The following is a 40,683-nucleotide window of genomic DNA, read 5'->3' as shown; positions in this document are numbered from 1 at the left end:
GCGCCGCCGCCGCCGCCCGCGCCGCCCGCGCCGCCGCCGCCGCCCGCGCCGCCCGTGCCGGGACTGCCGCCGGTCCGGCCGGCGCCATTTCCACCCGCGCGCGTGTCCGGCGAGGGAATCACGGCACTGCCACCTCCCGCCGCCTGGGCACTCAGAACCGAACCGTCAGCGCCGCGCACCGCGCCGGTGGATCCGCCGCCGCCGCCGCCACCCGAACCGCCCGCACCACCGCCGCCCGACGCGCCGCCCGCACCGCCGCCGCCGCCGCCGCCGCCGGACTGGGTCCACCCGAAGTTTGCCCCGCCGCCGCCGCCGCCGCCGCCACCACCGCCGCCGCCGCCACCGGAGGCGCCACCGCCGCCACCAGCCCCGCCACCGCCGCCGCCACCACCGCCGCCAAAACCGGCCGCCAGTGTAAGGTTGTTCGCGGAGGCAATGAACTGCGCATTGAGGCCCGTCTGACCACCGGACGCGCCGGTTCCGTTGTTGCCAATGTTACCCGGGAAGCCGCTCCCCCCCGTGCCGCCCGTCCCGCCGCCGTTGTTTGGCCACGTTCCGTAGTCCCCGCCATTGCCGCTGGAACCGCCCGCCGCGCCGGCCCCCCTGGAGCCGCCCCCGCCCAGAGACCCCTTCATGCCACCCGTGCCAACGACACCAAGTCCGCCATAACCGGCGACACCTGCCTGACCGTCTGCACCATCGCTGCCGCCGATGCCGTCCGCCCCGTTGACGCTTGGCGCGCCGACCGTGCCACCGTTGCCGCTGTAACCGTCCGAATGGCTTACATTCTTTTCACCGCCGTCACCGCCGCGGCCGCCGTTGCCGCCGCCGCCGCCTGCGGAGCCCGACCCCCCCTGGCCGCCCGCGCCGCCCGTGCCGGCCACGCCGCCCTGACCGCCGCCGAGCGTGCCCGGGGCGACAAACACGTGGGGGCCCCAGTAGATGTCGCCGGAGGCGGTGATGGAAAGGGGCCGCGCGCCCGTGACCGTCACGGACACGCTGGAGCTGACCGTCAGGTTGGCGAAGCGGAAGACCGCGACGCCGTCAATGTCAACACCGGTCCTCACCTGGGCGCCCCAGGTCATCGTCATCGCGTTGGTGTTGATGGTGAGGGCGCCCGCGGCGACATTCCAGTCGCCCAGCTCGCCGTTGCTTTCATAGATGGTCTGCGCCCCGGCGGAGGCCGCTGCCAGAACCACCGCGAGCATCACCGGAACGATGCGCGCAGCAAACCGCGACCAGCCCCCCGTGCGGTGACACACTCCGACACTGTGGGTTAAGTTCTTATAGACCATTGCCCTGCTCCCAACGTTTGTTGTTCCGGCCAAGATGCCTCACCCCGCCGGAAATGACCTCAAAGGAAAACACACCCAATTCTACTTTGTGAAAATTATACCCGCAACCCCCGCAAAAGGCAATCCAAAAACGCGCCGAAGAACCGCGTATTTAGCACTATGCGTTGTTTACACCCCCGGCACCGCGAAAAACTTGTGTACATCCTGCCCGAAGGCGCCGAGAATCCTTACAGTTCGTCGGCGTTGAGCAGCTCGTCGTAGAACTCGGAGAAGGTGTTTCCGTGGACGCCCTTCATGAAGGCCATGGCCGCGCGCGGGTGCTTGTTCAGGATGCCGGTGATGGCGTAGGGAATCTCGTAGCCCCAGCGCAGCTCCTTCTTCATGTCCACGAAGTACTTCTCGATGAGGTCAAAAATGGGGCGCACGTTGAACTTTGGATTCTTCAGGAAACCGAGCAGCAGCTCCAGGGGGCAGTTGCCCGCGGCGCGGCCGATGCCGTAGATGGTCGCGTCGAGGCGGTTGACGCCCTTGATGATCCCCTCGATGGTGTTGGCGAAACCGAGACACTGGTTGTCATGGCAGTGGATGCCGATCTGTTTCCCTGGAAGGTGTGAAAGGTACTTGTCGGCGAGATAGTGGATCTGCTCGCTGTAGAAGTACCCGAAGCTGTCCACGATGTAGACCATGTCGAAGTTTGTGGCGGCGAGCTGGTCGAGGGCCTCGTCGAGGTCGGGCTCCAGGGCGTGCGACGCGGCCATGATGTTCACCGACACCTCGTAGCCCAGGCTCTTCACATGGTTGCCCAGGTGGATGGCCTTGTCCACGTCCTTGACGTAGGTGGCGACGCGCACCAGCTTCACGATGGACTCGGAGGCGGGCAGGAAGCTGTCGTAGTCTGTGCGGCCCACATCGCACATGATGGAGACCTTGGTGCCGCACTCGTAGGCCACCTCGCGCAGATCCGCCTCGTCGCAGAAACGCCAGGGACCGAAGTCCGCCGGGTTGAACTGCCGCTTGTCCGCGCGGTAGCCCAGCTCAACATAGTCCACGCCCGCCTGGGCCAGGCCGTGAAACACGTCCTTCACGAGGGACTTCTCAAACTTCCACTCATTCATCAGCCCGCCGTCGCGGATGGTGCAGTCGAGGACTTTAATTTCGGGCCGAAACATGGGGCTTCTCCAGGGGTTTTCCGGGGCAGTCATTGCGCCGGGAAGACGCCATGATACCTCAAGACGGGGGAATGCTTCAATGAAATGTCACTATTCACAGATTATGCCGGCGCTGTTCCGGGTACGGGAGGCCGGATTGTTGGATAAGGCAAGGGACGGAATCAGGCGTGTTAGGTGAACGCGCAGGGGAACGCATGCTGTCGTGAAAGGGATGCCCCTCACCCACCGGGTGAGACAGTCCTGCCGGGAAAGAAGAGGGCGCGGCAAGCGGCGCCCCTACCTGCCCATGCCTCGGGCATACGCGAAAACGCCGGGGAATCCTCTCGTAGGGGCGCCGCTTAACGCGCCCTACCTGCCCATGCCCTAAGTTCACGCGAAAACGCCGGGGAATCCTCTCGTAGGGGCGCCGCTTGCCGCGCCCTGGAGCGAACGCATAGGCCGTTGCGGACGGTGCGCCCGCCTGCTCCGCCTCAGTTCGCTTCCCTCCGCAGGGGTCCGGCTCCCCGCAGCGCCTGAGCGAGGGCTCCGGCGTTCTCCAACACGAAGGCGGGCTGGTGGGGCGCGGCATCCAGATCCTCGGGGTGGGTCTCGCCGCTGAGGAGGAGGATGCCCGTCATGCCCGCGAGGCGGGCCATCTCCATGTCGGTGTAGAGGCGGTCGCCGACCATGGCGGCCTCCTCCGGCCGTGCGCCGAGGCGCTCCAGGGCCAGCCGGGCGAACTCCGGGCTGGGCTTGCCGACAAAGTGCGGGGTGCGCCCGGTGGCCTCGAAGAGCAGGGCGGCCATGGCCCCGCAGTCCGGGATGTAGCCGTAGTCCGTGGGGCAGACCTTGTCCGGGTTGCTGGCGATGTAGGGCAGCCCCTCCCGCAGGAGCAGGCAGGCCCGCTCCAGTTTCGCGTAGGTCAGCGTCTTGTCAAAGGCCAGCACCACCGCCTCCGGGTCCTTCGCCGCGGGGTCCACCCCCGCGCGGCGCAGCTCCTCCTCGAACGAGGGCGTGCCCAGGGCGAAGACCCGCCGGAATCCCAAGTCCCGCGCGACATAGTCCGCCGTGGCGGCACCCGCCGTGAACACTTCCTCCGCCTCCGCCGGAATGCCCATGCCCCGCAGCTTCTCCGCGTAGGCCGCGCCGTCGGATGACGGGTTGTTCGTCAGGTAGAGATGCCGGCGCCCCGTGTCGCGGAGGGTCTGGATCAGCTCCTCCGCCCCCGGCAGACGCGACTTCCCCAGATACAGCGTGCCGTCCATGTCCAACAGAAAGGCGGAAAGCGCGTGGAGGGGGGGCATGGGGGAGTCTCCGTGGGCCGTAGGGTTGTGATGTCGGCCTTGCGGGCCGCAGGGGAGAGTATACCGCCCGCCCCCGTTCCGCCGCGACTGCGGCGTCATGCCCCGCGCCCGCACCCTCCCCTATCGCAACTGAAAAGACACCGGGAGACCCAGTGGCGGTTGGCGGCCAGCCAGCGGTAGGCCCGGGGGAAAATCCAGGAGCACGGCGGAAGGCGCAGTACCGGGGCCAAGAACCCGAGAGTTCCCGTGGCGCGGAGGAGTTCGGGGACGGCTTCCGCGCCGCGCAGGACGGTGCCGGCCGTAGTGCGGAGAATGAAGCCGTCGGGCATCGTGTCGCCGAGGAGACTGGCGAGGGCGGGGTCTTCGCGGGCGGAGTCAAAGGACACGCCGCGTATCCGTCCCGCGCGGGACAGGCGGGTCACGCTCGCCGCGCCCGCGCGGCAGAGGGGGCACGCGCCGTCGTAGAGCAGGGTATAAGGTTCCATGTTGGGGAAACATGCCGCGGCGGCGGGGCGATTCCCGGAACCGAAGACAAGGCCAGCGAGACGCTGGCGGTACGGAAGGCAGGAAGACCTTGCAGGCGGGACGCTGGCGGTACGGAAGACAGAAAGACCTTGCAGGCGGGACGCTGGCGCTACGGGGGCGGGCTGGCGGGGCTGTTCCGTAGCGCCGCCGTCCCGGCGGCCTTGTCTTTGGCACGCGAGCCATGCCGGCGGCCAGAGAAAAAGACGGGGCCAGCGGGACGCTGGCGGTACGGAAGGCAGAAAGACCTTGCAGGCGGGACGCCTGCGCTACGGGGGCGGGCTGGCGGGGCTGTTCCGTAGCGCCGCCGTCCCGGCGGCCTTGTCTTTGGCACGCGAGCCATGCCGGCGGCCAGAGAAAAAGACGGGGCCAGCGGGACGCTGGCGGTACATAAGACATAAAGACCTTGCAGGCGGAACGCCTGCGCTACGGAAGTAGGGTTACCGCTGCCGGTGGGCGAGGACTTTTTTCAGGGCGGAGACGACCTCGTGGAGGTTCTTGTCGGTGAGCTGGGGGTGGAGGGGCAGGGAGAGGATTTCCCCGGAGGCCTTGGTGGCTTCGGGCAGGTCTTCGGGGCGCAGGCCGAGGGTCTCGCGGTAGTAGGGGTGCAGGTGCAGCCCGTAGAAGTGGACGCCCGTGCCGATGTTCTCGCGGCGGAGGTCGGCGGCGATCTCGTCGCGGGAGCGGCTCAGCTTGTCCAGCCGCAGGCGGACCATGAACAGGTGCCAGGCGTGGGCGCCGCGGGCGCAGTCCGGGGGCAGGACGATCTCCTCCACGTCGCCGAGGACGGCGCGGTACATGGCGGCGAGCCGCGTCCGCGCGGCCTTGAACGCGGCGAACTTCTTGAGCTGCTCAATGCCCATGGCGGCGCCGACGTTGCCGAGGGCGTACTTGAAGCCGGGCTGCAGCACCTGGGCGGGCGCGGGCACGGCGCTGCGGCCGTAGCGGTCCCACGCGGTGGCGCTCATGCCGTTGGACGCGAGGAGGCGCAGCCCGGCGGCGGACTCCGCGTCGGGCGCGGTGATCATGCCGCCCTCCATGGTGGTGATGTTCTTGATGGCGTAGAAGCTGAAGCAGGCGGGGTTCTTCCCCGCGCCGACGGACGTGCCGTCGCCGTAGGCCGCGCCGAGGGCGTGGGCGGCGTCCTCGATGACGGCCACGCCGCGGCGCGCCGCAATCTCGTTGATCCGGTCCATGTCGCAGGGGTTCCCCGCGAGGTGGACGGGGATGACGGCGCGGGTGCGCTCCGTGAGGGCGGCCTCCAGCAGGCCGGGGTTCAGGTTGAGCGTGTCCGGGGCCACGTCCACAAACTTCGGCACGAGCCCCATGTTTAGCAGCGTGTTGCCCGTGGAGGCCCAGGTGATGGGCGGGGTGACGACCTCGTCGCCGGGCTTCAGCCCGAGGCGCGCGAGGCACAGGTGGAGCGCGGCGGTGCAGGAACACACGGCCACGGTGTGGGCCGCGCCGGTCGTCCCGGCGAACATGCGCTCGAAGGTCTGAATCTGCGGCCCCGAGGTGAGCCAGCCGCTGCGGAGGGCCCCCAGCACGGCCTCCTCCTCCTCCGGCCCGAGGGACGGCCGCGCGAGGGGAATGAACCGCGCCGCGACGGGCTCGCCGCCGTCGTCCACCGGCGTGTCCAGCAGGCGTTTCATGCGCGCCACGTTGTTGTGGGCCTCGTCGAAGGGCTGGACGTCCGGGTTCGCATCCAGATGGGCGCGCAGCTCGTCCATGCCCTCCTCCATGGTCCGCGCGCAGGCAAAGCCCAGGCGGTCGCGGAGCTTGGCGAAGAGCACCCGGTAGTCCCGCTTGTCGTCGTCGTCCTTGGGCACCTCCACCGCCGTGCCGGGAATCCGCGCGGCCACGCGGTCCGCCAGTGCGCGGATCTGCACGTTCCCCGCGTCGTCGCCGACGTTGAAGACCTGCCCGGACACGGCCGCCGCGGGGGCCTCGGCCATGCGGGCGAGGGCCTCGGCGGCGTCGGCAATGTGGACGAAGGGCCGCCACTGCGCGCCGCCGCCGCGCACGACGATCTTGCCCTGGCGCACGGCGGTGGCGACCATCTGGTTCACCGCGAGGTCGAAACGCATGCGCGGCGAAACGCCGAACAGCGTGGCCATGCGCGCGCAGACGGGCTCGAAGGCCGCGCCCTCCAGCCGCAGCAGGGCCTCCTCCGCCTGGAGCTTGCTCTGGGCGAACGCGGACACGGGGTTCGCCGGGCTGGCCTCGTCCAGCAGCTCGAAGACACCCCGTCCGTAGACGGCGCAGCTCGACGCGAAGACGAACCGCCGCACCCCGCACGCGACGGCCTGGCGCGCCAGCTCCTTCGTGCTCTCCGTGTTGACGTCGAAGGCCATCTCCGCGTTCAGGTCGCACGAGGGGTCGTTGCACACGCTGGCCAGGTGGATGACGGCGTCCACGCCGTCCAGCAGGGCGGGGTGCTCCTGGAGCCGGCGCACGTCGCCCGCAACCCACGAGACGCCCGGCGCGGCGTGGCGCGCCATGAACGCCGCCGGGGTGTCCCCCTCGCGGAGATGGCAGAAGCGGTCGAACACCACGACCTCGTGGCCCCGGCGCGACAGCGTCGCGGCGGTGACCATGCCGAGATACCCCGCGCCGCCGGTCAGCAACACTTTCATAGAGACTCCTCGCCGCGCCCGGCCGGGCGCGGTTCACACAGCCGTCAAAACAGACGGTAGTATACCACCCGGCCCGCGGGAACGCGGCGGCCGGGTCATGGGGAGACGGCCCGGTACAGGATCACCGCCGCCGCCGGTTTCTCCGCCATTGCGACCGTCAGCCCTTCCCGCATCAGCGCGCGCCCCGTGCGGAGTTCCTTTCCGGTGTCCAGGTTCTCCAGTTCATACTCCGCGTCTTCCCGGAGACCCCTGAGTTTGAAGGTCATGGAGGCTTCGCCGCAGTCCGGCCTGCGGAACGCCTGCACCACGCCGACTCCCTCCCCGGGATCATTGAACTGCCACGCGATCCAGCGGTCCGGCGCGAGGCTGTATTCAGTGAGGGGGTAATAGTCGTGCAGCATGCAGGGACCGACCTTGCGGACCTCGCTGTACGCCCTCTTCTGCGCCTCAACGTTGTCCGGGGAGAGGCCGCCCATGCCGAACAGGGGCAGGTAGAAACTCCGGTAGGCGTAAGGGTCGTACTGGTAGCAGCCCGTCCCCTGAAACGGCAGCCAGAACGACAGCCCGTAGGTGTGCCCCTGGTTGCCCTCAATGACCCCCTTCATGTCGGGGAACTGGAAATCACTCCGGGTCAGGGGGACGGCCCTGCGCATGGTCTCCAAGTCGTTGCGGCGTCCGCCGGAAGCGCAGGAGTCAATCCGCAGCCGGGGGTTTCGCCGCCGCAGCTCGTCCCACAGCCGCAGGTGACCCTGAACATAGAGGTTTTCGGTGATGCCCTGCCGGTCCTCCGCGTCATGGCCGCGCCATCCGGGCAGGGGCCCGACGCCGTTCATGTCCTCCCGGTACCAGTCAATCCCCTGCTCCTTGATCATGCCGTCGAGGTGGCCGATGAGCCACTCCAGGGCCGCCGGGTCGCCCTCGTTCAGCAGGGCGCCCTGCTCGTTGCACGGCATGACCCATTCCGGGTGGTTCCGGCCGATCCAGGACTCCATGCTGCCGACCCGTTCCGGCTCGAACCACAGGAGGAACTGCATGCCGTTCGCGTGGACCCAGTCGCTGAAGGGCCTGAACCCGTTCGGGTACTTGGCGGGGTCAATCTCCCAGGTGCCGGTGTTGAGCCAGGCCAGCGCGTCCTTCCAGGGTTCCATGTCGCTGGGGTACCACGTGGTGCCGCCCGCCCCGGCGTCGCGCCAGCAGATGTCGGGCCTGATGCCGTTTTCCAGAAACAGCCGGGCGGAGGCGATGTCCTGCTCGCCCCCGCCGACCTGGATCTGCGTGACGGCCCGCTGGGTCTCTCCGTCCACGCGCGGCATGTTGTGCGCGACGTACCAGCGGCGCCAGAGGTTCTGCGACTCCGCCAAGTCCCTCTCTTGGGAGAACAGCAGCGCGATCAGCGGGGTGCGGACCTCCTCGCCCGGTTTCAGGCGGAGATGCGTCAATTCCTGTCCGGCCAGCACACGCAGCGCGCCCGCGGATTCGCAGGCGAACGACGCGGCCCACTGTCCCGGCCAGCCGACCGCCATCAAAACACGGCCAGTCGGCAGGGACAGGTTGAAGTACGGCCAGCCGTCGGGACCCGAGGTGGATTTTCCGGGGTGGTTTCCCGGGGCGAACTCCTTGCGCGCGCCGGCGCCCAGCGCAAGTTCATAGGGCTCGTAGCCTTCGGCGACGGTCCAGTCGCCCTTGATCCCGTTGAGGATGAACGGCCCGCCGGCCTCCTTGCTGAGCAGGACATCCAGCGCCTGGATCCGCTCCAGAATCGGCGTGTCCTCCGGGCCGTTGTTCTTCAGATAGACCGTCCACTCGACCGCGGGATAGTCCGCATACTCGACCACCACGCAGCGGACGGAGAGCTTTGTCCGGGGATCCGTCCAGGAGAGCGTCCGCTCGGTGCGCAGGGCGTCCAGTTGCCGGGTCTCCGAGGACGACGGCCATTGCCGGAGCAGCCCGTCGGACGCCTTGCCGTCATAGGTGAAGGAGAAAGGGAGACTCGAACCGTCGCCGCGAAAATGATCCGAAACCCATGCGGACGCGGCGCCCTCCTCCGCGGCGGCGGCGCAGACGGCCAGCAGGCACGCGCACAGGGCGGCCCGGACTGCGGCGTTGAGTGGGAACCCCCGGGAAGAAACGCGCCCGTCACGGACACCCCCGGCTTTCATTGTCATGATTCATTCCTCCGCCCGGTCCCACCGGACGCGCGGGCTCCTTCAAGTGAACTGGGAAAAATCCGGCGGGCGGTGCTGCAGGAAGGCCTGGAAGGCCTCGGCGGCCTCGGGGGAGGTCAGGCGTTCGACGAAGACCGCCGCCTCGCGGTGGATGGCGGCGACGACCTGCTCCGGCATCGCGCCGCGCAGGAGGGCCCGGGACGCGCGCACGGCGGCCGGGGGCTGGCGGGTAAGGGCCGCGGCGGCCTCGCGGGCGGCGGCCTCGGCCTGTCCGGAGGGGCAGACGGCATTGATCAGCCCCCAGGACAGCGCGGTGGGCGCATCGAAGGGTTTTCCCAGCAGCACGGCCTCGGCGGCGCGCGCGGGGCCGGCGAGCGCGGGCAGGAGCAGGCTGGACCCGGCCTCGGGGCACAGGCCGAGGCTCACGAAGGGCAGGTGAAACCGCGCGTCCTCCGCCGCGTAGACCAGGTCGCAGTGGAGCAGCAGCGTGGTGCCGACGCCGACGGCGAAGCCGTTCACGCCCGCTACGAGCGGCTTGCGCGCCGTGGCCAGCGCCTCCAGAAACCGGATCACGGGGTGGGACGTGTCGCGCGGGGGATTGAACAGGAACTCCTGCACATCGTTGCCGCTGGAGAAGAACTTCTCCCCGCCGAGAAACAGCACGGCGCGCACGGCGGGGTCGTCCCCCGAGGCGTTCAGGGCGTCCGCCAGCACCGTGTACATGGCGGCGTTCAGGGCGTTCTTCTTCTCCGGCCGGTTGAAGCGCAGGACCAGCACCCCGTCCTCCAGCGTCACCAGCACGTCGCTTTGCGCCGCGTATGCGTCCAGATTCATGCCGTTTCCTCTCCGGGTTGGTTCGCGGTCCTGTCAGCGTTTTCCGAAGGCGAAGATGCGCTCCTGCGTCGCCACGAAGAGCGCGCCGTTTGCCGCCACGGGGGTGGATGAAATGGCCGCGCCCAGGGTTGCCCGCGAGAGCAGTTGCTTCTCCCGCGCGGCGGCGAAGACCGCCACCTCGCCGCGCCGCGTACCCACATAGACCTTCCCGTCCGCCGCGAGCACGGAGCCCCATATCTCCCCGCCCAGGTCCTCGGCCCACAGCAGGGCACCCGTCGCCGCGTCCACACAGGAAAGCTCCCCGCCGCCGTCGGTGACAAAGACCAGGCCGTCCGCCACGCAGGGCGTGGACATGCTGAACTTCTTGAGCGGCGCGGTCCAGAGCAGGCCCGACTCCGTCGCATCGCCCGGCTTGGAGGTGTCCACGCACTTGAGCCAGGCCTCGCGCTTGCCCCACCACGTGTCGCCGCCGCCGGTGATGTAGAGGCGTCCGTCCAGCCATACCGGCATGCTGTGGATGGTGCTGGGCCCCGCTTGGTTGTCCTTCAAGTACTCCGCGACATTTTCCTTCGGCGCCGCCGGGTCGGGGTCGAAGCGCCAGATCCGCTCCAGCACCCGCTCCGGCTCCGGGGCCTCGTCATGGCCGAGGGCCCTGAACCCGTAGCACACGCCGTCGCCGCCGCAGAAGAAGACTGTCTGCACGCCGTCCACCGCGCCGAGCGCGGGGGACGACCAGGTGGAGTGGAAAACGCGCGGGCCGATCCGCTCGCCGTCGCGCGCCACCAGCCGTCCGGTGCGCTTGTCGAGCACCACGAGGCTGGGCGCATCGGGATTCCGGATCACTTTGTGCGTGTTGTCCACGCCGTTGCAGGAGTTCGCATAGAGCCAGGGGCCGTCCAGCAGCGGAGAGGCGTGCGCCCCGTCGTGGGGGTAAATGCCCGCCTGCGTCTTCAGGTCGAAGATCCAGAGCACATCGGCGTCGGACGCGGTGACCTCCAGAGGCGGCTCGCCGTCCCGCGCCATGAGGACACCCTCGTCCAAATACGGGCCGTCGTTGCCGTTCTCCTGTCCGCGCGCGTCGAGACAGACAATCTGGTAGCGGTTGGTCACGGCGTAGACGCGGTCGCCCTCCACCGTGGGCGGGGAGCACACGGCGATGCCCGGCCAGTCCAGATAGTCGTCGCCGCCGATGCGCGGCGTGCCGAGTTTCCACAGGAGCGCCCCGTCCTTTTCCGAGAGGCAGTACAGCAGGCCGTAGTCGCCCTGGAGCCGGGCGTCCACGGGGTTCAGGTTGTTCGCGCCGATGTAAACCCGGCCCCCGGCGACCACGGGGGTGCCGTAGCTGTTGTCGCCCAGACCGACGGACCACAGGGGACCGGCCTCGCCCTCCGCCGCCACGGCGTCCGGCAGGCCGGTCTCCGCCGAGACCATGTTGCGGGAATGCGCCGCGCCCCACTGGGGCTGGTCTCCGGCGTGAACGGCGGCGCACACCGGGAACAGGCACGCGGCGGCGCACAGCCGCCGCAGGAAACGCAGGTTCAATCCATCACCCTTTCGTCTTCGGCCGGACATTCCTTGCCCCTCCAGTATTGACGAGGGGGGGGGCCGTGCGCAAACTGCCGCCCGGACGCCGCGCGGGTGGTGTCCAACCCGGAAATTTTTCCTGATTTCTCCGGGGTCTCCCGGGGGAGTCCATCCGTGGAACCGTTGAACCGAAAAGGCGCGGCGCGGTTCCCATGCGAAACCACCCGGAAGGGGTCATCCGGCTGGTCTGCCCCTTTTACGCGGCGGCGGCATTGCATCGCGGCGGCGGCAGGGGGTACACTATCGGCGCTTGCGCGGACAAGAATCCCCTGTTTGGCAACTAGGATAGGAGTATCGCCATGCTCATTTATGCACCCAAAGAAACGTGGCCGGGGGAGCGGCGTGTGCCGCTCGTGCCCGACACGGTGGCAAAACTCGCCAAGAAAGGCGCGGAAATCACCGTTGAGGCGGGGATGGGCGCGCCCTGCGGCTATACCGACGAGGCCTACGAGAAGGCCGGCGCCAAGGTGACCCAGGACGGCCCCGGCACCCTCGCCGCGGCGGACGCGGTGCTGCGTCTGCGCAAGCCGTCCCTGGACTTCGTGAAGGCGATGAAGCCCGGCAGCCTGCTCATCAGCTATCTGGAGCCCTTCACGGACGCCGAACTGCTGGACACGATCATCGCCGCGAAGGTGGACGCCATCTGCATGGAGATGATCCCGCGGACGACGCTGGCCCAGAAGATGGACGCCCTCAGCTCGCAGGCGAACCTGGCGGGCTACATCGCGGTGATGGCGGCGGCCAACAAGCTGAGCCAGGTGCTGCCCATGATGATGACGCCCGCGGGCACGCTGAAGCCCGCGCGGGTCTTCATCATCGGCGTGGGCGTGGCGGGGCTCCAGGCCATCGCCACGGCGAAGCGCCTGGGCGCGCGCGTGGAGGCCTTCGACACGCGGCCCGTGGTGGAGGAGCAGGTGCAGTCGCTCGGCGCGAAGTTTGTGAAGATTGACCTCGGCGAGACCGGCCAGACCAAGGACGGCTATGCCGTGGAGCTGACGGAGGAGCAGAAGGAGCGCCAGAAGGAGGCGATGGCCAAGGTCATCGCCCAGTCCGACATCGTCATCACCACGGCGCAGGTCTTCGGGCGCAAGGCGCCGGTCATCGTGACCCGCGCCATGGTCGAGTCCATGCGCCCGGGGAGCGTGGTGGTGGACCTGGCGGCGGAGACCGGCGGCAATGTCGAGGGCTCGCAGCCGGGCGCCGAGGTGGACATCAACGGCGTCACCGTCATGGGCGCCGAGAACTTCCCCGGCCGGGTGCCCGTGCACGCCAGCCAGATGTACTCGGCGAATGTCGGCAACCTGGTCGAGCACTTCTGGGACAAGGAAGCCGGCGCAATCAGACTGAACACGGACGACGAGATCATGAACGGGTGTCTCATCGTCCGCGACGGCGAACTTCGGAGCGAACTGCTGAAGAAAGCGAGGGCCGCGAAATGAGCGTCACCATGCTGCTGCTGTTCACCTTTACCATCGCCATCTTCCTGGGGGTTGAGCTGATCAACAAGGTGCCCTCCCAGCTGCACACGCCGCTCATGTCGGGGTCCAACGCGATCTCCGGCATCAGCATCGTGGGCGCGATCATGGCCGCGGGCGCGGGAAACGAGTCGCCCTTCCTGGCCTTCATCGGGCTGGTCGCCATGATCGGCGGCGCCATCAACGTCTTCGGCGGCTATGTGGTCACCCACCGCATGCTGCTCATGTTCAAAAGCAAGGACGCCAAGAAATGAAAGAGAACCTCATCCAGATCCTGTACATCGTCTCGGCGGTGATGTTCATCTTCGGCCTCAAGATGCTGAGCAAGCCCACCACGGCGGTCCGGGGCAACCTCCTGTCCGCTGTCGGCATGGGCCTGGCCATTGTCGCCACCCTCATGACCGGCGGTCTGAGCATGACATGGATCGTCGCCGGGCTGGTCATCGGCGGCGTGGTCGGCACCGTCGCCGCCCTCAGGGTGCCCATGACCTCCATGCCCGAGTTTGTCGCCGTGTTCAACGGCACGGGCGGCCTCGCCAGCATGCTCGTCGGCTGCGCCGAGTACTACCGCTACTGGAGCCACGGCGGCGGCGAGATTGAGGCGGTCCCCCTGATCGCCACCTACCTCGCCGTGCTCATCGGCGGCGTCACCTTCACGGGCAGCATGGTCGCCTACGCCAAGCTCGCCGAGAAGATTGACAGCAAGCCCTTCCTCTTCAAGAACCAGCAGCTCATCAACGCCGCGGTTCTCGGCCTGCTGGGCGTGGGCGGCGTGGTCTTCTTCCTGTGGCCGCACAGCATCATCGCGGTCCTCTTCTTCATCGTCGCGGTTGTCCTCTCCAACGTGCTCGGCGTGCTGGTGACCATCCCCATCGGCGGCGCGGACATGCCGGTCGTGATCTCCCTGCTGAACAGCTACTCCGGTTTGGCGGGCTGCGCGGCGGGCTTCGTCATCTCCAACACGGTGCTCATCGTGGCCGGCTCCCTGGTCGGTGCCAGCGGCATCATCCTGACCAGCATCATGTGCAAGGCCATGAACCGCTCGCTGGCCAACGTGCTCTTCAGCGGCTTCGGCTCCGCCACGGCGGGCGCCGGCAAGGCCGTCGAGGGCGAGGTCCGGTCCCTGAGCGTGGAGGACGCCTACTTCGTGCTTGAGTCGGCCTCGTCGGTGGTGTTCGTGCCCGGCTACGGCATGGCCGTGGCCCAAGCCCAGCACGCCGTCCGCGAGCTCGGCGACATTCTGGAGAAGAACGGCACCGAGGTGAAGTACGCCATCCACCCCGTGGCGGGGCGCATGCCCGGCCACATGAACGTGCTGCTGGCGGAGGCCAACGTGCCCTACGAGCAGCTCGTGGAGATGGACGACATCAACCCGGTCATCGAGTCCGTGGACGTCTGCATGGTCATCGGCGCGAACGACGTGGTGAACCCCGCCGCGCGCGAGGACGAGACCAGCCCGATCTACGGCATGCCGGTCATCAACGTGGACCTGGCGAAGTCCTGCTTCGTCATCAAGCGGTCCATGCGCTCCGGCTTCGCCGGCATCGAGAACCCCCTCTTCTACAAGGAAAACACCCGCATGGTCTTCGGCGACGCCAAGGCCGTCATCACGGGCCTCGTGGAGCAGTTCAAGAGCGCCTGAGTCTTTCCTGCTTTTCGTCCGCGGCGGGGCCGTCCCCGCCGCGGTTCTTTTTTTGTTCCCAAGACCGGCGCCGCTGTACACTGGCGGCGCCGCGAGACGTCGGCGCAACCAAGGGAGACGCCCCAATGGCGCACCAGTCCAACCGCAGGGAATTCGTGAAACAGGCGCTGATGGGGGGGGCGGCGGCCGGGATGGCGGCCGGCTGCGGGTTTCAGGCCGCGGCCAATGACGCGGAGGCGCCGCCCGCGCCCATAGACCTCACCACGAACAGGGAGGGAATGGAAAGGGGGAAGATCGGGGACCTTGCGGTCAGCCGCATCCTCCTCGGCGGCAACCTGCTCACGCACTTCACCCACAGCCGCGACCTCAAGTACGTCTATGACCTCTGCGCGCACTACAACACGGACGAGAAGATCATGGAGACCATGTCGCTGGCCGAGGCCAACGGCGTGAACACCCTGGTCATCCACACCGTCCCGCGGGCGATGGCCACCCTGAAGGCCCACCGCGACGAGCGGGGCGGAAGAATCCAGTGGATCATCTGCCCGACGGCCCAGGTGGACAAGGAGCCCGACGCCTATGCCGCGCAGGTAAAGGAACTCAAGGAGATGGGGACGGAGGCGGTGTACCTCTGGGGCGTCGCGGGCGACCGTTTTGCCTCGGAGGGGAACGTCGAGGCGGTCAAACGCGCCGTCGGCATCGGCCACGACCACGGCATGCCCTCCGGAGTCGGCGCGCACGACATCGAGGTCATCCGCCTGTGCGAGAAGCACCAGATTCCCGCCGACTTCTACATCAAGACCTTCCACCACCACAACTACCCCACGGGCCCGAAGCCGGAGGAGATCAAGGGCCCGCACAGCGAGATTCCCGGATACTGGTGCAAGGACCCGAACGAGGTGATCGAGGTCATGAAGGACGTCGAGAAGCCGTGGATCGCCTTCAAGGTCATGGCCGCCGGTGCCATCCCCCCGGAGGACGCCCTGCAGTACGTGTTCGACAACGGCGCGGACTTCTCCCTCCTCGGCATGTTCGACTTTGAGATCGAGAAGGACGCCACCATCGCCCGGCAGGTGCTCGCCAAGGTCCAGCGCACCCGGCCCTGGCGCGCGCCCGCCGTCTAACCCAGGGAGTCCCGGCCATGCATCTTTCCCTCGCGCTCCTCGCGGCGCTCGCGGCCCTGTGCGCCGCCCCGGCACCGGCGGCGGACCCCTCCCCCCTCCCCTTTTTCGCCTACTGCATGGACACCCACGACAGCCTGAAACGCACCCTGCCCGAGCAGGCGGCGCTGCTCAAAGAGCTGGGCTACGACGGGGCGGGGCATCTGTGGCTGGACAATGTCCAGGAGCGCCTGGAAACGCTGGACACGGCGGGACTCAAGCTCTTCCAGATCACCATGCAGGTGTCCATGAAGGAGGGCGCCCCGCCCTACGACCGGGAGAAACTGGAGGCCGTGCTGCCTCTCCTCAAAGGCCGCGGCGTGCAGCTCTGCCTGCTCATGCAGGGCATGGCGCCGTCCGACCCGGCGGGCGACGCGCGCGGTGTGGACATTGTGCGGGAGATCGCCGGCCTGGCGAAGGCCTCCGGCACGGAGGTTCTCCTGTACCCCCACGCCAACGACTGGGTGGAGAAGGTGTCGGACGCCGTGCGCATCGCTGAAAAGGCGGACCGGCCCAATGTGGGGGTCATGTTCAACCTGTGCCACTGGCTCAAGGTGGACCGGGAGGAAGACCTCCGCCCCGTGCTGGAATCGGCCCTGCCCCGCCTGCGGGCCGTCAGCATCAACGGCGCGGACCGCGCCGAGGCGATTCACGCGGGCACGGGCGACTGGCTCCAACCCCTCGACAGGGGCTCCTACGACGTGTCCCAGGTGCTGCGCACCCTGTCGGAACTCGGCTACAAGGGCCCGGTGGGCCTCCAGTGCTACGGGATCGGCGGGGATGCGCGGGACCACCTGACCCGGTCCATGGCCGCCTGGAAACGCCTGAACGGCGGCCTCTCCCAGGCCCCCGCCAAGAGCGGCGGGAACTCTTAACTGTCCCCGCGCCATTCATTTATGGCATGATATTTGGACAACGTTCTGGGAGACTCCGTTCATGACCCGTTTCGTCCTCTTTGTCTGTTTCCTGCTTTGCGCGGGGGTGTGCGCCGCCCAGGAGGCCCCCGCCGAGGCTGCGGCACCGCCCGCCGCCGAAGTCACGGACGCGCCCGCCCCGGTGGAAACCCCGGCCCCCGCCGACCCGGCTCCGGCAGAAGAACCCGCCCCCGAACAGGCCCCGCCCCCGGCGGATCCGGCACCGGCCGCGCCCCCCGAACCTGCTCCCGCCGAGACGCCGGCCGCGCCGGCGGCGCCCGAAACCCCCGCCGAAGCGCCCGCGCCCGCGCCCGCGGAACAGCCGGAATACCTGGGCCACCCCCTCGCCCTCGCCGCGCCGACCCTCGACGCCGTCCGCGTGCCCGACGCCCTTTTCGTGGACGCCCGCGAACCTGAGGCCTACACGAAGAACCACATTGCCGGCGCGGTGAACCTGCCCGCGAAGGCCCTCTCCGAGGAGCGCAACGGGGTGGTTAACCTGCTGCGTCCGGTGGACCAGCTCGCCGACCTGCTGGCGCAGCGCGGCATCACCGCGGACCGCACGGTCATCGTCTACGGCGAGGGCGACTCGCATGAGAATGCCATTCCCCCCGCGCGGGTGTTCTGGGTGCTCGAGTATCTCTCCTTTCCGGAGGTGCATCTGCTGGACGGCGGCCTGCGCAAGTGGATGGCCGACGCCCTGCCCGTGGAGAGCGGCGAGGGATCGGCCAAGCCTGTCCCGGTGGAGAATGTGAAGGTTAAGATTCGCCCCGAGGTTATTTCCCGGCAGGGCGAGGTGCTGGAGCTGCTTGTTTCCGGGAAGGGCCTGGTCGTGGACGTCCGGCCCCGGCCTTTCTATTTGGGCGGGGAGAAGAAGGACTTCGTGCCCCGCGCGGGCCACATCCCCAAGGCCTTCAGCCGCCCGGCATCGCGGATTTTGGACGAGACCACGCTCCTCTTCAAATCGAAGGAAGAGGTCAAGGCGGCGCTTGCCGTCGGCGACGGCGACCCCGCCGCCCGCGTGGTGGTCTACTGCAACTCCGGCAACGAGGCGGCCCTCGGCTATTTCGGCCACCGGCTTGCGGGCTACGAAAATGTGGCGCTGTACGACGGGTCCATGGCCGAATGGAGCCGCAACCCCGGCCTCGCCCTGACCACCGAGGACACGGAAGCGCCGCCCGCGCCGGAACCGCCAGCAGCGCCGGCGGAGGCGGTCCCGGCCGAGCCCCCCGCCGCACCCGCGGCGGAAGCCGTTCCCGAGGCGGCCCCGGCCGAGCCCCCCGCCGCACCCGCAGCGGAAGCTGTTCCCGAGGCGGCCCCGGCCGAGCCCCCCGCGGAGAAGGCGCCGTCCGCGCCCGCGCCGCCAGCGGCCCCTCCCGTCCCCGAGACGCCGGCGGGAGCCGCGCCCGCGCCTGAGACACCGGCCCCCGGGGCCCCCGCCACAGAGGCCGCCCCCGCGCCTGCGGAACAGACGCCCGCCGCCGCACCGCCCGCCCCTGAAGCCCCCGCCCCCGCACCGGCGGTGGAAACGCCCCCCGAAGCCGCCCCCGCGCCGGAAGCGGCCGCGCAGCAGTAGAGACCTGGGCGGAACAGGTGAAGGCGGCGCATCCACGTCACGGGCTGGAAGCTCGGGCCGCCTCAATGTCCGTGCACGACACCCCCTTGAGAATGCCGCATCTCAGCCCCAAGATGCACTAGCCCTTGCGGCGCTGCGCGTCGAAGGCGCGGACGGCGGTCATCAGGTCCTCGCCGTGGAACGGCTTGAGCAGGTAGCCGTCGGCCCCGGAGTCACGGAGCAGGGCCGGTTCGCTGTCCACCGGCCGCCCGGTCACGAGGAACACCTTGATGCCCGCCAGCTCCGGATCGCCCTTGACGCGGCGGCACACCTCCCACCCGTCCATGTCCGAGAGGGCGATGTCCAGCAGCACGAGCCAGTAGTCGCAGGTCTTCGCCCGCTCCAGCGCCTTGGCGCCGGTGGTGGCGATGTCCACGGCAAATCCCTCGTCGTCAAGGAACCGGGCGACCACGCGGCCGATCTCCGGGTCGTCGTCCACGCACAGGACGCGGGCGCCGAGGTTGTGCGCGGCCTCGGTGGCGCCGCTGACGGCGGAGTGGATGGCGCTCAGGAGGGTGCTCTTGCGGAAGGTGCGGCGGATGCGCGCCGCGACCAGGTGCCTGCGCCGGTATTTCTCGGCCAGGGCGTCGTCGTTGGTGATCAGGACAATCGGCGCCTCGGCGCCGGCCGGCTCCTGCAGCATCTCCTCGAGCACGAAGGCGCCCAGCGGCCCCGCCTCCGTGTCCACCAGCAGGCAGTCGGGGCTGTACCGCCGGGCCAGCGCCACCGCGGCGGACGGGTTCGGGGCGTGAATCACGTCTATGCCGTCCGGGACCAGCAAATTGCGCAGCTGAAACGAGAGGGCCCGGTCCTGGGCAACCACCTCGACCAGGAGGCGCGTCTCCACGGAGAAGGCGGCGCCCGCCCCGCCGCCGGGCTCCTCGGGGCGCACCGCCGGCAGGGTGAACTGGAAGGTGGCCCCCTCCCCAAGCCGGCTGGTGGCGGTGATGCGGCTGCCGTGCAGGCGGACGATGTCCTGGGAAATGGCCAGTCCGATGCCGGTGCCCTCGTACTTGCGCGTGGACGAGGAGTCCACCTGGTAGAAGCGGTCAAACACCTTGTCGAGCGCCTCCGGGGGAATGCCGATGCCCGTGTCGCTCACCGAAATGGACACCGTGCCGTGCCGCAGCTCCGCCAGCACGGCCACCTCGCCGCCGTCCTGGTTGAACTTCACGGCGTTCGAGAGCAGGTTGTTGAAGACCTGGCCGAGCTTCCCCTTGTCCCCCTCGACCATCACGGGCCCGGCGGCCGGCGCGCCGGAGGGGTCGCGCACCTCGCACCGCAGCGTGATGCCGCGCGTGTCCGCGCGGGGCTTCACGCTCTCCATGCTCGCGCGCACGCAGTCCAGCAGGTCAAAACGCGTGAAGGTCACCTCCTCGGCGCCCCGGTGGAGCCGGGAGAAGTCGAGCAGGTTCTCGATGAGGGTGACGAGTTTCTCCACGTTGCGCATACTGATGCGCAGGTATTCGCGCTGCGTGTCGGTCACGGGCCCCGCCTTCTCGTTCAGCACGATGTCGGTGTAGCCCATCACCGCCACCAGGGGCGTGCGCAGCTCGTGGGAGACGTTGGAGAGCAGGTTGGTCTTCATCTCGTCCAGCGACTTCAGCTCGTCGTTGGCCAGCCGCAGCTTCTCCCGCGCCCGCGTCACCTCCTCCAGGGACTGCTTCAGGCTTTCCAGCAGGTGCGCGTTGCGCAGCGCCGCCGCCAGGTGGGGCGAGAGCTGCTCCAGCACCGCCGCCTCGTGGTTGGCGAAGCCGCCCGAAACCGACGAGCCGAGGTTCAGCGCGCCGATCACCTCGCCGCGCGCGAACAGGGGCACGCACAGCACGCCGTGGATGGTCTCCGGAAACTGGAAGGCGAAGACGCTCCCGGGGAACTGGATGTCCTCCGCGCGCAGGGCGCGCCCCTCCGCCACCACCCAGGCCGCGCAGCTGTCCCCCCCGTCCAGGCGGGGGAACTGCTCGCGCCCCTCGCGGGGCTCGGGCCAGAGCTGGCGGGTCTCAAAATGGTCCGGGTCGTCCTCCAGGCGAAGCGAGAGGGCGGCATAGTCGAAATGGATCACCCGGCGCAGCTCCGCCGTGAGGCTCTCATAAAGGAGCCCCGCCTCCAGGCTGGAATTAATCACGTTCGCGATCTGGTTGATGACGGCGATCCGCTCCGCGCGCTCCCCCGCCTCCCCCTCGAGCAGGACGTTCCGCGTGACATCGCGAAAGGTGCCGCCGACCCCCTCGAAGACCCCGTCCTCGCCCACCAGGCGCCGCCCGGCAAGCTCCACGCAGACACGGCCCCCGTCAGGGCGCCGCATCCAGATGCGGATGGGGCGGGCCCCGATTTCCCCGGGGGCGCCGTCGGCGAGGCGGCCCCACTCCGCGGGATCCTCGCACAGGTCCTCCAGGCAGACGCCCAGCGCCTCGCCGTAGTCGCGAAACCCCAGTATCTCCACCCCGGCGGGGTTGATAAAGGCCAGTGCCCCATCGGCCCCGGTCTGGAACAGGCCGTCGCGCATGGACGTCACCAGGTTCCGGTACTTCTCCTCGGACTGGCGCAGCCGCCCCAGGTTGTGCCGGAGCGCCGCCGCCATCTCGTTAAACGAGGTGGCCAGCTCCTCGATCTCGTCGCCCGTCTCCACCTTGAGTTTGAGGTCCAGGTCGCCCTGGCGCACGATCTGCGCCCCCTCGCTCAGCAGCGAGAGCGGGCGGATGATGGTGTTGTTCACGATCCGGTAGGCCACGGCGCAGAAAATGCCGATGAGCACGCTGGTCACGGCCAGGGTCACCAGGGCAGCCAGGTTGATCCGGGAGAACACCTGCGGCGTGGGCCGGTGAACGGCCACGAACACGTCCGTCCCCGGCACCAGCCGCTGGTAGGCCAGCAGCACCGGCGCGCGCCTGTCTCCGGACTCGTAGTTCCACAGGAAGAAGGCGTCCGAGTCGCGCTCGGGGTACTTCGTGAAGCGTTCGGCGAGTTTGGGGTCCACCGTGGCGTAGCGCGGCGGGGCCGCCTCCCCCTCCGAGGTCATGTCGGGGTAGACCACCAGGCGCGCGCGCTCGGAGTAGATGACAATCTCGTAGCGGTCGTAGACGCCGGAGCGGACGGTCTCGCGGCTCCGGTCGCCGAGGATGAACCCGAGCAGCTCGCCCAGGCTCTGCACCTCCACGAGGTACCCCAGCACCCCGCCCCCGGCGGCGGCCCGGACAGGCGCGGCGAGCACCGCCACATACTGCTCCGTGTCCGCGACGTAGCGGATGTCCACGAAGCGCGCCCCCGTGATCAGCTCGGGCTCGCTCAGGTCCCCGGGGAGTATCTGGTCGGGACCGCCCGCCGCCGCCACCAGACGGCCCTGGAGATCGTACAGCCCCGCGTCCAGCGTCCGGCCCCTGCTCTCGGAAAGGTCCGCCCGCAGCACCGCCAGCGCCCTCTCCGCGGAGGTGGAGGGGGCTGTCGCGTGCTCCTGGAGGAACTGGACCAGGGCCGCCGACGCGCCCAGGCGGGTGATCATGTACTCCCGCTCCCCCATGGCGAGGTTGATCCCGTCCGCGGTCTTTTTCGCGGCCGTGGACAGGTTCTGCAGGGTGGCGATCTGCTGGGCCTCACGGGCGGCGAGATAGCCGATCACCATGGCCAGCATCATGGGGATCACGCCCACCCAGAGGATGGAGACCACAAAACGGCGTTCCAGGCTGCCGCGCGTCAGCATCTTGCGCATGGATCGCTCCCGGGCCGGACCCTTGGAGGGGTCCTACTCCGCGTTGCGCCCCTTGCCCACCAGCTCGCGCACTTTCGCGAGAAGGGTGTCCACCTTGAACGGTTTGGACAGGTAGTCGTCCGCCCCGGACGCGAAGATGCGCTCGATGTCCTTTTCCTTGGAAAGGCAGGTCACCGCCATGATCGGAATGCTGCGCGTCAGCTCGTTCGCCCGAAGGGCCGAGCACACCTCAAACCCGTTGATCTCCGGCATCAGAAAGTCCAGCAGGATCAGGTCGGGCGTCATCTGCACCGCCTTCAGCCCCACCTCCGTCGCGTTGGCCACCTTCACCAGCTCAAACCCCTCGTCCGACAGGATCCGGTCCATCAGCGCCAGCGCGTCCGGATCGTCGTCCACCACCATCACCCGCTTGGTGGACGGGCCCTTCTCCCGGGGGAACATGTCAAACCGCTCCCGGAACTTGTCCAGGTCCTTCTCCAGGATGCGGTAGTGGCCGCCGGGCGTGCGCGACGCCTTGATCAGCCCCTGCTTGATCCAGTTCTTGATGCTGTGGTGCGTGACGTGGCAGATTTTCGCCGCCTCAAACGTCGTAAAGGCTTTCTGTTCCCGGTCTGTCATGGCAAAAAGTCCTCCATTGGATGAAAATGCGACAGGCACTCGCCTCGTTGTATTGCACTGCCCCTTCGGCCCCGCCCACGCGGAGCCGCCACTGCAAAATTCGCAGTTCTCGTACCGTCTATACGTACTGTACCCATTTTCGCACTAAGATGTCAACCCGTTTCCGGATTTTTCCGGGAATACCGCAGTTGTTGCAGTTTTCATTACCGCGAAAGGTGTCAAAGGTGAAAGCCCGCCCAGCCCACAAATCGGCATCATGGGGGAATCCGCCTGTGCTATGCTGGCGTTGTTCAACACAAGGAGACACCCCATGGGCAAAGTCGCATTCATCACCGGAGCCACCCGGGGCATCGGCAAGGCCTGCGCGCTCCGCCTCGCCGCAGAGGGATGGAACATCGTGGTCGCCGCCAAGAGCACGGAGGAGGACCCGCGCATCCCCGGCACGATCTACTCCGCCGCCGAGGAGATTGCCCGGCTGGGCGTGGAGGTCCTGCCGGTGCGCTGCAATGTCCGCGACGCGGACGAGGTGCGCGCGGCCGCCCAGGCCACGCTCGACAAGTTTGGCCGGGTGGATGCCGTCATCAACAACGCCGGAGCGCTGTGGTGGCGGAACATGGACGAGACGCCCCTCAACCGCTTCGATCTCGTGGTCGGGGTGAACGTGCGCGGCGCCTACGCCGTCACCGAGGCCTTCCTTCCGACGCTCAAGGCGCAGGGAAGCGGCCATGTCATCATGATGTCACCCCCCGTGGACCTCGAAGTGGTCCCCGGGCACATCGCCTACTCCGTCAGCAAATTCGGCATGACCATGATCGCCCTCGGCCTCGCCGAAGAATTGAAGCCCTACAACATCGCCGCCACCGCCCTCTGGCCCAAGACCGTCATCGAGTCCTACGCCACCAAAAACTTCGGCCTCGGCGCGCCGGAAATCTGGCGCAAGGCCGACATCGTGGCCGACGCCACCTGGGAAATCTTGGCGCACCCGGACCAGTCCAACGGCCGCGCCGTCCTCGACGAGGAGTTCCTGCGCGAGGTCGGCTACACGGACTTCGACCAGTACCTCTGCGTGCCCGGCGGCACGCCCCTCGAACTCGACAAGGCCATCATGCGCACCGCGCGCTCCTGAAGGACCGTCCCCATGCAGACCGTGCTGCTCAACATAGCCGTCGCCGCCGCCGCCCTCGTCCTCATCTACCTCGTGTGGGGCGGCGTCCACCTCCTCGCACGCCGCCGCATCGGCGAGCGCCAGCTCGGCTGCAAGGGCCCCGTCCCCGGCGAAAACGGCCAGAACCTCTGCTGCCGGGGCGACGGCTCGCTCTGTGAGGACCGCCACGGAGAGCACCGGCACGACTAAGCGGCCCCCCGCGTCCACAATACCCCCCAGTGTTTGCAGTGCGCGAAGCGCCTTGGACTGCGGCAGCTCGCTGCCGCCTTTCTTCGCGCGGGCTCGCCCGCGCGGGGCGCGCGAGAAACGCCGGGCCCGGGATGTTCGCACGGCAGTCCTCATGGTGCCCGGTCTGGAAGGCGGCAGCAAGCTGCCGCACTCCAAGGCGCGCTGCGCGCGCGTGCCCGGCGTGGGGGGGCATGGACCTGCACGGACGGGGCACGGACCGAAACGGACAGAACCCGCCTTTTCCTTGTCCACTCCGTCCACTCCGTTCCCCTCGTCCACTCCGTCCACCCCGAGCCGGCGATGCCCCTGTTTCCCCCTGCGGGCTGCGGCGTGCTACACTTGACCCATGCTGCGGGTGCGGTGTGTCCGCGCCGCGGCGGCCGGCCGGGAATGGGCGCCCGGCACACTTCCGAGGCTTGACAATGCGCATTTCTCTCGCACAGACGATTCACGGTTTTGCGGCGGCGGTGCTGCTGGCCGCCGGGCTGTTTCCCGCCGGGGCGGGGGCGCTGGAGGCGGGCGCGGGCAAGGCGGACATCACACCGCCGCTGGGCGCGCCGCTGAACGGCTACGGGGCCCGCATGGGCCGGGGCGCGACGGCGGTCCATGACCCGCTGTGGGCGCGGGCGCTGTATCTGGACGACGGCACGACGCGGCTGTTCCTGGTGAGCCTGGACCTGGTGGCGGTGCCGCCGGAGCTGCGCGCGCGGGTGCTGGAGCTGGCGCCGGACGTGGCGCCGCGGGAGAACATCATTCTGGCGGCGACGCACACGCATTCGGGCACGGGCGGCATGACGCGGAAGATGCCGGTGCGGCTGGTGTCGGGGCGCTTCATGCCGGAGGTGCTGGAGGCGGCGGCCACGGGCATCGTCCAGGCGATGCAGCAGGCCTATGACACGCGCACGCGGGCGGCGGTGGGCCACGGCACGCTCGCGCAGACGGACCTGACGCACAACCGCCGCTTCGGCGACGGGCCGTCGGATCCGCAGATCGGCGTGATCCTCGTGGAGGACGCGGACGGCAACCCGATCAGCGTGGTGGCGAACATGGCGGCCCACCCGACCTCGGTGGGCGATGAGAACCTGTACAGCGTGTCCGCGGACTACCCGGGTTTCTACTGCTCCCACCTGGAGGCGCTGACGCGCCCGGAGTGCGTGCCCCTCTTCCTGAACAGCACGGAGGGCAACCAGACCATCGGCTCGCCGCCGCAGAACAAGACGGACTGGGGCCGCACGGAGGCCGAGGGCCGCACGCTGGCGGAGCGGGTGAAGGAGGCGCTGCCCTCCATCACCTGCGGCGAGGCGACGCTGCGGGTGGCGTCGGCGGAGCCGGACCTGCCCCTGAGCCTCGCGGGGGACATGATGCCGAAAAAGGTGCTCCTGCAGGCGCTGGAGATCAACGACCTGCTGGTGACCTTCCTGCCCGGCGAGGCCTGCGTGGAGATCGGGCTGGAGCTGCGCCGCCGCGCCCTGGAGAAGGGCTACGCCGCCCAGTTCTCCGTGGGCCTGGCCAACGACTACCTCATGTATTTCACCCCGCGCAGCCTCTACGCCGAGTACAACTACGAGGCGTCCATGAGCTTCTACGGCCCCCTCATGGAGGACTGGTTCTACACGCAGTTCACCCGCCTCATGAGCAGGGCCGAGGCGGCGCCCGACCCGCCGGCCGCCGAGCCGCAGGCGCGCGAGGACCTGCCCGGCGGGGCCGTGCTGCTGCGCCTGGCGGGGGACCCGAAGACCGTGGGCGAGGCGCGGGGCCGCGTGTTCGCCGACAACCTGAAACAGCGCTGGCTGGAGCGGGTGGAGCGGCCCGTGAAGGCGGGCGAATGGACGCCGCCGAAGAGCCTCTGGGCGAAGTTCCCCGCGTTCATGGACCCGTCCACGCTGATGCTGCCCATCCTGGGCATGGCCGCGCGCCGGCCCCTCAGGGGCACCCCGGACTCCACCTTCCTCGAAATGGCCGGGCTGGCCCAGGGCGCGGGCCTGCCCTTTGACGCCGTGTGGCTCCTCCAGGCCGCCCCCCTCTTCTCGCGCCTGGAGGACAAGTCGCCGCTCTTCACCGCGCCCCTGTGCACCATGGTCGCCGCCACGGGCATTCCCGCGGGCGCGGACGACCTGCTGGTGGCCCGGAACCTCGACTGGCCCTGGGGCGACGAGCTGCCCGTGGTCTCGGTGGTGAAGCCGGACGCGGGCCTCGCCTATGTGCAGATCGGCTTCCCGTGGAACGCCGGGGTCTTCTCGGGCATGAACGAGGCGGGCCTGGTGCTCTGCATGGAGCGCCTGCCGCACGTCACCCCCGGCGCGGAGACCCTGGACGGCCCGCCGGTGGAGCTGCTGCTGCGCGACATGCTCCAATCCGTGGACAAGCCGGACACCGCCGTGGCGAACCTCCAGGCCCTCGCGCATGTGCGCGGGGTCCATGTGCTGGTGGCGGGCTTCAACGGAAAGAAGGCCGCCGCCGCCGTGGTGGAGTTCGGCCCGACCGTCACGGTGCGCCGCGCGGAGACCAACGGGCTGCTGCCCGGCGTGGACCCGCTGTCGGCCGCCGCCGCGCCGGACGACGCCGCGCGCTACGCCCGCTTCGCCGCCCTGGCCGAAGGGCAGCGCATCATCGGCGACAGCGAAATGCAGCGCATTCTCGGGGATTCCGACGAGAGCGCGCCCGAGGCCGCGCGGATCTGGAGCGCCGCCACCCGGCACAGCGCCGTGTTTCTCCCCAAGTCCGGCAGGGTGCAGGTGGCGTTTCCCGATGAAAACGGCCGCCCCGGCCCCTACACAACCGTCTCGTTGAAGGACTAGCCCCATGAGCGACGTTCTTAGAAGTTTCACCACGGGAACCAGCGTGCGGAGGCGCCGCCGCGAACTGCGCCGCCGCGCCGGCCGTTTCGGGGGGTGGGTGCTCTTCGCGGCCCTCGCCCTGCTGATCGCCGCCTGGTGGACCACCCGGGACACCTGGTCCATGGGCGGGCTGCTCCCGAAGGACGCCGCCTTCCAGGCGAGCGTGGACAACGTGATGCGCAAGCGCGCCCTGCTTGCGCAGTCCCAGATGTGGGAGCTGCTCCCCGAGGGCAGCGCCGGGCGGGAGGCCGCCCAGGCCGCCCTCTCCCCCGCCCCCGTGCCCGAATGGCTCCTCAACAACCTCAGCTCCGACATCAGTTTCTGGTCCAGTCCGCGCGTGGACGACTTCTCCGAGCTGCTGGTCGTCTCCAAGATGACCCGCGTCGGCTGCCTGGCCATGAAACTCGCCCGGTTCCTGCCCGCCATGGAGCGGGAACGCGCGGGGGGCCTTTTTCTCCAGCATGAGCCGGAGTCGGGCCTCCATTTCGCCGTCCGCGGCCGCATGCTCGTGCTCAGCCCCTCGCGCCGGGCCCTCATCCACGCCCTCACCCTCGCCGACGGGGACGCCCTCGGCGACCAGGCCCTCCAGGACTGGCACGCCGGCGCGGCCCGCGCCGACCTCTTCGCCCGCATCAGCCCAAGCGCCTGGCCGGGCCTGGAGGAATGGGCCGACCAGGTCAGCCTCTCCGTCCATGTCCGCGAGAAGGAGGCCGTCCTCTCCCTCGCCGCCCGCCTGAGCACCCAACGGCGGGAACAGATGGACGCCCTGCTGCCCGGCCTCGCCCCGCAGCCCCTCCCCCACTCCCTCCCGGGCATCGTCTCGCTGACCTTCAACGCCGGACAGCCCCTTCCCGCCGCCGTCCGGCAACTGGCCGCCTTCGCCGGAAAACAGGAGCTTGCCGCGTCCCTGCTGCAGCCCCTCCCGCCGGAGGCCGGACCCCACGCCGCCCTGGCGAACCTTGCCGTCGGCATCCTGGAGAAGGCCGGGCCTTCCGCCCGGCTGGCCTGGCGGGGCGTGGACCTGAACGAGATGCTTCCGGTTCCCTATGCCGTCCTGGCGGTGGATGGGGGCGCGGAGGCGCTTGCCGCCCTGCGCGAGAATCCCCCGGCGGTCCCAACAGACAACCCCGAGGTGGACTGGACGCCGCGCGTCAGCCCCGACTCTCCGGTGGTGCAGGTGCCCCTGGTCGGCGGACCGGCGCTCAAGCCCTGCTTCGCGGACTACGAGGGGGGGGTTCTCTTTTCGAGCAATGCGGATGACATCCAGACACTCCTCACCGCCGCCGCCCCGGGCGGCGAAGCCCAGCAGGGCAACTTGCAGGTGACCCTTCACCCCAAGGAGGCGGTGGACGCCCTGGCCGGTCTTTACGAATCCTACAAGGAATTCGGATATATACAGCCAAATATAATCAAAACCTTCGATGACGCTCTGGCGGCTTGGCGGCAGTTGACCGCCCGCGTGGAGGAGATATCTGTCCTCGCCAAGGTGGAATCCGGTGAACTGAGCGCTGTGGCCCAGGTGCACATGCCATGACTCCCCTCTCTACTTCTCCCCTTCCTGATCCCCGCCCGGAGACCGGGAAGGCCCCCGGGTCCCGTGATAATAAGAATGCGCTTTTGTCTGTTATTGTTGAAAACGGTCTGTATTCAGCCGCTTTGGCCTGGGCGTTTTTGGTTACCTGTTTCTATCTTCTGAGGTTCTCCCTGCTTCCCTTTCTGGAGGGGGCCCGGGGCTGGCTGGACAGCCTGCTCTAGGTTCTGGTGGCGGCCCTCTGGCCCGGGCTGGGAGTTCTTTCTGGAAACGGATTGAAACATGCTGAAACATTTCAAAACCGCCGAATCCCTGGCGCGGGAGCCGTTCTTCGCGGACATGAGCCCGCAAACGCTGGCCCTCATGGAAGAGTACGCCTACGTCCGCGACTATGAGCCCCGGCAGATCATCTTCTTCCCCGATGACCCCTGCGACCATGTGTACTGGGTGCTGCGGGGACGGGTGAAGTTCAGCCGGGTTCTGCCGGACGGGCGGGAATGGACCGTGCGCCATCTGGAACCCGGCGACATGCTCGGAGACGACCTGCTGCTCACGCCCGACCGCCACGCGGGGTATGCCGAGGCCCTGACCCCCGCCCGGCTTGCGCTGATGCGCGCCAGCGACTTCCTCCGGCTGGTCCGGGACGAGGGGGAGGTGTCGCGGGCGCTGGCGCTCCGGCTCAGCCGGCGTCTGGCGGCGGCGGAACAGGTGCTTCTGGAGACCCTCTCGTACCCCCTGCGCCGCCGGGTGGCCGCCATGCTGCTGCGGCTGGTCCCCGGGACGGATGTCGGCGGGGAGTCCGACGCCGTGGCCGTCACCCACCGGGAGCTCGCGCACCTCATCGGCGCGACCCGGGAGGCGGTGACCAACACCCTGCACGAACTCCGGGACCGGAGCCTGATCTGCCTGGCCAACCGCCGCATCCGGGTGCTTGACCGCGCGGGCCTCCGGGAGGCCGCCGAAACCCCGGAAGAATAAGGGTCCCCCACGGGACCATAAAGGAACAAATCCCATGAACACCCTGGCCGCCTTTGTCCTCACCGCCGCCTGCTGCGCCCTCCCCGCCTGGGATTTCGACGGCACAGACCTGCCTGCGGGCTGGCAGCCCAACGCGGGGATCCCGCAGGCCGCCGTGGAGGCCGGGGAACTGCGCGGCCGCTCCGCCGGCGGCGACCCGTTCTTCGCCATCGAGGGGCTGGATTTCCCGGCGACCCCCTGGCAGTACGTGCTGCTGCGCGTCCGCTGCGGGCAGGCGGGGCAGGGGCAGCTCTTCTGGACCGGCAACACGGACGGCCCCTACGGCGGGCTGACAGAGGAGCGTTCCGCGCGCTTCTCCCTGCGGGGGGGCGGGGAGTGGGAGGAGGTCGTCCTGATGCCCGGATGGCACCGGGAAGGGCGCATTGTGAGGCTCCGGCTGGACCTGCCCAAGGGGGAGATGGACTTCGCCCTCGACCATTTCCGCGTGGAGGACTATGCCGCCGAAACGGCGCCGCTGACCGATCCGGGACTCCTGAAAACGGCCGATGGCTGGACCACGCTGCCCGGGAACGCGGGGAGGTTCTCCCCCCCGCTGAACATCGCGGCGGCGGACGCCGGCTGGGCCAATGTGGAGATCCGCGCGGCCGCGCCGGGCCGCGCGGAGGTGTTGTGGATCGCCCCGGACAGGCCGGGGCTTCAGGTGGAGGCGCTGGAGGTGGACGCGGGCACCCGCGTCTATCCCATGCTGCTGGCGGGCAATCCGGGCTGGACGGGCACGCTGGCGGCAGTGGGGGTCCGGTTCCCCGGCGCGGCCGCCACGGAGGCCGTGTCCCTCGCCCTGTCCGACCTGCCCGCCGGGGAGGCGCGCCCCGTGGTCGCCTATTTCGGCGCGGAGAACGGCGTGAACCGCGCGGGACGGGACTGCCGCGTGGTCGCCGCCGTCCGCAACCGGGGCGGGGAGAACCTCTCGCTGGCCGGATGGACCCTCGACGCCGCGGGGCTGGAGACGGTGTCCGGCCCCGACGGCGACACGGGCACCCCCCTGAGCTGGGGCGAGACGGGCACGCTGTCCTGGACCGTCCGCGCGGACACGCCCGGCGACCGGCCCGTGACCCTGCGCGATGCGGCGGGCCGCGCTGCGGCAGCGGCCACCCTCTCGCTCCTGCCGCCGGTGAGCGCGCCCAAGACGGACTATGTCCCGCAGCCGTCGCCGGTGAAGACTTCTCTGGACGTCTGCATGTTCTACTTCCCCGGCTGGGAGAACGACGCAAAGTGGGACTGCATCCGGAACATCGCGCCGGTGCGCAAGCCCCTGCTCGGCTACTACGACGAGGCGAACCCGGAAATTGTGGACTGGCAGATCAAATGGGCCCTGGACAACGGCATCAACTGCTTCCTGGTGGACTGGTACTGGGTCGCGGGGAACCAGCACCTCACGCACTGGTTCGAGGCGTACCGGAAAGCCCGGTACCGCGACCAGCTTGAGGTCGCCATCATGTGGGCCAACCACAATGCGCCCAACACCCACTCCCGCGAGGACTGGCGCGCCGTCACGCGCGAATGGATCGAGAAGTACTTCACCCTGCCGGCCTACTACCGGATCAACGGAAAGCCGGCTGTCTTCCTGTGGGCCCCCTCGGGCCTGCGGCGCGACCTCGGCGGTCCGGAGGAGGTGAAGGCGGCCCTGGCGGACTCGCAGCAGATGGCAAAGGACGCGGGACACGCGGGCATTGAGTTCATCGCCATGCACGACCACGAGTCGGCCTCCGACGCCGCCATCCTCCTTGCGGAGGGCTACGCCGGGGCGACAAACTACCATGAGTGGGGCCGCGCCGTGGAGACGGCCCCGGCCCCCGCCCTCGCCCGCTTCGACGACGTCGCCGCCACGGCCCCGGACGCATGGAAGCGCCGCGCGGAAACCTGCGGCGCCCTGACCTATTACCCCGTGGTGGACACGGGCTGGGACTCGCGCCCCTGGCACGGCGACAAATCCATCGTCCTCGGCGGCCGGAGCACGCAGGCCTTCCGCAGCCTGCTGGAGAGCGCGAAAGCCTTCTGCGCGGAGCGCAAGCTCCCCTTCGTCGTGCTCGGCCCGGCCAACGAATGGGGCGAGGGCAGCTACATCGAGCCGAACACGGAATACGGCTTCTCCATGTACGAGACCCTCCGGTCCGTCTTCGCGGAGGGGGATCCGGCCGCCTGGCCGGTGAACCTCGGCCCCGCCGACCTCGGCCTCGGCCCCTACGAATTCCCCCCGCAGCCGTCCACCCTCGACTGGGATTTTGCCAACGGCCCGGGCGCGTGGTCGCCCTTCATGGGCATGACCGCCCCCGAGTTCCGCGACGGCGCCATGGTGTTCCGCACCGTCACCGCCGACCCCGCGCTGCGCGCGGTGACCAAGGGCCTGCGCGCCTCGGCGCACCGGCGGATGCGCCTGACCCTCTCCGTCGCCGCCCCCGGCGTGGAGACGGTCCACGGCCAGCTCTTCTGGTCGCCCTGGGGCATGGCCTCCGGCGAGGCCACCGCCCTGTCCTTCGCCGTTCCCGCCGACGGCGCGCCCCACGAGGTGCTGATTGACCTGGAGAAACACCCCCGCTGGCGCGGCCCCAGCTCCAGTCTCCGGCTCGACCCCTGCAACGTGAAAGACGCCGAAGTGCGCCTCTACAAAGTGAGTTTCGGGGAGTAGGCTGCGGCCCCGGAAACACCCGCCGTGCGCGAAAAACTTGCGTCTCCGGCGCGGCTGTGGTATCCTTTACACGCTTGCGCAGCGTACCCGTAGCTCAATTGGATTGAGCGTCTGGCTACGGACCAGAAGGTTGGGGGTTCGAGTCCCTCCGGGTACGCCATTTATAAGATGCTGAAACGCAAGGCTTTACGCCGAGCGTTACCCGCCAACGGCGGCGCAGCTAAACCCTACAACGCTAGGTAATTTACCTAGCAGGGAGGCTGCGCCGCCGATGTCTATTAAGTCCAAACGTGCAATCCAGAAGGTTCCCTCGCTCCGTTTTCACAAGGGAACAGGCCATTACCGCGTCACCCTGAATGGGCGCGATACATGGCTGGGAAGTGACCCCGAAGCCGCCCAGGTCCGCTATCAGGCCGAGATAGCCCGCTGGCTGTCCCATGGTCGCCAACCCGCCCCGCCGTCTCCGAGGCTGATCACCGTCATGGAGCTGGTGGACAAATACACGGCGCACCTTGTCGGGTATCTGCCTGACAACACACACCGCTCAACCCTGCTTACATGGTGTGGTCGTTTCGCCGATTTTGCCGGGGGGATGCCAGCCGCCGAGTACGGCCCGCTGGCACTCCAACAATACCGCGCGGCCTTGTGCGATGGAACACTGAGCCGCCGGACTGTCAACCGCATGGCGCAGTCCGTCACCGCGATTTTTGCATGGGGCGCATCCATGGAGCTGATTCCCGGTTCCATCCCCGAGGCCCTGCGGTGTGTGAAGGGACTGCGGCGCGGCCATGCACCCGGCACGACGGAGCCGGAGCCTGTCCGTCCTGTTGAGTGGGCGACCGTCGCCGCCACCCTGCCGCACCTTCCCCGGCCCGTCCGAGAGCTGGTGCTGGTGCTTTGGCATTCTGGTGCCCGCGTCGGCGAGCTGGTGGCCGTCAAAGCCGTAGACATTGACCGCTCCGGCCCCGTCTGGACCTATAGCCCGAAAGATCACAAGACCGCCGGGTTGGGCAAGACCCGCGTTATCTGTTTCGGACCGGAGGCCCAGCGGATACTGAAAGAGGCCATGCTCCGCCACCGTGACGGGTATCTGTTCCCTCCCGCCGACGCGATGAAAGAATGGTCTGAGGGATGCCGGGTTCACCGCAGACCAAACCAGCTACCGAACCTGCGCGAGACCGACCGGACCCTGGGCGAGCACTACACCAACGCCAGCGTCTGCCATGCCGTCACCGTGGGGGTGCGCAAGGCAAACAAGGCGCGGGAAATGGAGCTGGGCCGTCCGCTAGAGGATGGGGAGGCTGTGCCCCATTGGCACGTTCACCAGATGCGCCACTCATACGCGACCCGTGCCCGTCAACACTTTGGACTGGAGGCCGCGCGCGCCGCGCTGGGGCACGCCGACGCCGCAATAACTCAAGTCTACGCCGAGGCCGACAAAGCACTGGCCGCCACCGTCGCCGCGAAAATTGGATGATGCAGACCACATGCGCGCCCGTGGTCTGTCGCCGTCGGGTGCCATGTTCAAACCGTGAAAGGATAGACCGATGATGTACCCGCACATTCTTGTAGAGGTTCCCCACCAGAGGCCCGCCGAGGCCTACGCCGTTTTCACTTTGGCGCAATTCGTCGAGGCCTGCGAGTCTAACGCCGGGTCCGCGTGGGCATGGCCGGATGCGCCCTCCGATGATGATTACCTCGCCGCGTTTGCGCATGACCTTCACCACTACGAGCTGATCGAATCCGAGGAGGAGGCGCGGCGGCGCATGGTGCCGCGCGACGTGCATCAGGATGCCCGCATCCGCCGGGTGATCCGCGAGGCCGCCCAGGCCCTGGGCTGGACCGTGCCGCCGCACTATTGCACACAGAACGGCGGAGACTGCGAGACATGCTCCCTTGTGAACTATGGCCGCGACTGCGAGAATAACGCCGTCCCATGACAGGCGAATTGCGCTATATACCATTAGTGCGAAAATTGACTTTTCGCGTGGTGAAGTAGTGTGCTGTACCACTTGCAATGGGGGTAAACGTGTGATATAATGCGGAGCGAAACGAAGGTAGAGTGTATCTGCCGATGTTTCAAAAGGAGCACACCAGTAACTGAAAGGTTGCCGGATATGAGTGCTCCCTTGACCCCCTCCCCCTCCCCCTCCCTTTTGACACTCCCTGAGGCCGCTGCATACCTTGGGCGCGGCGGGAAACGCCCGTCCACCGTCACAGTGTGGCGATGGTGCCGCAAGGGGTGCCGTGGCGTGTCTCTGAAATACCTCCGCATGGGGCGCGAGATTCGCGTCACGGAGGATGCTCTCCGAGACTTCGGCCAGCGGCTGGCCCAGGCCGACCGCCCGCTGACTGCATCCGCCGCGCCCACCCCGGCGCAGACGGAGCGCACCCGCACCGACGCCGAGCGCGACAAGGCCGTGGCCGAGGCGCGGGAAAACCTCCGTCGCCGAGGGTGCTTGAAATGACCCCACGCGCGGACCCCATCACCCGCGCCGCATCGCTGGCCGCTGACTCGCTGGGCCGTCTGATCCGTCGCGCAGCCCAGGGCAACGCCGAGGCCGTCCGCGAGCTGGTGTCCCTGCCTGCCGATCTGCGCGGACTTGGGCATCCGTTCGAGGTGTTGGTGGACATCATCAAGCGCATGGATGCAGACCGCGCGCCGATCACGGAGGAGGCCGTCCATGAGGCCGTTATCCGTCTCAACGAGAGCGGTCTTGTCCGGGTGCTATTTGACCCGCTGGCCCCGCCAACACAGTCCCCCGCGCTCTGTGCGGGCGATGTGCGCGACTTCCTGCGGGCGGTCGAGCGTGACGCACTGGCCGGGGAGCTGCGCCGCGCTGTGACCGCCGGAGACGATGAAACCGCGATCCTAGAGCGCATGGCCGCATTGAGCGGAGACACGGGCGCGGGGCTGCAATTCGCCGACTTGTCAAACCTTGACGGCCTTGCCTCCGCGCCGCTGCCGTGGCTGGTGGACGGCTGGTTGCTGCGCGGCGTCGTGACGGTGCTGGCGGCTCCCGGAGGCGTCGGAAAAAGCATGCTTGCCCGCAGTCTGGAGGTGTCCGTCGCGCATGGCCGCGCGCTCATCAATGGCATGGCACCTCTTGCCCATGGCGATGTCGTGACCCTGAGCTATGAAGACTCCCGCCACATTGCCGCGAAACGGTGGCGCGCCCTCCAGATGCACCACCGCCTCGACGCTGACCGCATGGCCGCCGACATGGCGCAGCATGTCCACCTCCTCGACACCCCCGGTCCGCTGGTAGAACTTGACCGCGCGGGGAATGTCCGCCCGACCGCCTTTTGCCGGGAGCTGCGCGCGGCGGTCCGCGCCATGAGGCCCGCGCTAGTCGTGGTGGACACGCTGCGCCGTGCTGGGGGTGCCATTGACGGAAATGACGCTGCCGCGATGGGCGAGCTTATGGCCGTCCTGGGCGACATTGCGCGGGACTCCGAGGCCGCCGTGCTGGTATTGGCGCACACGCGCAAAGGCACGGGGAAGGGCGACGCATCCGCCGAGAATGTCCGGGGAAGCTCCGCCGTAACCGATGAGGCGCGCGGCGCGTGGGAGCTGAAACGCACCGCAGACGGCACCCTCGAATTGAGTAACACTAAGCCGCAGTTTTCCAGCGGTGAGGCGCGTCTGCATCTGCGCATTGTGTCCGTGGGCGACGGCGGCTGTCTGGAGTCCATTGGCGGCCCCGTGACGCATGACCGCCGGGAAGTCGAGGCGGCCGTCCTGCGATGGGTGCATAACAACCCTGCGGTGATCATCAACCCGCGCGCCGTCTGTCAAGGCAAGGGCGACGCCGGGCGGCTGGTTTCCGCCGTCCTGGCCGCCGTCGGCTGGGCGCGCAACCGCGATGTCGAGGCGGCTGTCCAGTCCCTTGTCGCTGCCGGGAAACTCCGCGTCGAGACTGTCCGCAAGCCGAACCGTCACGAAGTCGAGACACTACAGCCCGCCGGGGGGGTGTTCGATGAACTTTACACGGAGGAGGAATACGATGTGCCCTTCTGACCGCCCCGCAGGGTGCGCCAACCGGGTGCGCCAACCGCGTGTTTCCCTTAAGAGGTTGACGCGGTTGACGCGGTTGACGCAGAGGGCGGAATCCCCCCCCTTTAACCCCCCCGTTAGCAGGAAGGGGCGCAGCACCGACGCGCCCCCTTCCGCTTGCGCTACAGGGTGCGGATCGGCGCAGACGCCCCAAGACATGCCTGGGCGGCTGCGCCGCCGGGAAGGGGAGCTGTACGCATCCATCCGTGACGCTGAATCCGCCGGGATGGACTACGCGGAGACAATCCGCCCACTGGTGGTGGAACTCCGCGACTGCATCGCGAAAAGAAACGCGCAGGAGGCCGCAGGAGACGCGTTCACCTCCCCAGCCTTGTCTGTATCCGCTGAAACCCTAAAAACGCCCCAAGGGCCGGAAATAGGCCATAACGGGCAAACCGTGAAAGGAAACCAGAAAATGACCGACACCCCCAAAAGGCCCGCCCGCGTCATCGTCGCGGGGCACGGCCAGCACTTCACGAACACGCGCCAGAAGCCCGTGAAGCCCATGCCGCGCCTCTCACCGCCGAAGCCGCCCACGGACGCGCACACACTGCGGGCGGTCCCCGACCGGAAGAAGGAGCGCGCTAATGACTGACAATGTACGGCCCACAAAAAGACACACCGCCAAGGCTAGGCCCGACTGCGCAGCCGCCGCCGGGCGACGTGCCGACGCCCTGGCACTGCGAATCAAAGGCCTGACATTCGCCGGGATCGGCGACACTCTCGGCGTGGACACATCAACCGCCTACCGTTACGTCCGCGACGCGCTGGCCGAGACGCTGGCCGAGTGCGCCGAACTGGCCGAGCATCTGCGCGAGCTGGAAAACCAGAGACTCGACGAGATGCAGGCCGCGCTATGGGAAAAAGCACTTGCGGGCGTGTTTCCCGCCGCCGACCGCGTCCTCCGCATCATGGAACGGCGCGCGAAGCTCAACGGCCTTGACGCGCCGCAGAAAATCGCGCCGACCGATCCCAGCGGGGAGAATCCCTACACCAAAATGACAGACGACGAACTCCGCGCGCTGGCCGCGCAGATTCTGGAGGCAGACCATGATTGAAGCACTTCACCACGTCCGCAGCCTGGAGGCCGCCGCCGCTGTCATCGCCCACGAACTGGAGGCCGCGCGCGGCGGACTGAGCCGCGCCGAGGCTGACCTTGCGCAGGAACTCGCCGACGGCGAGGGAGGACAGACGGCGCGCAAGACGATCACGAAGCACAGGGGGGAAGTCGCAGACTTGGAGTCCGTTCTGCGCGCCCACGCCGAGGCCGTCCGCATTGCCCGCGCAGATGCCGAGCCGGAGGCGCGCGCGGAAGTCGGCGACGCCCTGGCGGAGCTTCACGCGGCCCAGGACGCCGAGGCCGTGATCATCGAGCGCGCCGTGGCGGAGATGCACGCGGCGGCCCAGCGGCTCCATGTGCTGCATCATCAGGCCGAGGGGCGGGTCCGCGAGTTTTCGGCGGCATACCCGAAGCGTGGGGGGCACCTCGGCGGCGCGTGTTCGCCCCGGAGCTTCCGCGCCCTCGCCGTCGCGCGGCTGGCCACTGGGCACCGCCTGATAACCGACATGCTCGAGGATGCTTCCAATGGAGAGTAACACCCCCCTCGCCCGCATGATCCGCGCCGCACTGGCCGAGGCTGTCCGACCGCATGAGCCTAACGGAAAACTTTCCGAGGCTATCAGGGCCGTTGCCCGGAGCCGGGAGACGGTGTACCCCTTCCCGGAGCCGGGACAGGCCCTACCGCTGGGCGACATGCTCCGCGCTCGCCATCTGCGCGAAAAATAGTTTCTCGGCATAGGGGCACATGCTCCCCGCCCCCGGCTGGCACCCGCTGGCCGGGGGTTTCCCTTTTCAGCGAGTTCCGGCGCGGCCTGTTGCACCTTCTTGGCGGTCTGTACACTGCGCGGGGAGACGTTCAACATGGTGGCCGCGTCTGCGGATGCGAGGTGTTTGTTGTCCACCTCTTCGGGGGGTCGCAAATTTGCGACCCCCCTATCATTCTGTGCGGGCCTCCCCTTCCCTGCGATTGCCGCACCCTTCGCCCCGGCTTCCTTCATGCGCTCTTTCGCCTGTTCCTCCAGCATCGGGAGCACGGCGGTCGCCACCATTGCCCGCTGTGAGGTGGTGAGGTGGCGGCGGTGAAGGTTCCAAGAATAGACCGCCACAGAGGCCGCAGGGGGCACGATCACGACCGGAGGCGGGTGAACAGACCACCGGAGGGAGAAACGCGCTCTGCGGGGCTGTGGCGCGGTCCTATTGTGTTTGTCATGCCTGACCCCTTCATGCACTCACCGAAAACAACTTGCTAGGTAATTTACCCGGTTTTGGGTAAAATCACTTGCAATTGTATGCGAGGTGTGTTATTCTTCCCTTGTCAGACAAACTTGAAAACAAAGGGTTTACAGCGTCGCCGATGCGCGGGCGAAAACTCGAAAAACCCGCTTTTAGTCCCTACGGACCAGAAGGTTGGGGGTTCGAGTCCCTCCGGGTACGCCATTTCTTTTAAGCCCGCCTGTTTTCAGGCCCCTCTCCCCCCCGCCGCAAGAGACCGGGTCATTGACCCGTGTTGCGTAACGCCGCCGTCCCGGCGGCCCTGTCTTCGGGCGCACGGAACCCGGCCGGGCCAGAGCAAGACCAGAGCAAGGCCGGCGAGACGCCGGCGCTACGGCGGCACCCGCCTTTCGTGCCCCCGCGCTACGGAGTCCCGCGCCGGACCACCGGCTTTTTCCACCGGCCGGAGAAGTAGTAGGCCAGGCTCACGCCCATGCCCACCGCCAGCCCCGCCAGATTCCCGTACCACACCCCCTCGACCCGCCCCCAGTGGCCGGACAGGAACGCCGCCATGGGGATGCGCACCGCCCAGAAGGCGATGAAGGTGAAGACCGTGGTGGCCCCCGTGTGGCCGGCGCCGTTGACCACGCCGTTCCCCGCGAACATGACGGCGAACAGGAGGTAGCCCAGGCTCGCGATGCGGAGGTAGGTCGCGCCCACGGCGATGACGTCGGCCTCGGGCGTGAACAGGCCCATCAGCCACGCGGGCAGGCAGAAGGCGAGCACCGCCGCCAGGGCGGTCAGGCCGCAGCTCAGCGCGACGCCCGACCGGAACACCTCGCCGACGCGGTCATAGTGGCCCGCGCCGATGTTCTGTCCGGCGAGGGTCGCCACGGCCATGCCGACGGCCATGGCGGGCATGAACGCGATCTGGTCTATGCGCATGGCAATGCCGAAGGCGGCGGAGCTGTGGGCGCCGTAGGGGTTTACCAGCCCCACGATCACCATCATCCCGACGGACACCAGCAGCTGCTGGAGCATGGAGGGGACGCCGATCCGCAGGGTGACCCGCGTTGTCGGCCCGTCCACGCGCAGGCGCCGCCAATGGGGCGAGGCGATGTGGTTCCGGCGGCGCAGATGCCAGGCCAGCGCGCCGAGCGCCAGGGCCTGCGAGAGGATGGTGGCATAGGCGGTGCCGTTGAGCCCGAGGCGCGGCAGCCCCAGTCCCCCGAACATGAGCAGCGGGTCCAGCGCCGCCGTAAGCAGCAGGGAGCCCCCCTGGAACCACAGCGGCGTCTTCGAGTCGCCCACCCCCCGCAGGGACGACGCGAGCAGAAACACGCCGAACATGAACGGCGTTGTCCAGAGAAACACGCGGAAGTACGAGACCGCGATGGGCAGCACCTCCGGCGGCGTGCGCATGGCCCGCAGCACCGGCTCCGCCCCCAGCCCGCCCGCGGCCAGGCAGAGCGCCGCCACCCCCCCGATGAGGACCGTCGAGTTCCCGATGACCCGCGCCACCCGGTCATAGTCCCGCGCGCCGTAGGCCTGGGACACCAGAATGCTCGTCGCCTGTGTGAGCCCCGCCGCCACGGCCATCAGCACGAAGAAAATGGGAAAGGTCACCGTGATGGCGGACATGGCCTCCGCGCCCAGAAAGCGCCCGATCCACACCGCGTTCACCACCATGTACGCCGTGTGCAGCAGGCTCCCCATCAGGATGGGCAGCGAAAAGACGAGCAGGTGCCGGGGCACGCTGCCCGTGGTCAGGTCCGTGCCCCGCGCGCCGCGCGCCGCCGCGCCCCGCGCCGCAGGCCCGGTTGCCGCCGTGTGTGCTGTTGCCGTCTCGCTCATGCGTCCATTCCCCCACGGCGAAGAGGCCGTGGAGGGGCAATGGTAGCAGACGCGGAGACCCCGAGGCGATGAACGGGCGGAACAACGGCGGCACCGTCCCTTGGAGTGCGGCGGCAACGACGCCGCTTTGGCTTTCTGAGAAAGAGAAGCGTCCGTCGGGGCGGGGGCGGCAGGGATCATCCCCCGGCCAAAGCGGTGTCGCCGCTGCGCTCTGCCACCGCACTCCACATGTCTGCCACAAAAGTGGGGGGCGGACACAGTCGGCGTCATGGCGAACCCCAGACCGCCGAAGGCGGGAATGTCGTTGAAGAAAGGACTCCTCTGGCCCCGCCCCCCCCTGCCTCCGCACGCTTTATCGGTGTTCATCGGTGTTCATCGGTGGTTCCCCCCTCCGGAACCACTCGCACAATAGGGGGGAGCCGCCAAGGCATGCCTGCGCCCTTAGTCGCGTGCGGGG

Annotated in this window: 30 protein-coding genes and 1 tRNA gene; 20 read left to right on the top strand and 11 right to left on the bottom strand. The window is 68.6% G+C overall.

The genetic code is table 11. The features are described from left to right. From GXY15_05155 to GXY15_05120, 8 genes are all read right to left on the bottom strand, one after another. Positions 1 to 1,295: hypothetical protein (locus tag GXY15_05155; GenBank protein ID NLV40600.1), on the bottom strand; the 1,295-nt coding region annotated here is incomplete at its 3' end. A gap of 227 nt (positions 1,296 to 1,522) precedes the next feature. Then, positions 1,523 to 2,464: a nucleoid-structuring protein H-NS gene (locus GXY15_05150; protein NLV40599.1), complete on the bottom strand. Its 942-nt coding sequence runs from the start codon at positions 2,462 to 2,464 to the stop codon at positions 1,523 to 1,525. A gap of 470 nt (positions 2,465 to 2,934) precedes the next feature. Next, positions 2,935 to 3,747, bottom strand: a complete 813-nt coding sequence (locus GXY15_05145; GenBank protein NLV40598.1) for an HAD-IIA family hydrolase — start codon at positions 3,745 to 3,747, stop codon at positions 2,935 to 2,937. 95 nt (positions 3,748 to 3,842) lie between these two features. Beyond that, positions 3,843 to 4,232 carry a DUF393 domain-containing protein gene (locus GXY15_05140; protein ID NLV40597.1) on the bottom strand — a complete coding sequence of 130 codons (390 nt, stop codon included), beginning with the start codon at positions 4,230 to 4,232 and terminating at the stop codon, positions 3,843 to 3,845. A 477-nt stretch (positions 4,233 to 4,709) separates the two neighbouring features. After that, positions 4,710 to 6,905, bottom strand: a complete 2,196-nt coding sequence (locus tag GXY15_05135; protein ID NLV40596.1) for an aminotransferase class I/II-fold pyridoxal phosphate-dependent enzyme — start codon at positions 6,903 to 6,905, stop codon at positions 4,710 to 4,712. Between the two features lie 95 nt (positions 6,906 to 7,000). Next, positions 7,001 to 9,070 carry an alpha-galactosidase gene (locus GXY15_05130; GenBank protein NLV40595.1) on the bottom strand — a complete coding sequence of 690 codons (2,070 nt, stop codon included), beginning with the start codon at positions 9,068 to 9,070 and terminating at the stop codon, positions 7,001 to 7,003. A gap of 42 nt (positions 9,071 to 9,112) precedes the next feature. Further along, positions 9,113 to 9,904: an enoyl-CoA hydratase gene (locus GXY15_05125; GenBank protein ID NLV40594.1), complete on the bottom strand. Its 792-nt coding sequence runs from the start codon at positions 9,902 to 9,904 to the stop codon at positions 9,113 to 9,115. Positions 9,905 to 9,937: 33 nt separating this feature from the next. Then, positions 9,938 to 11,476 (bottom strand): PQQ-binding-like beta-propeller repeat protein, encoded by a 1,539-nt coding sequence (locus GXY15_05120; GenBank protein ID NLV40593.1) that lies wholly within the window; start codon positions 11,474 to 11,476, stop codon positions 9,938 to 9,940. A 311-nt stretch (positions 11,477 to 11,787) separates the two neighbouring features. On the opposite strand from GXY15_05120, the gene GXY15_05115 reads away from it, so the two are divergent. The 6 genes from GXY15_05115 to GXY15_05090 all read left to right on the top strand — a co-directional run bounded on the left by GXY15_05115 (position 11,788) and on the right by GXY15_05090 (position 18,255). After that, positions 11,788 to 12,927, top strand: coding sequence for a Re/Si-specific NAD(P)(+) transhydrogenase subunit alpha (locus GXY15_05115; GenBank protein ID NLV40592.1), 1,140 nt, complete (start codon positions 11,788 to 11,790; stop codon positions 12,925 to 12,927). Continuing rightward, positions 12,924 to 13,217 carry an NAD(P) transhydrogenase subunit alpha gene (locus GXY15_05110; protein NLV40591.1) on the top strand — a complete coding sequence of 98 codons (294 nt, stop codon included), beginning with the start codon at positions 12,924 to 12,926 and terminating at the stop codon, positions 13,215 to 13,217. The genes GXY15_05115 and GXY15_05110 overlap by 4 nt, the downstream gene beginning before the upstream one ends. After that, entirely contained in the window at positions 13,214 to 14,605 is a 1,392-nt protein-coding gene (locus GXY15_05105; protein NLV40590.1) for an NAD(P)(+) transhydrogenase (Re/Si-specific) subunit beta, read from the top strand. Before GXY15_05110 ends, GXY15_05105 begins: the two co-directional genes overlap by 4 nt. 125 nt (positions 14,606 to 14,730) lie before the next feature. Continuing rightward, positions 14,731 to 15,729 (top strand): hypothetical protein, encoded by a 999-nt coding sequence (locus tag GXY15_05100; GenBank protein NLV40589.1) that lies wholly within the window; start codon positions 14,731 to 14,733, stop codon positions 15,727 to 15,729. A gap of 17 nt (positions 15,730 to 15,746) precedes the next feature. Further along, complete coding sequence (locus GXY15_05095) at positions 15,747 to 16,640, top strand: sugar phosphate isomerase/epimerase (protein ID NLV40588.1); 894 nt, start codon at positions 15,747 to 15,749, stop codon at positions 16,638 to 16,640. 61 nt (positions 16,641 to 16,701) lie between these two features. Further along, complete coding sequence (locus tag GXY15_05090; GenBank protein NLV40587.1) at positions 16,702 to 18,255, top strand: sulfurtransferase; 1,554 nt, start codon at positions 16,702 to 16,704, stop codon at positions 18,253 to 18,255. Between the two features lie 118 nt (positions 18,256 to 18,373). Here GXY15_05090 and GXY15_05085 read toward each other — a convergent pair whose 3' ends face one another. Both GXY15_05085 and GXY15_05080 read right to left on the bottom strand, forming a co-directional pair. Continuing rightward, entirely contained in the window at positions 18,374 to 22,000 is a 3,627-nt protein-coding gene (locus GXY15_05085; protein NLV40586.1) for a response regulator, read from the bottom strand. Positions 22,001 to 22,033: 33 nt separating this feature from the next. Further along, positions 22,034 to 22,618 carry a response regulator gene (locus GXY15_05080; protein NLV40585.1) on the bottom strand — a complete coding sequence of 195 codons (585 nt, stop codon included), beginning with the start codon at positions 22,616 to 22,618 and terminating at the stop codon, positions 22,034 to 22,036. Positions 22,619 to 22,928: 310 nt separating this feature from the next. Here GXY15_05080 and GXY15_05075 point away from each other — a divergent pair, with 310 nt between their 5' ends. The 14 genes from GXY15_05075 to GXY15_05010 all read left to right on the top strand — a co-directional run bounded on the left by GXY15_05075 (position 22,929) and on the right by GXY15_05010 (position 37,696). Further along, positions 22,929 to 23,744, top strand: a complete 816-nt coding sequence (locus GXY15_05075; GenBank protein NLV40584.1) for an SDR family oxidoreductase — start codon at positions 22,929 to 22,931, stop codon at positions 23,742 to 23,744. 12 nt (positions 23,745 to 23,756) lie between these two features. Further along, positions 23,757 to 23,972 (top strand): hypothetical protein, encoded by a 216-nt coding sequence (locus tag GXY15_05070; protein NLV40583.1) that lies wholly within the window; start codon positions 23,757 to 23,759, stop codon positions 23,970 to 23,972. A 461-nt stretch (positions 23,973 to 24,433) separates the two neighbouring features. Continuing rightward, the gene (locus tag GXY15_05065) at positions 24,434 to 26,809 is read left to right on the top strand and encodes a hypothetical protein (protein ID NLV40582.1); all 2,376 of its coding nucleotides are present in this window, start codon (positions 24,434 to 24,436) and stop codon (positions 26,807 to 26,809) included. A 4-nt stretch (positions 26,810 to 26,813) separates the two neighbouring features. Further along, on the top strand, positions 26,814 to 28,382 hold the full coding sequence (locus GXY15_05060) for a hypothetical protein (GenBank protein NLV40581.1): 1,569 nt from the start codon (positions 26,814 to 26,816) through the stop codon (positions 28,380 to 28,382). Between the two features lie 279 nt (positions 28,383 to 28,661). Then, positions 28,662 to 29,357 (top strand): Crp/Fnr family transcriptional regulator, encoded by a 696-nt coding sequence (locus GXY15_05055; GenBank protein ID NLV40580.1) that lies wholly within the window; start codon positions 28,662 to 28,664, stop codon positions 29,355 to 29,357. A 34-nt stretch (positions 29,358 to 29,391) separates the two neighbouring features. Beyond that, on the top strand, positions 29,392 to 32,043 hold the full coding sequence (locus tag GXY15_05050; GenBank protein ID NLV40579.1) for a hypothetical protein: 2,652 nt from the start codon (positions 29,392 to 29,394) through the stop codon (positions 32,041 to 32,043). 83 nt (positions 32,044 to 32,126) lie between these two features. After that, positions 32,127 to 32,203, top strand: a tRNA-Arg gene (locus GXY15_05045). A 111-nt stretch (positions 32,204 to 32,314) separates the two neighbouring features. Further along, positions 32,315 to 33,520 carry a site-specific integrase gene (locus GXY15_05040; protein ID NLV40578.1) on the top strand — a complete coding sequence of 402 codons (1,206 nt, stop codon included), beginning with the start codon at positions 32,315 to 32,317 and terminating at the stop codon, positions 33,518 to 33,520. A gap of 70 nt (positions 33,521 to 33,590) precedes the next feature. Next, positions 33,591 to 33,983, top strand: a complete 393-nt coding sequence (locus GXY15_05035) for a hypothetical protein (protein ID NLV40577.1) — start codon at positions 33,591 to 33,593, stop codon at positions 33,981 to 33,983. Between the two features lie 189 nt (positions 33,984 to 34,172). Continuing rightward, a complete protein-coding gene (locus GXY15_05030; protein NLV40576.1) occupies positions 34,173 to 34,511 on the top strand; it encodes a helix-turn-helix domain-containing protein in 339 nt (112 codons plus the stop codon). Then, a complete protein-coding gene (locus GXY15_05025; GenBank protein ID NLV40575.1) occupies positions 34,508 to 36,064 on the top strand; it encodes an AAA family ATPase in 1,557 nt (518 codons plus the stop codon). Before GXY15_05030 ends, GXY15_05025 begins: the two co-directional genes overlap by 4 nt. A 451-nt stretch (positions 36,065 to 36,515) precedes the next feature. Then, on the top strand, positions 36,516 to 36,695 hold the full coding sequence (locus GXY15_05020; protein ID NLV40574.1) for a hypothetical protein: 180 nt from the start codon (positions 36,516 to 36,518) through the stop codon (positions 36,693 to 36,695). Next, complete coding sequence (locus tag GXY15_05015) at positions 36,688 to 37,158, top strand: hypothetical protein (GenBank protein NLV40573.1); 471 nt, start codon at positions 36,688 to 36,690, stop codon at positions 37,156 to 37,158. Before GXY15_05020 ends, GXY15_05015 begins: the two co-directional genes overlap by 8 nt. Then, on the top strand, positions 37,151 to 37,696 hold the full coding sequence (locus GXY15_05010) for a hypothetical protein (GenBank protein NLV40572.1): 546 nt from the start codon (positions 37,151 to 37,153) through the stop codon (positions 37,694 to 37,696). The genes GXY15_05015 and GXY15_05010 overlap by 8 nt, the downstream gene beginning before the upstream one ends. A gap of 1,099 nt (positions 37,697 to 38,795) precedes the next feature. Here the strand turns inward: GXY15_05010 and GXY15_05005 are convergent. Further along, a complete protein-coding gene (locus tag GXY15_05005) occupies positions 38,796 to 40,226 on the bottom strand; it encodes an MATE family efflux transporter (protein ID NLV40571.1) in 1,431 nt (476 codons plus the stop codon). Positions 40,227 to 40,683: the final 457 nt, after the last annotated feature.

It is taken from the genome of Candidatus Hydrogenedentota bacterium, assembly GCA_012730045.1.
In the GTDB taxonomy this organism is placed as follows: domain Bacteria; phylum Hydrogenedentota; class Hydrogenedentia; order Hydrogenedentales; family CAITNO01; genus JAAYBR01.
This window is presented reverse-complemented; position numbering and strand designations above follow the sequence as displayed.

What these genes read in the sequence shown, in the direction of transcription:
- GXY15_05150 (NLV40599.1), bottom strand. Translation starts at nt 2,464, where the DNA reads ATGTTTCGGCCCGAAATTAAAGTCCTCGACTGCACCATCCGCGACGGC.
- GXY15_05145 (NLV40598.1), bottom strand. Translation starts at nt 3,747, where the DNA reads ATGCCCCCCCTCCACGCGCTTTCCGCCTTTCTGTTGGACATGGACGGC.
- GXY15_05140 (NLV40597.1), bottom strand. Translation starts at nt 4,232, where the DNA reads ATGGAACCTTATACCCTGCTCTACGACGGCGCGTGCCCCCTCTGCCGC.
- GXY15_05135 (NLV40596.1), bottom strand. Translation starts at nt 6,905, where the DNA reads ATGAAAGTGTTGCTGACCGGCGGCGCGGGGTATCTCGGCATGGTCACC.
- GXY15_05130 (NLV40595.1), bottom strand. Translation starts at nt 9,070, where the DNA reads ATGACAATGAAAGCCGGGGGTGTCCGTGACGGGCGCGTTTCTTCCCGG.
- GXY15_05125 (NLV40594.1), bottom strand. Translation starts at nt 9,904, where the DNA reads ATGAATCTGGACGCATACGCGGCGCAAAGCGACGTGCTGGTGACGCTG.
- GXY15_05120 (NLV40593.1), bottom strand. Translation starts at nt 11,476, where the DNA reads ATGTCCGGCCGAAGACGAAAGGGTGATGGATTGAACCTGCGTTTCCTG.
- GXY15_05115 (NLV40592.1), top strand. Translation starts at nt 11,788, where the DNA reads ATGCTCATTTATGCACCCAAAGAAACGTGGCCGGGGGAGCGGCGTGTG.
- GXY15_05110 (NLV40591.1), top strand. Translation starts at nt 12,924, where the DNA reads ATGAGCGTCACCATGCTGCTGCTGTTCACCTTTACCATCGCCATCTTC.
- GXY15_05105 (NLV40590.1), top strand. Translation starts at nt 13,214, where the DNA reads ATGAAAGAGAACCTCATCCAGATCCTGTACATCGTCTCGGCGGTGATG.
- GXY15_05100 (NLV40589.1), top strand. Translation starts at nt 14,731, where the DNA reads ATGGCGCACCAGTCCAACCGCAGGGAATTCGTGAAACAGGCGCTGATG.
- GXY15_05095 (NLV40588.1), top strand. Translation starts at nt 15,747, where the DNA reads ATGCATCTTTCCCTCGCGCTCCTCGCGGCGCTCGCGGCCCTGTGCGCC.
- GXY15_05090 (NLV40587.1), top strand. Translation starts at nt 16,702, where the DNA reads ATGACCCGTTTCGTCCTCTTTGTCTGTTTCCTGCTTTGCGCGGGGGTG.
- GXY15_05085 (NLV40586.1), bottom strand. Translation starts at nt 22,000, where the DNA reads ATGCGCAAGATGCTGACGCGCGGCAGCCTGGAACGCCGTTTTGTGGTC.
- GXY15_05080 (NLV40585.1), bottom strand. Translation starts at nt 22,618, where the DNA reads ATGACAGACCGGGAACAGAAAGCCTTTACGACGTTTGAGGCGGCGAAA.
- GXY15_05075 (NLV40584.1), top strand. Translation starts at nt 22,929, where the DNA reads ATGGGCAAAGTCGCATTCATCACCGGAGCCACCCGGGGCATCGGCAAG.
- GXY15_05070 (NLV40583.1), top strand. Translation starts at nt 23,757, where the DNA reads ATGCAGACCGTGCTGCTCAACATAGCCGTCGCCGCCGCCGCCCTCGTC.
- GXY15_05065 (NLV40582.1), top strand. Translation starts at nt 24,434, where the DNA reads ATGCGCATTTCTCTCGCACAGACGATTCACGGTTTTGCGGCGGCGGTG.
- GXY15_05060 (NLV40581.1), top strand. Translation starts at nt 26,814, where the DNA reads ATGAGCGACGTTCTTAGAAGTTTCACCACGGGAACCAGCGTGCGGAGG.
- GXY15_05055 (NLV40580.1), top strand. Translation starts at nt 28,662, where the DNA reads ATGCTGAAACATTTCAAAACCGCCGAATCCCTGGCGCGGGAGCCGTTC.
- GXY15_05050 (NLV40579.1), top strand. Translation starts at nt 29,392, where the DNA reads ATGAACACCCTGGCCGCCTTTGTCCTCACCGCCGCCTGCTGCGCCCTC.
- GXY15_05040 (NLV40578.1), top strand. Translation starts at nt 32,315, where the DNA reads ATGTCTATTAAGTCCAAACGTGCAATCCAGAAGGTTCCCTCGCTCCGT.
- GXY15_05035 (NLV40577.1), top strand. Translation starts at nt 33,591, where the DNA reads ATGATGTACCCGCACATTCTTGTAGAGGTTCCCCACCAGAGGCCCGCC.
- GXY15_05025 (NLV40575.1), top strand. Translation starts at nt 34,508, where the DNA reads ATGACCCCACGCGCGGACCCCATCACCCGCGCCGCATCGCTGGCCGCT.
- GXY15_05020 (NLV40574.1), top strand. Translation starts at nt 36,516, where the DNA reads ATGACCGACACCCCCAAAAGGCCCGCCCGCGTCATCGTCGCGGGGCAC.
- GXY15_05015 (NLV40573.1), top strand. Translation starts at nt 36,688, where the DNA reads ATGACTGACAATGTACGGCCCACAAAAAGACACACCGCCAAGGCTAGG.
- GXY15_05010 (NLV40572.1), top strand. Translation starts at nt 37,151, where the DNA reads ATGATTGAAGCACTTCACCACGTCCGCAGCCTGGAGGCCGCCGCCGCT.
- GXY15_05005 (NLV40571.1), bottom strand. Translation starts at nt 40,226, where the DNA reads ATGAGCGAGACGGCAACAGCACACACGGCGGCAACCGGGCCTGCGGCG.